General features: G+C 44.2%; 49 protein-coding genes, 1 tRNA gene and 1 pseudogene (1 of these 51 running past the window's edge). 25 read left to right on the forward strand and 26 right to left on the reverse strand.

Annotated elements, in window-relative coordinates; translation table 11 throughout:
* Nucleotides 1-253: 253 nt before the first annotated feature.
* Genes rplI through rpsF form a run of 3 tightly spaced genes read right to left on the reverse strand, consistent with a single transcriptional unit; the run spans nt 254 to nt 1341 of the window.
* The gene (gene rplI / locus AC59JT_RS19695; RefSeq protein ID WP_497402364.1) at nt 254-697 is read right to left on the reverse strand and encodes a 50S ribosomal protein L9; all 444 of its coding nucleotides are present in this window, start codon (nt 695-697) and stop codon (nt 254-256) included.
* 15 nt (nt 698-712) lie between these two features.
* On the reverse strand, nt 713-976 hold the full coding sequence (rpsR, locus tag AC59JT_RS19700) for a 30S ribosomal protein S18 (protein ID WP_067054791.1): 264 nt from the start codon (nt 974-976) through the stop codon (nt 713-715).
* Nucleotides 976-1341: a 30S ribosomal protein S6 gene (gene rpsF / locus AC59JT_RS19705; protein ID WP_497402366.1), complete on the reverse strand. Its 366-nt coding sequence runs from the start codon at nt 1339-1341 to the stop codon at nt 976-978. The genes rpsR and rpsF overlap by 1 nt, the downstream gene beginning before the upstream one ends.
* A 167-nt stretch (nt 1342-1508) precedes the next feature.
* Here rpsF and AC59JT_RS19710 point away from each other — a divergent pair, with 167 nt between their 5' ends.
* The 4 genes from AC59JT_RS19710 to AC59JT_RS19725 all read left to right on the forward strand — a co-directional run bounded on the left by AC59JT_RS19710 (nt 1509) and on the right by AC59JT_RS19725 (nt 5054).
* Entirely contained in the window at nt 1509-2021 is a 513-nt protein-coding gene (locus AC59JT_RS19710; protein ID WP_497402368.1) for a hypothetical protein, read from the forward strand.
* A 118-nt stretch (nt 2022-2139) separates the two neighbouring features.
* Nucleotides 2140-2445, forward strand: a complete 306-nt coding sequence (locus AC59JT_RS19715; RefSeq protein WP_497402370.1) for a hypothetical protein — start codon at nt 2140-2142, stop codon at nt 2443-2445.
* Between the two features lie 173 nt (nt 2446-2618).
* On the forward strand, nt 2619-4451 hold the full coding sequence (locus AC59JT_RS19720; protein WP_497402372.1) for a DNA polymerase III subunit gamma/tau: 1833 nt from the start codon (nt 2619-2621) through the stop codon (nt 4449-4451).
* A gap of 132 nt (nt 4452-4583) precedes the next feature.
* Nucleotides 4584-5054, forward strand: a complete 471-nt coding sequence (locus AC59JT_RS19725; protein ID WP_497402374.1) for a hypothetical protein — start codon at nt 4584-4586, stop codon at nt 5052-5054.
* A gap of 42 nt (nt 5055-5096) precedes the next feature.
* On the opposite strand, the gene AC59JT_RS19730 is transcribed toward AC59JT_RS19725, so the two are convergent.
* The 3 genes from AC59JT_RS19730 to AC59JT_RS19740 form a co-directional block, all read right to left on the reverse strand.
* Nucleotides 5097-5519 (reverse strand): hypothetical protein, encoded by a 423-nt coding sequence (locus tag AC59JT_RS19730; RefSeq protein ID WP_497402376.1) that lies wholly within the window; start codon nt 5517-5519, stop codon nt 5097-5099.
* Nucleotides 5520-5595: 76 nt separating this feature from the next.
* Nucleotides 5596-6303, reverse strand: coding sequence for a hypothetical protein (locus tag AC59JT_RS19735; protein ID WP_497402378.1), 708 nt, complete (start codon nt 6301-6303; stop codon nt 5596-5598).
* Between the two features lie 4 nt (nt 6304-6307).
* Nucleotides 6308-6724 carry a lipocalin family protein gene (locus AC59JT_RS19740; protein WP_497402380.1) on the reverse strand — a complete coding sequence of 139 codons (417 nt, stop codon included), beginning with the start codon at nt 6722-6724 and terminating at the stop codon, nt 6308-6310.
* 146 nt (nt 6725-6870) lie between these two features.
* Between AC59JT_RS19740 and AC59JT_RS19745 the strand changes: the two genes are divergently transcribed.
* From AC59JT_RS19745 to AC59JT_RS19765, 5 genes are all read left to right on the forward strand, one after another.
* Nucleotides 6871-8100 (forward strand): NADP-dependent isocitrate dehydrogenase, encoded by a 1230-nt coding sequence (locus AC59JT_RS19745; protein WP_497402382.1) that lies wholly within the window; start codon nt 6871-6873, stop codon nt 8098-8100.
* A 151-nt stretch (nt 8101-8251) separates the two neighbouring features.
* Nucleotides 8252-8713, forward strand: coding sequence for a hypothetical protein (locus AC59JT_RS19750; RefSeq protein WP_497402384.1), 462 nt, complete (start codon nt 8252-8254; stop codon nt 8711-8713).
* 18 nt (nt 8714-8731) lie between these two features.
* A complete protein-coding gene (locus AC59JT_RS19755; protein ID WP_497402386.1) occupies nt 8732-9193 on the forward strand; it encodes a hypothetical protein in 462 nt (153 codons plus the stop codon).
* Between the two features lie 87 nt (nt 9194-9280).
* Nucleotides 9281-9745, forward strand: a complete 465-nt coding sequence (locus tag AC59JT_RS19760) for a hypothetical protein (RefSeq protein WP_497402388.1) — start codon at nt 9281-9283, stop codon at nt 9743-9745.
* Between the two features lie 64 nt (nt 9746-9809).
* Nucleotides 9810-10793 carry a type I phosphomannose isomerase catalytic subunit gene (locus tag AC59JT_RS19765; protein WP_497402390.1) on the forward strand — a complete coding sequence of 328 codons (984 nt, stop codon included), beginning with the start codon at nt 9810-9812 and terminating at the stop codon, nt 10791-10793.
* Nucleotides 10794-10984: 191 nt separating this feature from the next.
* Here AC59JT_RS19765 and AC59JT_RS19770 read toward each other — a convergent pair whose 3' ends face one another.
* Complete coding sequence (locus AC59JT_RS19770; protein WP_497402393.1) at nt 10985-11599, reverse strand: YdeI/OmpD-associated family protein; 615 nt, start codon at nt 11597-11599, stop codon at nt 10985-10987.
* A 135-nt stretch (nt 11600-11734) separates the two neighbouring features.
* Entirely contained in the window at nt 11735-12220 is a 486-nt protein-coding gene (locus tag AC59JT_RS19775) for an ABC transporter ATPase (RefSeq protein WP_497402395.1), read from the reverse strand.
* A gap of 46 nt (nt 12221-12266) precedes the next feature.
* Here AC59JT_RS19775 and AC59JT_RS19780 point away from each other — a divergent pair, with 46 nt between their 5' ends.
* Nucleotides 12267-12737 (forward strand): hypothetical protein, encoded by a 471-nt coding sequence (locus AC59JT_RS19780; RefSeq protein ID WP_497402398.1) that lies wholly within the window; start codon nt 12267-12269, stop codon nt 12735-12737.
* Nucleotides 12738-12784: 47 nt separating this feature from the next.
* Entirely contained in the window at nt 12785-13318 is a 534-nt protein-coding gene (locus tag AC59JT_RS19785) for a hypothetical protein (RefSeq protein WP_497402401.1), read from the forward strand.
* Here AC59JT_RS19785 and AC59JT_RS19790 read toward each other — a convergent pair.
* Both AC59JT_RS19790 and AC59JT_RS19795 read right to left on the reverse strand, forming a co-directional pair.
* Nucleotides 13313-14101, reverse strand: a complete 789-nt coding sequence (locus tag AC59JT_RS19790; protein WP_497402403.1) for a (Fe-S)-binding protein — start codon at nt 14099-14101, stop codon at nt 13313-13315. The genes AC59JT_RS19785 and AC59JT_RS19790 overlap by 6 nt on opposite strands.
* Before the next feature lie 87 nt (nt 14102-14188).
* Nucleotides 14189-15490: a 4Fe-4S dicluster domain-containing protein gene (locus AC59JT_RS19795; protein ID WP_497402405.1), complete on the reverse strand. Its 1302-nt coding sequence runs from the start codon at nt 15488-15490 to the stop codon at nt 14189-14191.
* A 223-nt stretch (nt 15491-15713) separates the two neighbouring features.
* Between AC59JT_RS19795 and AC59JT_RS19800 the strand changes: the two genes are divergently transcribed.
* From AC59JT_RS19800 to AC59JT_RS19820, 5 genes are all read left to right on the forward strand, one after another.
* Nucleotides 15714-15786: transfer RNA gene (locus tag AC59JT_RS19800), tRNA-Phe, on the forward strand.
* A 455-nt stretch (nt 15787-16241) separates the two neighbouring features.
* Nucleotides 16242-17387, forward strand: a complete 1146-nt coding sequence (locus tag AC59JT_RS19805; protein WP_497402407.1) for a hypothetical protein — start codon at nt 16242-16244, stop codon at nt 17385-17387.
* A gap of 339 nt (nt 17388-17726) precedes the next feature.
* Nucleotides 17727-18650: a DUF6624 domain-containing protein gene (locus tag AC59JT_RS19810; RefSeq protein WP_497402410.1), complete on the forward strand. Its 924-nt coding sequence runs from the start codon at nt 17727-17729 to the stop codon at nt 18648-18650.
* Between the two features lie 2 nt (nt 18651-18652).
* Nucleotides 18653-20401 carry a hypothetical protein gene (locus tag AC59JT_RS19815; RefSeq protein WP_497402412.1) on the forward strand — a complete coding sequence of 583 codons (1749 nt, stop codon included), beginning with the start codon at nt 18653-18655 and terminating at the stop codon, nt 20399-20401.
* Nucleotides 20382-21845 carry a glycosyltransferase family protein gene (locus AC59JT_RS19820; protein WP_497402414.1) on the forward strand — a complete coding sequence of 488 codons (1464 nt, stop codon included), beginning with the start codon at nt 20382-20384 and terminating at the stop codon, nt 21843-21845. The genes AC59JT_RS19815 and AC59JT_RS19820 overlap by 20 nt, the downstream gene beginning before the upstream one ends.
* A 7-nt stretch (nt 21846-21852) precedes the next feature.
* Here AC59JT_RS19820 and AC59JT_RS19825 read toward each other — a convergent pair whose 3' ends face one another.
* Complete coding sequence (locus AC59JT_RS19825; protein WP_497402416.1) at nt 21853-23778, reverse strand: hypothetical protein; 1926 nt, start codon at nt 23776-23778, stop codon at nt 21853-21855.
* 65 nt (nt 23779-23843) lie between these two features.
* Between AC59JT_RS19825 and AC59JT_RS19830 the strand changes: the two genes are divergently transcribed.
* Both AC59JT_RS19830 and AC59JT_RS19835 read left to right on the forward strand, forming a co-directional pair.
* Nucleotides 23844-25190 carry a hypothetical protein gene (locus AC59JT_RS19830; RefSeq protein ID WP_497402418.1) on the forward strand — a complete coding sequence of 449 codons (1347 nt, stop codon included), beginning with the start codon at nt 23844-23846 and terminating at the stop codon, nt 25188-25190.
* Nucleotides 25187-26491, forward strand: a complete 1305-nt coding sequence (locus AC59JT_RS19835; RefSeq protein WP_497402420.1) for a hypothetical protein — start codon at nt 25187-25189, stop codon at nt 26489-26491. The genes AC59JT_RS19830 and AC59JT_RS19835 overlap by 4 nt, the downstream gene beginning before the upstream one ends.
* Nucleotides 26492-26555: 64 nt before the next feature.
* On the opposite strand, the gene AC59JT_RS19840 is transcribed toward AC59JT_RS19835, so the two are convergent.
* Both AC59JT_RS19840 and AC59JT_RS19845 read right to left on the reverse strand, forming a co-directional pair.
* Nucleotides 26556-27809, reverse strand: coding sequence for a sensor histidine kinase (locus tag AC59JT_RS19840; RefSeq protein WP_497402422.1), 1254 nt, complete (start codon nt 27807-27809; stop codon nt 26556-26558).
* Nucleotides 27810-28484, reverse strand: coding sequence for a response regulator transcription factor (locus AC59JT_RS19845; protein WP_497402424.1), 675 nt, complete (start codon nt 28482-28484; stop codon nt 27810-27812).
* A gap of 177 nt (nt 28485-28661) precedes the next feature.
* Between AC59JT_RS19845 and AC59JT_RS19850 the strand changes: the two genes are divergently transcribed.
* Nucleotides 28662-28976, forward strand: coding sequence for a transcriptional repressor (locus tag AC59JT_RS19850; RefSeq protein ID WP_497402426.1), 315 nt, complete (start codon nt 28662-28664; stop codon nt 28974-28976).
* 59 nt (nt 28977-29035) lie between these two features.
* Here AC59JT_RS19850 and AC59JT_RS19855 read toward each other — a convergent pair whose 3' ends face one another.
* The 7 genes from AC59JT_RS19855 to AC59JT_RS19885 all read right to left on the reverse strand — a co-directional run bounded on the left by AC59JT_RS19855 (nt 29036) and on the right by AC59JT_RS19885 (nt 40866).
* Nucleotides 29036-30520: a hypothetical protein gene (locus AC59JT_RS19855; protein WP_497402428.1), complete on the reverse strand. Its 1485-nt coding sequence runs from the start codon at nt 30518-30520 to the stop codon at nt 29036-29038.
* 64 nt (nt 30521-30584) lie between these two features.
* The gene (locus AC59JT_RS19860) at nt 30585-32339 is read right to left on the reverse strand and encodes a RagB/SusD family nutrient uptake outer membrane protein (RefSeq protein WP_497402430.1); all 1755 of its coding nucleotides are present in this window, start codon (nt 32337-32339) and stop codon (nt 30585-30587) included.
* Nucleotides 32340-32351: 12 nt separating this feature from the next.
* On the reverse strand, nt 32352-35828 hold the full coding sequence (locus AC59JT_RS19865; RefSeq protein WP_497402432.1) for a TonB-dependent receptor: 3477 nt from the start codon (nt 35826-35828) through the stop codon (nt 32352-32354).
* A gap of 284 nt (nt 35829-36112) precedes the next feature.
* Nucleotides 36113-37267, reverse strand: a complete 1155-nt coding sequence (locus AC59JT_RS19870) for a FecR family protein (protein WP_497402434.1) — start codon at nt 37265-37267, stop codon at nt 36113-36115.
* A gap of 65 nt (nt 37268-37332) precedes the next feature.
* Complete coding sequence (locus AC59JT_RS19875; protein WP_497402436.1) at nt 37333-37926, reverse strand: RNA polymerase sigma factor; 594 nt, start codon at nt 37924-37926, stop codon at nt 37333-37335.
* A gap of 307 nt (nt 37927-38233) precedes the next feature.
* Nucleotides 38234-39877, reverse strand: coding sequence for an arylsulfatase (locus AC59JT_RS19880; protein ID WP_497402438.1), 1644 nt, complete (start codon nt 39875-39877; stop codon nt 38234-38236).
* Nucleotides 39878-39987: 110 nt separating this feature from the next.
* Complete coding sequence (locus tag AC59JT_RS19885; RefSeq protein ID WP_497402440.1) at nt 39988-40866, reverse strand: DUF808 domain-containing protein; 879 nt, start codon at nt 40864-40866, stop codon at nt 39988-39990.
* A 181-nt stretch (nt 40867-41047) separates the two neighbouring features.
* Here AC59JT_RS19885 and AC59JT_RS19890 point away from each other — a divergent pair, with 181 nt between their 5' ends.
* The 3 genes from AC59JT_RS19890 to AC59JT_RS19900 are packed head-to-tail and all read left to right on the forward strand — an operon-like array spanning nt 41048 to nt 43645.
* A complete protein-coding gene (locus tag AC59JT_RS19890) occupies nt 41048-42058 on the forward strand; it encodes an SMP-30/gluconolactonase/LRE family protein (protein WP_497402442.1) in 1011 nt (336 codons plus the stop codon).
* Between the two features lie 16 nt (nt 42059-42074).
* Nucleotides 42075-42698 carry a bifunctional 4-hydroxy-2-oxoglutarate aldolase/2-dehydro-3-deoxy-phosphogluconate aldolase gene (locus tag AC59JT_RS19895; RefSeq protein WP_497402444.1) on the forward strand — a complete coding sequence of 208 codons (624 nt, stop codon included), beginning with the start codon at nt 42075-42077 and terminating at the stop codon, nt 42696-42698.
* A 2-nt stretch (nt 42699-42700) separates the two neighbouring features.
* Nucleotides 42701-43645, forward strand: coding sequence for a 2-dehydro-3-deoxygalactonokinase (locus AC59JT_RS19900; protein ID WP_497402447.1), 945 nt, complete (start codon nt 42701-42703; stop codon nt 43643-43645).
* A 63-nt stretch (nt 43646-43708) separates the two neighbouring features.
* Here AC59JT_RS19900 and AC59JT_RS19905 read toward each other — a convergent pair whose 3' ends face one another.
* The 6 genes from AC59JT_RS19905 to AC59JT_RS19930 all read right to left on the reverse strand — a co-directional run bounded on the left by AC59JT_RS19905 (nt 43709) and on the right by AC59JT_RS19930 (nt 55943).
* On the reverse strand, nt 43709-44425 hold the full coding sequence (locus AC59JT_RS19905; protein ID WP_497402449.1) for a DoxX family protein: 717 nt from the start codon (nt 44423-44425) through the stop codon (nt 43709-43711).
* Nucleotides 44426-44555: 130 nt separating this feature from the next.
* A complete protein-coding gene (locus AC59JT_RS19910) occupies nt 44556-46070 on the reverse strand; it encodes a RagB/SusD family nutrient uptake outer membrane protein (RefSeq protein WP_497402451.1) in 1515 nt (504 codons plus the stop codon).
* A 52-nt stretch (nt 46071-46122) separates the two neighbouring features.
* Nucleotides 46123-49200 carry a SusC/RagA family TonB-linked outer membrane protein gene (locus AC59JT_RS19915; protein WP_497402454.1) on the reverse strand — a complete coding sequence of 1026 codons (3078 nt, stop codon included), beginning with the start codon at nt 49198-49200 and terminating at the stop codon, nt 46123-46125.
* 725 nt (nt 49201-49925) lie between these two features.
* Nucleotides 49926-51062 carry an efflux RND transporter periplasmic adaptor subunit gene (locus tag AC59JT_RS19920; protein WP_497402456.1) on the reverse strand — a complete coding sequence of 379 codons (1137 nt, stop codon included), beginning with the start codon at nt 51060-51062 and terminating at the stop codon, nt 49926-49928.
* A gap of 13 nt (nt 51063-51075) precedes the next feature.
* Nucleotides 51076-55437: a CusA/CzcA family heavy metal efflux RND transporter gene (locus AC59JT_RS19925; protein WP_497402458.1), complete on the reverse strand. Its 4362-nt coding sequence runs from the start codon at nt 55435-55437 to the stop codon at nt 51076-51078.
* A 128-nt stretch (nt 55438-55565) separates the two neighbouring features.
* Nucleotides 55566-55943, reverse strand: coding sequence for a hypothetical protein (locus AC59JT_RS19930; RefSeq protein ID WP_497402460.1), 378 nt, complete (start codon nt 55941-55943; stop codon nt 55566-55568).
* 101 nt (nt 55944-56044) lie between these two features.
* On the opposite strand from AC59JT_RS19930, the gene AC59JT_RS19935 reads away from it, so the two are divergent.
* The 3 genes and pseudogenes from AC59JT_RS19935 to AC59JT_RS19945 all read left to right on the forward strand — a co-directional run.
* The gene (locus AC59JT_RS19935) at nt 56045-56398 is read left to right on the forward strand and encodes a DUF1801 domain-containing protein (RefSeq protein WP_497402462.1); all 354 of its coding nucleotides are present in this window, start codon (nt 56045-56047) and stop codon (nt 56396-56398) included.
* A 90-nt stretch (nt 56399-56488) separates the two neighbouring features.
* Nucleotides 56489-57079, forward strand: a complete 591-nt coding sequence (locus AC59JT_RS19940; RefSeq protein ID WP_497402464.1) for a magnetosome magnetite crystal formation protein family — start codon at nt 56489-56491, stop codon at nt 57077-57079.
* A gap of 219 nt (nt 57080-57298) precedes the next feature.
* A pseudogene (locus tag AC59JT_RS19945) lies at nt 57299-57671 on the forward strand (arylsulfatase B) (its annotated part continues 671 nt past the right edge of the window); the annotation flags it as partial.

Consider the following 57671-nt stretch of genomic DNA (forward strand, 5'->3'; position numbering starts at 1 on the left):
GCCAACTAGGCATTTTTGTTTCTTTTGTTGCTATGACAAAAGAAATGCGCCTCCGCGGCGAAGAGCGGGGCAAGGTATGTGCGTGAAGGGCCTAGTAAGGTGGCTTAGCTTACGTAGAGATTGCTTCGTACCTCGCAATGACGTGTTGGGAGAAGTGACTGGAGTTGATATAAAACAAAAAAGGTGTCGAGTAAAACTCAACACCTTTTTATAAATCCGAAATCGAAAATTCGATATCCGAAATTCAAATAAATTACTCAGCTACTACTGAAAAAGGAACTTGTACCTTAACCTCTTTGTGTAGGTTAACAATTGCGGTGTAATCACCAACAAATTTAGGCTCCTGGTCAAAAGTGATACGACGACGATCAACTTCAAAACCTTCTTTTTTCAATGCATCAGCAACTTGGATAGTGTTGATAGCACCGAAAATTTTACCGGTTTCGCCAGCTTTAGCGCCAATAGTAAGTTTTACACCTTCTAATTTAGCAGCAATAGCGTCAGCGTCTTTACGTATTTTCTCTTGTTTAAAAGCAGCTTGTTTAAGGTTTTCGGCCAAAACTTTGCGTGCGCTTTCGGTAGCTAAAATAGCGTAACCTTTAGGGAATAAAAAGTTACGACCGTAGCCCGGTTTTACCGTTACTACATCGTCTTTATCGCCCAGGTTTTTTATGTCTTGTTTTAAAATAACTTCCATTGTATTTACCTCCCCTTATTTTAATGAATCTGTAACGTAAGGTAATAAACCAATGTGGCGTGCGCGTTTAACAGCTTGAGCCACTTTGCGCTGAAACTTTAATGAAGTACCGGTTAAACGACGTGGTAATACTTTACCTTGATCGTTAATGAACTTTAATAAAAAGTTAGCGTCTTTGTAGTCGATATACTTAATACCGTTCTTTTTGAAACGGCAGTATTTTTTACGGTTGTCCTCTACTTTAGGGGCAGTTACGTATTTAATTTGGTCGTTTGCCATTAGTTTGCTTCCTCCACTTTAGCTGCAGGCTTTTTGTTGAAAGCACCGCTACGTTTTTTGTCGTTGTAAGCTACGGCATGTTTGTCTAACGCAATGGTTAGGAAACGCAATACACGCTCATCGCGTCTTAACTCGACTTCCAATTTGTTAATTAAATCACCTGGAGCCTTAAATTCAGTTAAGTGATAGTACCCTGTAGTTTTCTTTTGAATTGGGTACGCTAATTTTCTCAAACCCCAATTATCCTCCTGGACAATTTCGGCTCCGCCATCAGTAAGAGTTTTGCTGTATTTGGCTATTGCCTCTTTAGCAGTTTCTTCTGATAACAACGGGGTTAGAACGATCACGATTTCGTACTGTTGCATTGTTATTGCTTTGTTTTTAATTATTTAACCCGACAATTCGGGGCTGCAAATGTAGGTATAAGTTTGTATATATCAAACTGATTTTGAGAATAATTTGAGTTAAATTTTAGGTGGCAGGCCCGTTTTAAATATTACTTTTGAGAGAGGACTTTAACAAGCCCGTTTTTATGATGAAATATATAAAGATAACTTTACTGGTTTTACTGTTTGCGATGAACGCCGTGGCGCAGCATGCTGTTAAAATTAAACAGGATGCAGAGAAAATGATTAAAGCTACTATTGCCGGAGATTATGCAACACTAATTAAATACAGCCACCCCAAATTGGTTACGGCTATGGGCGGTGCCGAAAAAATGGCGGGTGTGATAAAAAATGGTCTTGAACAAATGAAAGCTTCGGGGGGCGGGATAGTTGGGGGCGAAATTGGCGAACCCGGCAAAATAATTACTGCCGGCAATAACCTGTATGCACTGGTTCCTCAAAAAGTGATAGTGACTGTTAACGGAACAAAGGTGCAAAACACATCCTCTTTATTGGCCGTAAGTTTTAACAAAGGTGCAAATTGGTATTTCCTGGATATGGGAAACATGGACGATGCCAAACTAAAGTATTTTGCACCCGATATTGTAGGGAAAATAACCATCCCCAAAAAAACTGCACCCCAGGTGCTGAACGATTGATATTGGCGTAACGGATAGCCCGTCTTCTTAACAAAAATAAAACGCGTTATTAACCTTTAGCATAAAACATATAGGTAGGTTTGATTGTCACTAATATTAACAAATAACCATTACCGCTATGCTTTTTATTGAGGACCGCCAAAACACCGAGCAAATTAGCTTTATGTATGACAACATCTACTTTCAGCACCCTGAGGATGATTTTGATGCCTTAGAGGAAGAGACCGAAGAGGATGAGGATGATTTTGAGTATGATGAAGAGGACGAAGATTTTGATGACGAAGCTGCCGATATGGACGACCTGAATGCCATACGCGTTGATGATGACGTGAACGAGCCGGGCGCCGATGATTTTAACGACGAGTACGATTTGACTAACCCTGACCCGGATGATGATCATCTGCCGGAAGAAGAGTTGCAATAGCATAAATCCCCGTTGCTTGTAGGCACGGACCGAGGGGAGGCCATAGGCTTACGAAGTTTTTAAAACTTCGTAAGTCTTCCTATCTTTCTGTAAGCCCGGGCCTAATCCCCCAATTTCTCCACAATCCCAAAACCCACTTTCCAGAAGTGTAAAATGTTGTTACCTTAGTAGCTGTGGATAATTTTATTGTTTCGGCACGTAAATATCGCCCGGTTACTTTTGAAAGCGTTGTTGGTCAGCAACATATAACCAACACCCTAAAAAACGCTATTAAAAATAATCAGCTGGCGCAGGCATTTTTATTCTGCGGACCGCGTGGAGTGGGCAAAACCACCTGCGCGCGTATTTTGGCCAAAACCATAAATTGTACCGATTTGCAGCCTAACGGCGAAGCTTGCGGTACTTGTCCATCATGCGTCGCTTTTCAAAACGGTAATTCGTTTAACGTGCATGAACTTGACGCGGCATCCAACAACTCGGTTGATGATATCCGCAGCCTGATAGAGCAGGTGCGTATACCGCCGCAAGGTGCCCAATATAAAGTGTATATTATTGATGAGGTGCACATGCTATCGCAGGCGGCGTTTAACGCCTTCCTGAAAACGCTGGAAGAACCGCCCCGTTACGCCATTTTTATACTGGCTACTACGGAGAAGCATAAAATACTACCAACCATACTTTCGCGCTGCCAGATATTTGATTTTAACCGCATTAAGGTTGAGGATATGGCTGCGCACCTGGCATCCATCGCCGGAAAGGAAAACATCACTTACGAGACCGACGGCCTGCACATCATCGCCCAAAAGGCGGATGGCGGTTTGCGCGATGCGCTGTCGATGTTTGACCAGATCGTAAGTTTTAGCGACGCTAACGTTACCTATCGCTCGGTAATAGATAACCTTAATATTTTAGATTACGATTACTACTTTAACATAACCGAGGCCCTGCTGCAGGAAGATACCGCCAAAACGCTGTTGCTTTTTGACGAGATACTGAGCAAGGGTTTTGACGGGGCCCATTTCACTTCGGGATTGTCTGAACACTTCCGCAACCTGTTGGTGGTGAAAGATCAGGCTACAGTGAAGTTGCTTGAAGTGAGCGAGGGGATAAGAAATAAGTATTTACAGCAGTCGGGCGCGGCCAGTGTGTCGTTCCTGTTATCGGCCATGAATATCAGCAACCAGTGCGATCTGAACTATAAGTTGAGCAAAAACCAGCGCTTACAGGTTGAGCTGGCGCTGCTAAAAATGTGTCATCTGCCCTCGGTGTTTAATATGGCGAGTTCGCCAATGGGAATGTCTGACGAGAGCGGGCAGCTAAAAAAAAAACCTGATACCTCAGCAATAGCGCCTCAAAAACCGGCTGCCATTAACAATGAGCCGTCTGTTTTAAGTGATACACCGGCTACTTATCAGGCCCCGCCAAAAACTGAAACACCTGCGCCTGCGCCACAAACTAAAGCTCCGGCTACGCCATCATTAAACGCTACTGCAGCTGCAGCGCCTGTAGCCGAAAAGCCTAAGGTTTTTATACCTAATGCCAGCACTACAAGTACGTTAATACCATCGCTAAAAAACCTGACCGATACAGACGCGGGCCCTCAAGAGGAAGTAGACCCCTACTTAAAAGGCGATGCTAACGAACCTTTTACCATGGACGATTTTTTGCGCGAATGGCATATTTATGCCGCACGTGTTAAGGCCGAAGGTAAAATGAACCTGCTCCCGGTTTTTAACGGCGATGCCCCCGTAATGCTGCGCCCGTATGATTTTGAGGTAGTTGTAGCTACCAAGGTGCAGGAAGACCTGTTTAGAGACGAAAAGCCACCGTTTTTAAACCATATGCGCACCGCGCTTAAAAACTTTAGTTTGCAGGTTGATACCCGTATTGATAAGCAGGTGGCTGCCAAACGCCCTTATACCAGTATTGAAAAGTTTCAGTACATGGCCAATAAAAACCCGCAACTGGCCGAGCTGCGTAAGCGTTTTAACCTTGATTTTGATTAATTAAGATTGGCGCTGGCAGGCAGGAACCTTCACCAAGTAAAAACTTTTTTGCGCTATATTTGTCATCCAAGTGCTTATTGTCCCTGCGTGAACAAATATAAATTGCCGATACTTTTTTGGGTTGTTATAGCTATGCTAAGCTCCTGCAAGCTGGACCCTGTTGTAGTACCGCCCGGCCTTGGGGTAGAGAATGGCCAAACCGTTCTAGGAACTATAATTAACGGCAGGCAAATAAACAACGCTTACTTAAATGGCCCATGGGTGGTTGCCTATACCGCCGAACAGTATTTTGATAAAAATGATATTGTAGTATCGGGTACGGCGGTGCCGGATAAGTTTTCGATAGTTACTTTAAATGAGAGGCAAAAAAATATATCAATAGCCGGCTTTCCCGCTGCTAACGGGACTTATGAGCTTAACCTTGATTATAACGTACTACTGATAAAACTACAAGCCGATCCATTTGGCCGCAGCGCTAATACCCCGGTTCGGATAACCGCGCTCAACGATAAATCAATGACCTGGGTGGCTATTGACCGCGACTCGGTGATGTACCAGGGCCAAAAAGCGGCTAAGGCCTACCAGGTAGTTTTCATTAAATAAAAAACGCCCCGTTTTCACAGGGCGCTCTTCTATATTAATGGTCTACACAATTGGGGGTGTATCGTTTTTAGGATAGCCTTCTTCGTCCAGGTCATCTCGGTCGTCTTCGGGTGTGTGTGCCAGGTCTTCGTCAATAGGGTCAACGCCCAGTATATCGTCTTCATCGCCTACATGCATGCCCAGGTTTCCGGCATCGGTTTCCAGGTTTTCGTTGGGGATATACTCGTCTGCCGCGTCGTAGGGGTTAGCCTCGTCGTAGGTTGAGTTCATATCGGCACCGTTGGGTTGCGCGGTATTATAGGGGTCGGGATGATCATAATCCGGGTCATCGCTTCGTACATCGTACTCAAAACTATTATCGTCCTTATTAAAGCGCAGCTGATCGTGGTTGGTAGTTTCGCCCAGGTCATCGCGCAAGGTGCGGTCCCTGTCGTTTTCTTCGTTTTTAAAAATATCGTTGTTCATGGTTTACTGTATTTGTGTTGGTATAATACAGTAAAAACCTTGCCAAAAAATTAAAAACGCATCCGGCAGATAAAAATTAGTATGAGATCTGTTTACGATACGAGGTAATACCGCCAATAGCGAATTTAAGGCCGAGGGTGATCTGGCTAAACGAGTCTTTTTGTTTGCCCACTTCATAGCCGTCAAGCGCGTCGCCCAGCATAAAGTTGTGTTGGTAAGCCAGGTCTATTTTAAAACTAGGCTGATCATACTTGTTAAAAAACTTAAGCTCGTAGCCAACGCGGGCGGGTATCAGTATTTCGGTAGAGTTATCACGCCCCGGGGTATAAAAACCGGCCACCTGTTGTGAATACCTTGAAGCATACTTCATTTTGTTTATAGAAAAACCCACGCCCGTTGAAAAGTACAGGTTTTTTAAAGCGTTTGATACGCCACCGTCGGCATAATCCAAAATTTCGCCCAGTTGTAACTGGCCTTTAAACATCACGGCAGTGTACTGGTTGTTAAACTGGCGGCCGGTGCTGGTTAGTACCGAGTCGCCACCTTGCAGGTTGCCGGTTTGCAGTTCAATAACATAGTTAACAAACGGCGTTGTATTGTAGGTGAAGGTTAAATGCGCGCTTTTAGTATTGGTAAAAGTTTGCGCATCGCTGTATACTTTATTAAAGCCAATACCTACGCCAAGATCATACTGGGCAAAGTCATAACCGCGTTGCGCTTTGGCAGAGAATGCCGCCAGGCACATAACTAATATTAAAGTACAGTTTTTTATAAAGCGGGTCATCATTTTATTTGCGGGAAAGTTTAAATGTAGGTGTGTTATTGCTCGTAACCGGTTGGCCAAACACTGTTGATAAGGTATTACGCATTACCAGGCTATCGATAGTTAGCTTGGTTACCAGGTAGGTATCAGCCCTGTCCGAATTGCTGATGACCACTTTATCGCCGCTGTAAGTGTAGCCCATATTGGCGGTTATGCCTTGTGCGGAGTTTGATATGTTCACCATATTATCAGTGCCAAAAACGTAAGTATCCTGGCTGGTAAAGTTGGTAAACGTACCCTGGTTGGGGCCGCCTGTATTTATTACAGTTTTAATATACCATTTACCCACTATGGTAACCTCGGCAGACTGCTGGGTAGCGCTTTTTTTGCAACCGGTTATCAGGGCGCAAAGCAACAGCATTAATAGTAAAGGTCTCCTCATCCGGTTAAATTAATAAGAAAATTGTTTACAAACTTTCAGGCATCTAAATTATTTAAAATTAACCACTATTTTACACTTCCGTTTAATTATTGATAAACACTATTTTATATCTTTGGAGCCATTGATAAAAAAATAACACATCTGGTATGTCAAAAATTAAAGTAAATAATCCGGTAGTTGAACTGGATGGCGATGAAATGACCCGCATTATCTGGAAATTCATTAAAGATAAACTGATCGTTCCGTATTTAGATCTTGATATTAAGTATTATGATCTGGGTTTGGAGTATCGTGACGAAACTAATGACCAGGTAACTATTGATGCCGCTAACGCGATAAAGCAATATGGTGTAGGCATTAAATGTGCCACCATTACGCCCGACGAAGCACGCGTTGAAGAGTTTGGCTTGAAACAAATGTGGAAATCGCCAAACGGAACTATCCGTAACATACTTGACGGTACCGTTTTCCGCGAACCTATTGTAATGAGCAATGTGCCGCGTTTGGTACCAAACTGGACAGCGCCTATCTGCATCGGCCGTCACGCTTTTGGCGACCAATACCGCGCTACCGACTTTTTAACCAAAGGCAAAGGTAAATTAACCGTAACCTTCACTCCGGAAGATGGCGGCGAAACCCAATCATACGAAGTATTTAACTTTAAAGGTGATGGTGTGGCTTTAACCATGTACAATACCGATGAGTCTATCCGTGGTTTTGCACATTCATGCTTTAACCAGGCTTTAATGAAAGGCTGGCCTTTATACTTATCAACCAAAAACACCATCTTGAAAAAATACGATGGCCGTTTTAAAGATATTTTTGAAGAGATCTTCCAAAGCGACTACAAAGCTAAGTTTGACGAAAAAGGAATTGTTTACGAACACCGTTTGATCGACGACATGGTTGCTTCGGCTCTTAAATGGAACGGTAACTTTGTTTGGGCTTGTAAAAACTATGATGGCGACGTACAATCAGACACCGTTGCGCAAGGTTTCGGTTCATTGGGTTTAATGACCTCAACGTTGGTTACACCTGATGGCACCGTAATGGAAGCTGAGGCTGCACACGGTACTGTAACCCGTCACTACCGCGAGCACCAGGCCGGTCGCCCAACTTCTACCAACCCTATCGCGTCTATCTTCGCATGGACACGTGGTTTAGAGTTTCGTGGTAAACTGGATGGTAACCAGGAGCTGATAGATTTTTGCCATACATTAGAGCAGGTTTGTATAGAAACTGTAGAAAGCGGTAAAATGACCAAGGATTTGGCTATTACCATAAAACCAAAAGTACAACACGGTGTGGATTTCCTATATACCGAAGAGTTTTTGGAAGCAATTGATGAGAACCTGAAAGCTAAATTGGGTAAGTAATTGCTTTTAACATAATTTAACAAAGCCCTTCGAAATTCGGGGGGCTTTTTGTTTTATTTTTATTGTTGATTGCTTGTAGCGCTTTTAATAGGCTGCCCGTATTATATAATAAAGGCGCAACGCCTAAAACTTAACCTTAAAACCTAACCTCATGAAAAAAACTATCATCTACACTTGTTTACTATGCCTCACACTTACTGTTGTACTGTTTTCGTGTAAAAAGAAAGAAAATGATGTAGACGATGAAGAGCGACGTTTATGTTATTTTCCGCCACAACCTATCATAGAAATTCGCGACAGCCAGGACCGCGATTTACTTGATCCCGCTACCCCAGGCCATTATGATACATTGAAAATAAAAACCCTAAATAATGGTCACGTTAGGGTTGTGCCTAAAAATGTGAATTGGAATTCGGTAGGGAATATTGACCGGATACGTTTGATACTTCAACCATCGGGTTCGTACCAGTTAAAGTTGGATAACAACCTTACTGCCGAAATACAGATGACAGGGAAGCCAAGTGGCTGTACTACTGAAATAACATCTTTTAGTTATAACTACGTCGTTTTTCCTCAATCGGCCCGTAACTACTTTATAGTTAAACTAAACTAATCAACATAAACCTATAGCATGGAAAAACTACAAAACGTCTTCCTTTTATTAGTCTTTGTGGCATTATCATTTAACGCCTGTAAAAACGAGAAAGCCGAATGTCCTAAAATGCCACTAACGGGCAAACCACCTTACACCTACTTCGAATTTGTTGACAGCCAGGGCCGCGATATGTTTAATAGCGCCACACCGGGCTTTTTTGATACAACCTATATTAAAACTGCTAATCAAAGAAGTATGAAAATTATTTCGGCTGGTACCAATACCCCGTATCCCGGTAACAATAATCACGTACGATTAGGTTTGTGGGACCAGGGCACCGGCACATTTAACTTTAAACTGTCGCCCACGGTAACGGATGAAATTATTACCAAGTTTACACAAGCCGACGCGTGTTCGCCGTTTACCTTAACTTCGCTAACCTACAATGGCGTTGCCAAACAGCAAACAAGTGCTGACTTTTATGTGATAGTGAAATAAGCCTGATACCACTTTGTGTTACCAAAGCCATTGAACTAACACCCCAGAAAAACTATCATCTTAAACTATCATAATTAAATCTTACCTATGAAAAAAAGTTACTTAGTATTGGCAGCGCTGATAAGTTTGCTATTTACGGCTTGTAAGGATAACGGCTGCGATATTAAAAGAATTGCTGGTATACCGCCCAACCCGGTAGTGTTGCAATTTAGAGATAACCAGGATCGCGATCTGTTAAACCCGGCTACCCCCGGCTACTATGATACCACGGTAATTAAAACTTTAAACCCGGCAAAAGTTACTGTTGTAAGGGCAGGTAAGTACTATGCCGGCAGCGATACAACGCGCATAAGGCTTGCCATGTATATTGATAACCATGCGCCTGATTATAAACTACGTCTTTCGGCAACAGAAACTGATGAGATCAGAACCACTTTTGATAATGTATCTGAATGTACATCTACGCAATGGTTTACAACGTTTACTTACAACGGGGTAAACTACCCGTTTGATAAGGTGCATTACTTCACCATCAAAAAAAATGTGAACTAAATACAGAATTCGGCTTTTAGATATTTTGGTTAACTTTGTTGTTACAAAACAAGTTAATTCTATCATGTCTACAGCACTCTATCCTTTAAAATTTAAAACCATCTATAAAGATAAAATCTGGGGCGGCCACAAAATAAAAACCTACCTGGGTAAAGATTTTGGTAACCTGCCTAATTGCGGCGAAACCTGGGAAATATCAGGCGTAAAAAGCGATGTTTCCATAGTTAACGGTGGCGCGCTGGATGGCGAATCGTTAGCCGATCTGCTGGAGCAATATGGTGCCGATCTGGTAGGCGAAAAGGTTTACAAACACTTTGGTAACATCTTCCCGTTGTTGGTTAAGTTTATTGATGCTAACGAGGATCTGTCGATACAGGTACACCCTGATGATGAGTTGGCAAAAAAACGCCATAATTCATTTGGTAAAACCGAAATGTGGTACATCATCGAGTCTGACCCGGGTTCAACCCTGATCAGCGGTTTTAATAAAGAATTGAATGAAGCCGAGTATTTGGAGAAATTCAATAGCGGCCACCTAACCGATATTTTGAATCGTGAAGAAGCTAAAGCGGGCGATGTGTTCTTTTTACCTGCCGGACGTGTGCATACCATTGGTGCCGGTTTATTACTGGCCGAAATTCAGCAAACCAGCGATATTACTTACCGTATTTACGATTTTGACCGCGTTGATGATAAAGGCCAAAAGCGTGAACTGCACGTTGAAGAAGCCCTGGCTGCTATCGACTACAAACACTACGACGAATATAAAACCAAATACACCCCACAACAAGACGAAACTGTAAAACTGGTTAGCTGCCCATACTTTACTACCAATGTACTGGATGCTACCCACGGCACCACGAAAGACTACAGCAACCTGGATTCGTTTGTAATACACGTTTGCCTGGCCGGTGCTTACACCATTAAATGCAACGGCGAAAGCTACCCGGTTAAAATGGGCGAATGTATGCTACTGCCAAAAACTATCAACAGTGTTGAACTGGAAACTGAAGGTGGTTTTAAAATATTGGAGAGTTTTATAGCATAGAACCGTTAGACTTACGAAGTTTTTAAAACTTCGTAAGTCTTCACAAGCATCAGGGGTGTCACCCTGAGCTCCGTCGAAGGGTGAGCGCAGAGGCCTTTGTCCGCATACTTCGACGGCGCTCAGTATGACACCCTTCGCTTTTTATCATGCTCATTAAAAGTCCGCCCCCTCGGAAGGAGGGTTGGGAGGGGTTATTTATACTTCCAATGCCTCGATTTTCCCTCGCTTAACCACTCAATCGCTGTAGCCATACGTTTCTCGCGGGTTGCATCGGTTTTAGCTTCGGTTATCCATTCCAGGTATCCGCGGCGGTGCGATGGGCTGAAAGCTTCGAAGGTGGCTTTAGCCTTCGGTTCGCTGTCAAGCACTTCAGCAAAATAATCAGGTACTTCAATCTCGGCTTTAGGCGTTTTGGCGGGGGCGGTTTTCATACCACCTTTGGTGCCGGTTTCGTTAAGCGCCATGGCCTGTTTTATCAGGTCAATCAGGATGTTGTCAGCAGGTAGGTCGGCCAGGCCGGTCAGGCGCCCAAAGCTGCCGGCCGAAGTTTCTTCGCCCCGGTTAATAACGCCATGTGGGTCGTTTAACGACGTGGCTTTCCAGAAACCGAAAGCACAATGCTGTTTAAATGAAGCTATCTGGCATAGCGGGCCTTTATATTCAAAAAAGGGCATGCCCCATTTAATGTTTTCGGTAATTTCGGGCGATACGCTATGTACAAGGTTTCGTACATAATTTAAAACAGGCTGTGCAAAGGGCGCGGCTTTAGCTATGTAAGCATCAACGCGAGGGTCGAATTGTTCCATAGTACTAATATAAAACTTTTTGTCATTGCGAGGAGGAACGACGAAGCAATCGCACGGAGAACAGTCTCAGAATTGCACAGTTCGCGTCCCGATAACTATCGGAGCCACGCTATGCTCGCAATAACAAATTTTGATTTACGCCGTTACCAAATCCCTAAACAACTGTATATGCCAGCTATCCTTAAAGGGCACTTCCCATTTGGTATTTAGTTCGGTAAGGTTTTGTACAAGGTTGTTGTAAACGATGGTTTCAACGCCAATGCTGCCTTCTTTTAGCTTCTCTTCAAAGCCCTGGCGGGGAAGGGATAATACTTCCGCACCTTCGCGATAGGCCAGGTTAAACCTGTCAAACAGGTTAATGCCAAACTCCTGCTCCAGGCGTTGCATAAAATGTACCGATTTATCGATAGAGCAACCACTGACACCGGCCTGGCTTTCGTCAACTATTAATATCAGGAAACGGTTATAGCGCACTTCGCCTTTAGCTTTAAGCTGGTTGTTGTGGGCGGTCCACTCGGCGGTAAAGGCGTTTAAACGCTCTTGTAGCTGCGCGGTAACGTCATCGCTTAACTTACGATCTGACTGGTAGATCCAAACTCTCGAATTTTCAGAAAATTGCATGCACAAAGTTATCAAATTATTACCTTCGGGATTAAGATTTGTTGTCATGCGAAGATCAGTTCTGACAGGGTATAAAAAAGCGTTTCTTTTTGCGGCGATAGTGACCTCGGCGTTAAGCTACAGTTTTGTGGCCGATACCGACTGGCTGCTGTGGAGCAATAAATGCCTCATGCAATCGTACAACCAATCGGCCGATGTAAAGCTCAAAAAACTCGACCTGCAGGTAACCGACGATGCTTTCCTGCGCCTGCGCAGAACCTATCAAAACGGCAAGCAGGAATATTTCTCGTTACAACTGCATTTATTGGATGATATGGCCTACCTGGGCAGCACCTACAATGGCACTCTGCAATTACGCACCAAAGAAGACGACGTGATTGTACAAACCTATAACGACCGTAAAGGCAATGTTGATTCTATGGCCAGCGTATTGAATATCCCCCTCAAAAACATAGAGCCCGAAAGATTGGACAGCCTGCAAAAAGCTTTTGATTATTTTAAGGCTAAGGGGTTATGAGGTATTTGTTATGCCTGACTATAACCGCCTTTTTATGCTTAAACGCGGTGGCACAAACACTGAATAAAAAGTATATAGATAATTGGCTTTATTCATGCGATACTGCGGTTCATGCTGATAAAGTAGGATTATATCTGATTAACGGCGTAACATATATGCCGGAAGATTCGGTTAAGTTGGATATTGCGTTACAGGCAATGCCTTTAAACCAGCTTGGTGGAATTGATTATTTTAAAACAGAAGAATTGTTGCCGACGACCGGTAGGCCCGGAAGGTATATAATACTCATAGCGCCGAGAGGAAAACAAAGTAATAAACAAAAAAATGCAGCTGTTAAGCTTGTATTAGCCAGGTATACCAAACCGCTTTTTAAAACTGCTCACATCGCCAGCGACCTAAAAGATCCAGTACTAATTGTTGATAATAAAGTGGTGTTTCACAACGAGTGCTACGAAATATTGTCAAAACTTAAAGCGAGTGACATCGATTTTATACACCATACCTACCATGCAGTCCCTACCATATATTATGGCGCGAATGCGAAAAATGGTTTGGTTCAAATTTGGACAAAAAAATTATAATCCATTCGCCCTCGCTGTTATCTCCGCAATATCCAACACTTTAATTTCCTGCTCTTTCTCACGGTTCTTCACCCCATCACTCAACATCGTCATGCAAAACGGGCATCCGGTGGCTACTATGTTGGCTTGGCTAGCTATCACCTCGTCAATTCGCTCCAGGTTAATGTCTTTGTTACCTTTCTCGGGCTCCTTAAACATTTGGGCGCCGCCTGCACCACAGCACAAGCCGTTACTTTTGCAGCGTTTAAGTTCAACCAGGTCGGCATCCAATATTTCTAAAGCACGGCGTGGGGCCATGTAAATATCGTTACCGCGGCCTAAATAGCAAGGGTCATGAAAAGTAATGCGTTTGCCGTGGAAACTTTCGCCGTCATCAGCCATCAGCTTACCGTCCTCAATCAACTGCTGTATGAGTTGGGTATGATGTATCACTTCATAATTACCACCCAGGCCCGGATACTCATTGCGTATGGTGTTAAAACAATGTGGGCAGGCGGTCACTATCTTCTTGATATTATATCCATCAAGCACCTGTATATTGGTCATGGCCTGCATCTGGAACAAAAACTCGTTACCGGCACGTTTGGCAGGGTCGCCGGTGCAGCTTTCTTCGGTACCCAATACAGCGTAGCTGATGCCTACGTAGTTCAGTATTTTGCAAATATCGCGGGTTATGCGCTGCGCGCGCTCATCATAGCTGCCTGCACAACCTACCCAAAACAATATGTCGGGCTGTTTGCCTTCGGCGGCCAGCTGGGCCATGGTGGGTATTTGAAGTTCCATTTGCTTTTATTTAGTCCTTAGTCTTAAGTTCAAAGTCTTTAGTCCTTAGTCCGGCATACTTAAGACTTCTGACTTCAGACTTTTGACTCAATTTTTATCCGCCCAATTAAACCTGTCCGCGCTGCTATATTTCCATGGCGCGCCGTTATTCTCCACGTTGCCAAACATATTGTTCAAGCTGGCCGGTGCCTGCGATTCTTCCATCACCACGTAGCGGCGCAGTTCGGTAATAATATTCAGCGGGTCGATGTTTACCGGGCAGGCTTCAACGCAGGCATTGCAGGTGGTGCAGGCCCATATCTCTTCTCGGGTTATGTAGTCGTCTAAAAGCGTTTTGCCGTCCTGGTGGTCCTTTCCGTGTTTGTCAAGGTTATTGCCAACTTCGGTAATCCGGTCACGGGTATCCATCATTATTTTGCGGGGCGATAGCAGCTTACCCGTAATATTAGCCGGGCAAACCGATGTGCAGCGCCCGCATTCGGTGCAGGTGTAAGCCTCCATCAGGTTTTTCCAGGTAAGGTCGGTAACATCCTTAGCGCCGAAACGTAAGGGAGCATCTGTGTTTTCGGGGATGTACGAAGGATCAAGCATAGCCTTCACCTCATTAGTAACCGACGCCATGTTGCTAAACTTACCCTTAGGCTCCAAATTACTGTAATAGGTATTTGGGAAAGCCAGCATAATATGAAAATGCTTGGAGTAGGGCAGGTAGTTTAAAAAAGCCAGTATGCCCACAATGTGCACCCACCAGCAAATACGCTCAATAGTGGCCAGGGCCGCAGCGCCGGATGGCAGTAGCGGGGCTATTAACTCGCCCACCGGGAAACTACCCGCCTTGATGTAATGATCGGCATGCAGCAGTTGTAACTTATGATCGGCCGCGTTCATGGTTAAAAAGGCGGTCATGAGAATGATCTCGGTGATGAGGATGTAGTTGGCGTCGCTTTTTGGCCAAGAGGTCATCTCGGCACCGCTAAAGCGCTTAAGGCGCACGATGTTTCTACGGGCCAGGAAAACCACGCAGGCCACTAAAACCAGTATGGCCAATAACTCAAAGCTGCCTATCAGCAAACCATACAAACTGCCCAGCGGTTCTGAAAATATGCGATGCGAGCCGAACAGCCCGTCGATCATGATCTCCAGCACCTCGATATTAATAATGATAAAACCTATGTAGATAAAAAAGTGCATAACGGCAGCCACCGGGCGCTTGGTCATTTTTGTTTGGCCCAGGGCTATTTTGACCATTACGCGCCAACGCTTTTCGGGTTGATCCGAGCGGTTGATCTCGCGGCCCAGCAGTATATTACGGCGCACTTTACCCACGTTTTTGGTAAACAGGTAAATAGCCGCAGCCAGTATGAGTAAAAAGATCAGTTGCGAAATCATTATGCGTGCATAGTATTTATATCAAATATAGAATTATTAACATAACAAAAAGCAAATTGTTATCAGGATGGAATTGGTATAAATAAGCCGTTTTTTAAGTGGTTTTGAGGAAGGGGTACTAATGCACAAAAATTAATAGCCTGTAAATAAATGCGATACCAAAAATTTGAAAAAAATATAGGTATAAATAAAAAAAAGCCTACATTTGCAGTCCTCAACAGGAGGTACCATAGCTCAGATGGTAGAGCAAAGGACTGAAAATCCTTGTGTCACTGGTTCGATCCCAGTTGGTACCACGGTAAAGAAAGCTTCTCAGCATATGCTGAGAAGCTTTCTTCGTTTAAAGCCCATGCTTAAGTAATAACCGCGATTTTCTGGCAGGTTTATCTTTACTTAACTCTTACTTCATAAATATCTGGTAGCGAAAAAAAATTAATTATAGTTTGGAAACAAAAAAATTATTTTTATCCTTGTAAAACCTAAGCCAAACCAATTTATCATGAAAAACCAATTCTTTCCAATTCCCCTAAAAACACGTCTAACTGAATTCTGTATTTAACTATGCATGGAAATTAATCAACTGTAAATTACAATAATTAATTCTAACCTAAACATTAACAAATTCGTAAACAGAATAGTAAGAAAAGCAGAAAAGAAAAATAAATAGTTTATTTCTCTTTTTGTGGGGTACGTAACCGCCTCAAAAACTAAGGTTATCCTAAACCAAATTTATCACTTTTACAAAAAAACTATGAATCAGAAACCAATCAGGTTTAAGATGCTTTTAGTTACGCTATTATTTGTAGGCGTTAGCAGCTTAACCTTATTAATTAACGCGTGTAAAAAAAGCCAATCAAGTACAGATGTTTTCACAAATGGTAATGTATTGACAGAAATGCCTGGCTACATGACCTTAAATTACTTACCAAAAGGCTATGAAGTTATCGGTCAGCTTCATAATGAAGCAATGGATACCGTTTTTAGCGCTATTAAAGTTGCAATGATAAAAAGCAATGATCAAAACGGCGGGTTAAGAACCAATGGTGTTGACAAAAAGGTGCCAATTGATTTTGATGGCATCATTTTAAATGCCGTTGACAAGTTTGGTAAAACCAACAAGGTAATACACGCCGGTTATGCCAAATTGCAAACAAATTTTCTGAGCAAAATGGGTTCTAAATTTAGCGTGAACTCCGGAAAAAATGGAAAAACATTACAAACATTAAATACAGAGCCACTTCCTATTAATCAAGCACAAAAAAGGCTGATGGACAAAATTGATAACGCGCTTAAAGGTAAATTTAAAACCAACTCGCTATTAGTTTTGAAAGCCGAATTGGAGGATATTAACAAAGAGGCGGCTGCTACTTTAAGCGAGGTAGATGCTAACCCAATTTACGCGGCAACTTCTACCGGATTTGCCTCTTACCAATATTGGTTTAAAAACTACAGAAAATGGTATTTTGCGATAAATGCACCATCGTTATTGAAAAAATTCAAAGACGACCAGTTAAATCACCTGTATGTTAAAGAACGTAATGGTTTAAAAACAAATGCATGGGGTTCTGATACCACCTACAATGGCGGTATGTTGGATGAAGTTGTAATACATGGTGAAATGAGCGGTGACAGTGGATTTATGGATGCGATAAGTGGCTGGTGGGATGAGCACGGTAAAGACATTGTGAAAGCTGATGTTGAAGGAGCTGTTGAAGGTGGCCTTACCGGCGCTGCTGCTGCCTGGAGCGCAAGCGAAGCATCTTTAGTTTTCGGGCCAGAAGGTGTAGTTGTGTCAGTTGGTGGGGCTGCAGTTGGCGGTGCCGCTATCGGCGGAACAATCGGCTCTGCAAAAAGCGCAGGTTGGGGAACTTTCTGGGATAATGTTTGGCCAGATTAATTAAATTATGACTAGTTGTATTTTATTATTATTAGGTTTTCAAATTGCGGTAATATTAACCATAGTTAATTTTAGCATAAAAGGTAAGTATCCATCTATCAATCCAAGAGTGAAGCTTATAGGGTGGTTTTTACCAACCGCGATCTTAGTTTTGACGATAGCATTGTTTCTAGATTATTGGAAACTAACTTTTATAAACAGGTTGGCTATTGGCACAGGTATAGTTGTTTTATATGCATGTACAATTTACCTGCTCTTGAAATTTAGAAAATAGTAACATACATCAACTTTTAAATAAGCAAAGCCGTTTACGGCTTTGCTTATTCGAATTTTATTAGGATGAGAATTTTTTTAATATCGTTATCAGTTGTTTTTTGCTTGCTTAGCCACGCGGCTAAAGCGCAAATAATATTTCCTTACGATAAGATTGGTAAAGAGATGCTTTTTGTAGATACGCTAAACCTTAGCGGCCAAACAGAAAATAAGATAAAACAGCTAAACGATATTGTTAATAATAAAGATATTGCCGAAGATAAAAAGACCCTGCCGTACTACAACCTGGCTATTTGTTACGCGGCAAAAAAAGATCCGGCATTAACACGCGTTAACATACAACGTTGTTTAAGATCCGGTTACCGGTTCATGAATTTTATTTTGACTGATACCGATTTTGAACTATTCAGACAAGAAAACTGGTGGAAAGATATAGTTCATACTGTCGATTCCACCTATTTAACCTTCTATCCCAATATCCCCGAAAAACAGCTTGCCGTTGAGTTATTCCATATCTTTTTGGATGACCAACAGGGGCGCGGAATGGGCCTGAAAAAAAAAGATAAACGTTTTTTTCACGACCCCGAAAACCTGATAAAGGTAGAAGCAATTATAAAAAAACACGGTTGGCCCACTTACACAATGGTTGGTCAGCAATCAGCTAATGCTGCTTTTTTAGTTATTCAGCATGCCGACCTTGCCGTACAAGAGAAGTATTTTGAAACCCTGTCACAAGCTGTAAATAATAACGAGGCCAGTAAAGAATCCTTTGTTTTGTTGGCCGATAGAATTAGTGTTGATAAATACGGCTACCAGATATACGGAACACAAGTATTTAAAGAACGCGACAAGGTTACCGGCGCATTTGGTAAGTATAGTTATTTCCCGATAAAGGATGAGGCTCATGTTGATGCTTTACGGGCTAAGATGGGGCTGGTGCCATTAAAGCAATACCTCGCAATTTTCAAGATCGACTATCATCAACCGTGACCATGGAAAAGGCACGAATCTATGTAATAGTTTTTGCTATCGCTTTGATATGCAATTCGTTTTTGGTTGATGTACCATCATTTTCTCAAAATATTGTTATAAAATCTTTTGGTTTAGAAATATTCATCTTAGCCATCGGGCTTATTTCGGTTACCTGTCTCCTCATTAATAAACCATATCCGGTTATCCGGTTCTCCATTTTAGATGTTCTCATAGTAGCGCTATTTTCATTATATCTTGTTTTTTTGGTTAGCGGTGGCCGATACGATGTAGAGAGAATTCGTCCGGTTTATTATTTCGCTTTTTATACAGCCTGCCGGATAGTATTAGCATACTTCGATATCCGCCAGCTTGAAAAACATCTGCCTGTTATTTCAACAATTGTTTCGATAGGTATTATTCTACACTGCGTTATAGTTATTGCACAGCTATTTTTGCTCATCCCGTCATTTAATGATACGTTTCACAATGGCAGCACATTTGGCAATCCGGATATGTTGGGCGCCTATGTAAGTGTTTTGCTGCCCTTTTGCTTTTATCGGCAGGACAAATGGAAGTTTATAGGCTATTTCACAGTCGTGATATGCGTGGCCCTTTTAATCTGTATCCAGGCACGCACATCATTAGTTGCTTTATCGGTTGTAGGCATATTATACCTGTTCAGAAAACAAAGGCTTACAACCTTTAAAACAGTAGCTATAGGCGTAGTTTTTATAATCCTATTAAGCTGCTTAGTGTTATGGTTGCCGGCTCCTGTTAAAGGGCGAGTGTTTATTTGGTATGTATCTATATTAATGATGGTACAAAAACCATTAGGGTGGGGCTTTGATGCTTTTAGTAAAAATTACCCCCTGGTGCAGGGCAAGTACTTTTTAAAAAATCCGGAAATTCTTGATCGTATCACCCCTGATATTACAGGCTCGGCATTTAATGAGTACTTAAATGTAGGGGTAACTTTGGGTGTAATTGGTTTGGTGCTATTTGCTGCCATTTGCATTTATGTTTATGTATTACATGTTCGGCAGTCAAGCGTATGGTTTTACCCGATATTGGTTTTCCTGGTAATTTCTGTTTCGTATTTCCCGTTCAGTGTAGCCCCCGTAGTGGCAATTTTAATTGTTTGTGTAAGTATCGTTTCCGGTTTATATGCCTACCGTATCAATCTTACGTTTACAGTTAATAGTTATTCTACAATAGCAATGACTGTTTTGTTGCTTGTATTAGGATTCACTTCAATTAAAAGTTTTTACTGCTACAAGCAATGGATGTATGCCAATGCCTTGGTTGAAAAAAGAAAGTTTACAGAAGCGCAAGATCTGTTCGCACGGTTATATCCGCAGATGGATAGCAATGCCCAGTTTTTAATGTGTTACGGGGTTTTACAATCAGCCAAAGGCAAAAACTCAGAAGCCGCAAAAACCTTTGAAAGCGCAAAGACAATTTTTGTAAACGAAGCCCTGCTGAATAAGTTAGGGCATGTTTACCAAAGCCTGGGTAATTATAATAAAGCAATATCAATGTATGATCTGTCGGCCCAGATACTTCCTCATCGTTTTTACGCGCCGTATTATAAATTTTTATTGTTAAAAAATATTGGAGACAGACAGGGCGCATATAACCTGGCCAGGATGATCGCTAAGAAAGAAGTCAAATCTGAACTGTATGCAGATCCCTACCTTATCCAGATAGAGGTAGAGGATTTTATCAGGAAATATAACGCCGGCAACACAGATGTTAAAAAAGTACAGTAACAGCATAATTGTAATTGCATTTGCGGTTTACATTATCAGCGCCATATTTAATGACGGGTATTATTATTACGATGAACATTATCAGCTTATAGAATTTGCCGAACTTAAATCCGGCCGAAACACGCCTTCGGACCTGGCCTGGGAGTATGACGCGAAGATCCGTTCAGGCATTCAACCTGCAATGGTATACGCAATTTTTGCTTTATCAAGGCCGCTTGGAGTGTCAAGTCCTTACACCTTAGCGCTCATATTGAGGCTTTTTACTGCCGTATTTGCGGTTATTATTATAGCTTATTTTATTAAAAAGACAGAGCCTCTGTTGCAACCGGGTATGCGGCCAATGTTCAGGCTACTGTCCTGGTTTTTATGGTTTTTACCATTTGTAAATGTTAGATTTTCTTCAGAATCCTATTCGGGATTAACGTTTTTACTGGCTATAGCTTTATTATATACCGAAAAAAAACAAAGACATTTCCTTATCGGGTGTTTATTGGGCCTAAGCTTTTTGTTCAGATTTCAAACCGTGTTTATGTCCGTCGGATTGATGGCCTGGTTGGTAGTTATGGAGAAGGCAAAATTTAAAACCTTGTTATCTATATTTTCAGGCGGGCTATCAGCATTAGCGCTGGGTGTACTTATAGATTATTGGTTTTATGGCAGCCTTACGATCTCTTTTTATAATTATTATGTAGCCAATGTTGTCCATGACGTGGCATCCGGGTATGGTGTATCCCCATGGTATTATTACTTTATTGAAAGCATTAATGCAGCAATATTGCCAATTGGTGTTTTTATTTGGATAGCCATAGTGGTGCTTGCTTTTTTTTGGAGAAAAAATATCCTTCCCTGGATCTTACTACCCTTTCTTTTAGCCCATATAATAACCCCGCATAAAGAGTTAAGGTTTTTATTCCCGATAGTCAACCTTATACCCCTGGCTATAGCTTTTGCCATGCAGCAGCTAAAAGACAGATCGGTATCGGGCCTGCATTTAAAGTTTGCGTTTGTCCCTTTAGCTATGCTTTTTGCGGTAAATGTTTTTGTAATGCTTATTACCATTTTTTCGCCGGCTGATAGTATAGGGAGGAATGCTATTACCAAACATATCTACAAAAACTACCGGGACAAAAAAGTGAAGTTATTGATCGCGCCCGAAAGTGACCCATACCGCCCTATTCCGGTCACCACAAATTTTTACCATAACCATAATGTGTTATCGCAACCTTTAAATTTATTTCAGCCAATTAAATTTGATAACAAGTTTACTACGCTGTTAGTTATCAGTGCTGATAAAATGCCGGTATACCAATTATTACTTCAGCCCTATAAATTAAACAGCGTTAATTCTGGCATACCTGCATGGATAACTGCCGTTAAAACGTTTTTTGGGTATGATGATCGATCGTTATTATTGTTTGAAATTAGTTCTGGTTCTGCCAAATAAAGAAATATTACCACCATACTTGTTTGCCGTTTTCAAAAGTGAAGATCCTGGTATCTCTTATTTCCGAATCAGAGGTAAGCAGGAATAAAGCGTTTGACGGAACGTTCTTAAATTGTAAAGAGGTGGTTTTTGCCGTTTGGGTACCGATAGACTTCCACTCGTAATCCGACCAATATTTAAGCTCATAGGTTTTTCCCGGCACGATAAGATGATTTTTTGGAATATCAATTTTCGACATAAACTGAATGCTGTCAATGCTTACCGCATGCCCAAGGTCTAACCCAACCCAGGATGAAGCCTTGCCGGCGCTGTATGCTGTAAGGGTATTTCCGTCATTGATGGTTTTATAAAGAGCGTATTCATCCTTCTGGGGGCCTAAAGTATTTGCTGTAACTTTTTGTCCGTTAGCATATACCTGTAGTTCGGCGATATTACACTTGTTTTGCGTACCGGATATAAATCTGATATATCTAAATTTTTTATCGATTTTGAACGTGTTCCACTTTGGCAACGAACGTACTGTGAAAGTATGAAGATCCTCCGCGTCAGAAAAATCTGCTTTGCTGGCGCCTTGAATTTTGCCGCCCTTTGCCATATCGGTTTGATAGCTTTCGGCAACAATGGGATAAACGCGGTCACAAATAACGTCGTTTATTTTCTTTTCAAAATTTGCCGCAAGGTATTTTAAACTTCCGTTTTTGTCCATAATAAACGGAGCCCCCGAAGCTAATACGCCATATTTGGTGAAATAAACAGGAAGGAATACCGCGCCGCCCTCTACTTTTTCAAATTTAACATTTTGGGTAGTTGTTTTACACCACGCTATGGGCACCCAGTTAACGTTATCAAATACAGCTAAATAAACAAAGTTGTCCTGTTTGTCTTTTAGCCGGATGTTAACATCATGAACCGTTGCATATTCGTCGGTTACGTCGGTTAAATAGGGGTCTCTAAGAAAATAAGGTATGGTTTGATTTTTTGGAGCAATGGCGGCCAGGCTTTTGGGGTTTTTAACAAAATTATTCCTGTAAACTTTTCCCCTAACCGTTTCTGGGCGATGTGGTGTGCCGGGACTATCTTCGGCCCCTAGAAAAGGTATCGCTTTCCCATTTTTATCTATTACCACGTTCCAGGTATGTCCCTGTCTTCTGTAAGGCCATTGCGGCAAAAAATCAAAAGAAACGGGTATGCCTACTGATCGCATGGCATATATTCCCAGATCGACCATTTCCCTGCATGATCCAACCCTGTATTTGATCAAGGTTGACGAGTTATAATTGGGCAGAAAAGCCGCGCGACTTGATAAAACCCAGCCATCTTTAATTAACTCATCATTGATGATCTTACAGGCATCAACAGCAGTTAAGCTTCCGGACTTCTTTCCGACAAGTAGCTGGTCAAATTTTTGAGATATAGCTGTTCTATCGCTGGCAGGTATCTCGTCAGCAATTCTATAAGGTAATATGTAGTGGCAAAATTGATCAAAAGAATAATCTTTACCCCATGGCTGCGATCGCCAAACGCGAAACGCCTCATCTATATTATTAATCAGTTGATCTGATTGCACATTTTCAAGATCAAATTTTTTGGCAGGTACGTGTTGCGCGTAAGGACCATAGATTTCGTTGAAAGATTTTAATATATATTCGCCATGATTCACATCCCGCAGTACCAATTTGGGGTAATCCAAATAGTTTTTTAAAAACTCATCCTCCAGGTAATATTTTGTATCGAGGTTTTTAATTAAAAATTTAGCTGCTTTAAGTTTAAGGCTATCTTCCGGATGTTCGGCGTAGTGAGATAAAACTTTAAGTATCTCTGACTGATTAGTTCCGGCATGCTGTAGCGCGGGTTGTAAATCATCCGGTACGGTGAAGGACTTGCAGGCAGTCAAAAGCCAAATGCCTGGCAGAATAAATTTACTAATCTTCATAAGGAAATAGGTCTAGATTTTTTAATTTAGAACAAATTAGCTAATAATTAAATCCTAAACCAATAATGAAGTCTTTTTTTGCATTGATTTGTATTTTTGCGTGTATAGCAAGCTGCCGATCGACAAACAATAATGTTTTGTTGTTTGACGAAAAATGGAAATATAAATTAGACGACTCCTCAAAATTTTCCAACCCCGGATATGATGTAAATCACTGGACATCATTGGATAGCACGTCGGTTTTTAGCCCGGAAGATATGGGTAAGCAAGGCGATGTGGTTTGGTATAGAAACAAAATATTAATACCGGTCGCCGTAAAAGATCTTCCCGGCGTAAAGAAACTGGAGTTTTTTTTAGGGCTACTTGACGATTATGACCAATTGTATTTAAACGGGCATTTAATAGGTAGTAATGGATTTACGGGTGATACAAGCTTTAAAAACCCTAATTGCCTGCCAGCAGGCGCAAAAAAATATGAAGTATCCATAAATGATAAGGCCATTAAATGGGGCGAAGAAAACGTTATTGCCTTAAGGCTTGGTAATACACATGGCCAGGTTGGGCTAAGTGCTGACCTAAGCGTCCGGACATCGAAGCTAGGGCTCTCAGCGCGCAAGAAGATTAACGCCGGTTGGCAGTTTTTAAACCAGGATGTTGATATGGCCACGATAAAAACAAGGAACGATTTAAAATGGAAGCCGATCAATCCCGGTATACTATGGGAAAACCAGGGTTATGATAGTTATGACGGTATTGCCTGGTATAAAACCACTTTAACGCTTCCGAACCAGATAAAAACCTCGGAAAACAAAGCGGTAAGGTTTTATTTAGGAAAGATAGATGATGTAGATCAGGTGTTTCTTAACGGTGTGATTATCGGGCAAAACAGTAAAACACTCAAACCAAATGAAGCCGGTACAGAGCGTTTTAAAGATCATCCCACTTTAGCAGGAAAAGACAGAACGTACGATCTGGATGTAAACGATCACCGCATTTTATGGGGTAAGGAAAATGTGTTATATGTAAGGGTTTTTGATAGTGGCGGCGGCGGCGGCATAGTAGGCGAACCTTATTTTAACACGCTTAAATCGGGGGATAATATCAGGGTGGATATTACCAAACTGTACCAGGTAAATAGTACTAACGGTATGGATACAATAGCAGTGATCCATAACAATAACATCAATGCCAAATTTAACGGAGTTGTTCGATACAGTATTAAAAAACAAGGAAGTAAGTTGTTAACTGAAAAGCAAATACCCATTGTGATTAATCCTAAAGATTCTATCACAGTTCCCGTATCCATATCCGTTTCAAAAGAAATTATCGAATTAAGTTTCCTGGTTGATAACAAGGACGGATCAAATATCTTTTATGATAAAATTAAACTACCATTTGTACTATCTAAATGACCAATCTATTTTCTAAGCTATTATCTGAAATAAAAAAGACAGATAAAACAATACTGGCATTTGCCATCCATCTCGTTATAGCGTTGCTTGCTTACTCGGCATTAAATATTATAGGCTACAAAAAATACATCATTCCTACTGATGCTAATTTAATAAGGTTTGATGCCTATTGGTATTACTCTATTAAGGAATATGGCTATATATACATACCAAAAACCGGGTGCAATCTGGCCTTCTTCCCGTTATTTCCATTTCTTTGGCGGCTAACTGATCTAACCCCCATGGGTATCAGCATTTTTAATGTGGTGCTATTTGGTGCGGCCTTTACGTTTCTTTTAAAAGGCCAAAAGCTTCATCACAACTTCATACTTTTTATTTGCGCTATACCTTCATTCATTTTTTTTGCGGTGCCTTATTCAGAGTCGTGTTTCTTTGTTTTTTGTACGCTTATTTTAACAGGATACAAAAGAAAATCCGACACGTTATTATATATCGGGTTGTTTGGAGCATCGTTGGTCAGGTCTGTAAGTATCCTGTTTATACCGGCTATAATAATCTGCGACCTGGTAGTATTCAGTTCGCAAAAACAGAAAAAAGCAGCAGCTTTAAAAACAGTTTATAAACTAATAGCCACCTTGTCCGGATTGTTGATAGCAGCCTATTGCATGAGTATAGGCAACGACAAATGGTTTTATTTTTTCGAAATACAAAAGTATTGGAACAGGCATTGGCTTGTACCACAATTCCCGTTAACCACTTATTCGCCTGAGCGGGTTTTAGGTGTAGATGGTATTGCATTTACATTTGGATTGCTGGCGCTATATTTTTGTTGCAAATGGTGCTGGAGTTTCCTTCACAAAACCCGGACTGAGGAAATTAAGTTGTATATCAGTTCTGATGTGTTATTTTCTATGCTATATGTGTTAGGAATTATGATCATCGATACCTGTTTTACGTTTAATACAAGCACTGGTGCATCAAGCATATGGAGCTCAAACCGTCACGTTTTATCTACTCCTTTTTTCATCATAATTTTGATCTATTTTTATAAAGAGTATTTCCCCCGGGTAAAGGAACTGGTGTTGATTGCTTTCTTAATAGTTTGTTGTCTGTTTTTGACAGGCGTTTACGCGTATCCCGTTTTACCAACTTTTGGCTTATTCTTTACTTTTTTTGTGTGCCTGTTTTTACTGAAATATGTACCGGCGTTTAACCGGTATTTCATTTTTTATTACGCGTTGGCGGTGTTTTTGCAAATAGCATTCTATACCGATTTTTTACATGATAAGTGGATTGGGTAAAAATTTATATTGAGGGCTAAGCTAGCACTCAATTCTGTAAGAAACCGGTGTTGCGGCAGGCGTATTAAAAATTTATGCTGAAGGTATGATAGGGTGCCTGGTAATTATAATTTAAGTTAAACCCATTGTTATCGCATATCTGTTTTGCCAGTGTAAGCCCCAGGCCGCTACCCTCGGATTGTGCCGATTTATGGAAACGCTGAAATATAACCTGCGGATCAAGTTCTTCGGCCAGGCTTGTATTTTGAACCTCCAGTTTATCGGCCTTAAGTATCACAATAATATAGCCGCCGGGTATGTTGTGCCTTACCGCGTTGCTCAACAGGTTGTTTAATAAAATATCCGCCAGTACCTTGCTCATGCTTTGGTTGGTGTCGCCAAGGCGGATGTGTAAGTTAAGCTTGCGCGAAGTAAATATTTCCTGGAACTCGCTCAATGCTTCTTCTAAAGCCGTTTTAAGGTTTACCTGTTCGTGCTCGTTTAGCAGTTTGTTCTCAATTTTGGTGAGCAGCAGCATGGCCTTGTTAAGGCGCGTAAGCTTGCCTATGGTGGTATAAACGTCGGTTATCAGGCCGGCCTGTTTCTCGCTCAGGTCGCCGGTTTGTATCAGGGTATCCAGTTTGGAGTTGATCACAGCTACCGGGGTCATCAGCTCGTGCGCGGCATTTTCAATAAAGCGTTTCAACTCTAAATAATCATGCTGCACCCGGGCGGCCATGGCCGATATTTCTACGTTCATGTCCTTAAACTCGTCAACCGGGGTTTGCAGGGCGGTAATGCTGGTTTGGTCTGTCAGGTTAAAGCGTTTTATCTGCCTCAGCATATCATAAAAAGGCAGCCAAAGGTTACCAATTACCCAGCGGTTAATGATGATGATCACCAGGATCAAAATAACGATGATACCCAGGGTGATTAAAAATATAACCTGTATCAGGTCCTCCGTTTCAACGGTTGATTTGATGATGGTGATACGGTGATTAACACTTTTTACCTTTACCGAACTAATGAGGCTACGACCAATCTCGAGGTCGGCATCCTGCGGGTTTTTACGATAATTAACATCAATAAATTGACGATTTACAGCAGCATTGCCCACCGGTTTGAAAGTGATATTAAGGTGCTCCGACCGAAAAACCTGCGGCAGTTTGTTGTTGACTTTTACATAGTCAAATATCTCATGCTCCTCCACCACCAGTTCCTTGTCAACCTGTGCGGTTAAAATATAGCTAATGGTGAAATAATAAACCACGCCGGTTATTAGCATCACTACAATGGTTGCCAAAAAACTCAGTTGGTTGTATCGCGCAAGCAGTTTCATTTAGCCGGTAAATTTATAACCCATGCCGTAGGCAGATTGTATGTAATCTTTAGCTCCCGCGTCCATCAGTTTTTTACGCAGGTTTTTTATGTGCGAATAGATGAAATCAAAATTATCGGCCATATCAATACCATCGCCCCAAAGATGTTCGGCGAGCGCGTTTTTTGATATCACCTTGCCCTTATTGGCTATAAAATATACCAGCAAACCATATTCGCGTTTGGTTAGTTTAATGGCCTTGTTGTTTACGGTTACGCTTTTAGCCAACACATCAACCTTTATCTCGTTAAAAACAATAACCTGCTCGCCATTGAACGATTTGCGGCGTACAATAGCCATTACCCGCGCGCGCAGTTCGGACAGGTGAAAAGGCTTGATGAGGTAATCGTCGGCCCCCAGGTCAAGCCCTTCCAGGCGATCATCTAAGGAGTTTTTGGCGGATATGATGAGTACGCCATCCGCGTAGCGCTCTTTCTTTAGGGCTTTAAGTAATTCCAGGCCGTTGCCATGGGGCAGGGTTATATCCAGTACAAGGCAATCATACCGGTACATATTAATTTTTTGCCGGGCGCTTAGGTAGTCGGCCGCGGTTTCGCAAACGCTGCCCGCGTCGGTAAAGTAATCGTGAATACTTTCCCGCAAACCGGCTTCATCTTCAACAACTAATAATTTCACAATTTTTTAATTCAGTATTAACAGGCAAATCTGTAGGAAATCTGTGATGAAGATACATTATCGGCACATTTCTCCATAATTTCTACAGAATCTACTTGCATTTTGCCGGGATGAACGTGCCATTTTTTATATGCGGGGCAACCATTGGCTCCTTGCGCCAGTATTCAAGGGTACGCTATGATAAAAAACGTCAACACCGAAACCATGTCATCCTATAAGCAAATTGAAGAGCTATTGGCGCTTTGCAAGCGAAGGGGTATTTTGGTGCCGCCCACCTGCAAAACCATACTTAACTATTTTTATAAGGTTGATGATTTTATAGATGCCGAAGAATTGTGGTTTAAAATAAAAAGCGAAGGAGAGGTTATCAGCCTCGCTTCGGTTTACAACGGTTTGCGCTGGCTGTGCGATAAAGGCTATGCCCGGCAACAAACCGATGAAGCCAAACGTTGCAAAGTTTATAAGCTTACCCTGCCTGCTTATGAATTATAGGGGCTACGAAAAAGCCTTCAGTATTAAGCTGAAGGCTTTTTTATGATGGCAGGTTCGCCCTAAAACACCCCAAACGAATACAGATCAGCATCGCGAAGCACAAATTTTAGCTTCACGGTTTTGCCGGCCAGGTCGCTTAGTTTTTTGCCACTTTTCCAGGTGATGTTGTAATCAATTTTATCGCCGGTTGTGCGTGGGGCGTCGGCATCGCCAAAGCTGGGGATTTCTTTACCGGCGGCATCAAGCACAACAACTTTTATGTAGCCAATTGATGAGGTGGAATAGTTGATCTGTAGGTTATCGCCTTGTAATATCAACGGCTTGGTTATCGCCGTGCCTTCCTGAAACTTGGCGTGCAGTGATGCGAAACCGTCTTTGCGTAATATCATGCGCTCCATGTAGCAATCCTTGGTGCCATAAGCGCGGGTAAGGAAGAACGACATTTCGCTATCACCTGTCGGGATAACGCCTAGTGCGGGTATAGAACTACGCGCTGCCCAGTTACGCTGATCAAGCCCCGGTCGGGCGAATGATTCTAGGAACTTACGATCATACTTATTGCCGCCTCTTGAAGTTAGCAGTACCGCGTCTGAAACGCCTTGCCACATACTGCTTGATATGCCATAGGTTTTCATTTCCTCGTCGCTTAATATCCGGCTATCGGGCGAGAATCTAAACGGCATGCTTATCATTATCTGCGGCGCGCGGAAGTAGGCTTGCGTGGCATTAGTGTACAGGTTTTCCATCGGCGTATCGCCAAAGGTCATCTGCACGGGTTCGGTCCAATGCACAAAATCTTTAGATGTTGAGCGGGCAATGGTGCGGATGCCTTTCAACAGCTTGGCGTCGCCGGGTTTATCGTCGGTCCATTTGCGCAGGTATACGGCGTAGCATTGTTCGGCAGGCACCCAAGCCGGTACGTTTTGCGAATCCATGCCGTAGCCATCGCCAAACAGGGCCGTTGTATCTTTAAACCGCGTCCAATGCAAACCATCGGGCGATACAAAGCGGTACAAGCCGCGCTTTACTTTAGGGCTTGAATACACGCCGCCCACAGCCTTATATTTTTCCGCCGCCGGCACACCGGGATTAGCATCATAAAACACCGCGAAATTATGACTGGTTTGCTTGGTAGCATCGCTGGTGTGTACCATGTTATTATTGGTATTACCGTTTAAGGTGATGATACCCAGATTGGGTTTGGTCCAGGTTTTACCGTCGGTGCTTTCGGCGTAACAGGTGGCCTGGTCGGTAGGTTTCGTGCCTGCCCCAATGCCTCGGTAATACATCCTGAACTTTTTGCCATCGTTCACTATCGATACATAGGCGCAAAAACTGCCTTCCCATGGTTTATCAAACTTCACGGCTACGCCTCCCGAAACCGGGGTAGCCAGGCGGTTTTCTACTTTGTTTAGTGATTCGATCACCACATCATCCACAAACAGTTCGCGGCGATTTTGCATCAGCAAGGGTGTTTGCGCGAAGCTGGATATCGCGTTTAACGAAATTAAGGCGGCGGTATATAAAACTGATCTGATCTTCATAAAATATTAAGGTTATAGTAAATACACAAGGCAGGTTGCCCCGCCCTGTGTGTTGTGTTTTAGTTTATGGTTTATCCCAACCCGGGTTTTGCTCCAGGTTTTCGTTCACCACCAAATCGTTAAACGGAATTGGTTTGAGGTATTTATAATCCGGGAAAGCTTTTACGGTATTGGCGCGCCAAATTAACCTGCCACTGGTGCCGTTGCTTAACTTGGTAATGGTGTTGTTAATTACCACGTAAACCACGCCGGCCACTTTACTGGCAGGCACGGCAGATACAAAGCTTACATCGGGCGCGCCGTCTTCGTTCAAATCGTATAGAACGTTCATGGCCGGTACGTAAATGCCGTCGTACTCCTTTTCTATCAGCTTGGCTTGTTTCCACCGCATCAGGTCATCATACCTAAAGTTTTCTACACTAAGTTCAATGGCGCGTTCGCGGCGTATCTCCATCAAAGCAGGCGAGGTTATATCAGCATAAAAATTGGCTGTCATGTAAGGGTCGACAGTTAAAGGCATGGCCAGGTTGGTTATGCCGGCGCGTTTGCGTAAAACGGCAATAGTGTTGGTCCAATCGGCAGCGGTAAAGGTGCCCAGTTCGGCTTTGGCTTCGGCAAGGTTTAATAATACTTCCGCGTAGCGGATAACGGGCATGGAGTTGATATTGGCGGCTTTGGTATCAATCGACTTATCGTCCGTAGTAAACTTCATGATCTGGTAACCGGTAAAGGCCTGCCCAAAATCGGGCGGAGCAAATGAGCCATCGCTGCGTTTTAATGCCCCGCTACGAATGGTTTGGTTCAAACGTTTATCACGATTTTTTACCTCGTCTTTAAATTCGGTTGTTGCATAGGCCGGGTTGTCGGTAAAGCGCGTGCCATCGATATTTAAATAAGTGTTTACAAAGCGTTTGGTTAACGATACGTTACCACCGTAAGTAGGCGACGTGAAAGTCCAGTTAGCATCGTGGTAACGTTTTAAGGTTTCGCTAAAGGTATTGGCCAATATGATCTCGGCAGCTACCGGTGCCTGCGATACAAACAGGTTGCGGTAATCCTTATCAGGTGCATTGGTGTTGTATATCGAATATTGTCCGCTTGTAACCACTGCCTGGGCAGCATCGGCAGCTTGTTGCAGCCATGCATCGGCGCTTGCTGTAAGGCCTATTTCGGTATGATACTTACGGTAAGTGCCTTCAAACAAACATATTCTTGATTTTAAGGCCAGCGCCACAGATCGTGTAACAGTTGATGACGTTGGATCTTTTACATTGTTAATGTACGTGCTTGCAAACGTTATATCCGCCAAAACCGAATCCATTACCAGTGTACGCGGATCCTGCTTTTTGTACAGATCAGCATCAGTAGGTGACAGGGTTTTGTTGTAGAAAGGTACATTACCAAAGTTTTTCACCTTCTCAAAATAAAACCATGCACGGAAGAATTTCGCCAGACCTGCAAAATGGTTCTTTTTATCCAGGGCAATCGGCGCTTCTTTATAGTGCTCTAAAAAGTAGTTGATGTTGCGCAAGGTGCCCCAATCGCTCCAGCCGGTACCGTTTTGGCTGGTGAACACGCCGCTTACATAGGCCGGCACAATATTTTGCGATTCCAGGTCGCCATTGGCATCGCCCGCGTAAATAACTGCCGCGCCCGGTATGGCCGAATTATAAAATGAATTAGCATAAAGCTGCAGGTTCTGCTCGCTCGAGAATGCCTGCTCTGGTGTAAGGCTATCCAGCGGGTGTATGTCCAGCGCTTTTTTGCATGATGTGGTTACCGCTATGGCGGCTATCATTAATATTAATATCTTTTTCATGACCTTCATCAATTAAAATATGACGTTTAAACCAAGTGTATAAGTCTTCAGCATGGGGTAGGCTGCACCCTGTCCCATATCCGGGCGTATCTCCGGATCCGAGTTTTCTATCACCTCCGGATCTATGTCCTTAGTGAGCTTATACATTGGCGAATAGGTGAATAAATTTTGACCGGTAAAGTATAACCTGGCGTTGCTTAAACCAATTTTACTTACCAGCTTTTTAGGCAGCGTATAGCTTAGGGTTATCTCTTTTAAGCGGATGTAGCTTACGTTTTGTACGTAACGGTCAACCGGTGTACCCAACTCCCTGCCGCCGGCTATAACCGGGCCGCGGTAACGCGGAAAATAGGAATCGGGATTAGGATTATCTATCGTCCAGGTGCCTTTTAAAGTATGCTCGGGTATTTGGCCGTACCAGCGGGTGTATTGCCCCCAGAAAGCGCCACTTTCGTTACCAAAATACCAATCGCGTTTAGCAACACCCTGGAAGAACATGGTCAGGCCAAAGTTTTTCCACTCGGTATTGGTGGTTATGCCGTAAGTATAGCGTGGGGTAGTGTTACCGACAATGGTCAGATCGCCGTGATCAGCAAGAGTGTTTTTGCCTGAGTTGATCTTACCGTCGGGCACACCATTCGGGCCGCTAATATCCTGGAACTTGATATCGCCCGGGTATATTTTATTGCCCGATGATACCACGATAGCTGTTTGATCAATGCTGGCAATATCGGCAGCATCTTTAAACAGGCCCGCGAATTTGTAGCCCCATATTTCGCCAATGGTTTGGCCAACATAATAGGTTGACAGCAGCCCGTTAGGGTTATAAAACTTGTCGATTTTTGATACATAATCAGACAAAGTAGCGCGGATGCCATACCGGATAGGATCGCTGCCGGTATTGATGCGGCTGTTCCAGTTTACGATCAGCTCGAAACCACGGGTGGTTAAGTCGGCAAAATTGCCTCTGGGTACCGATGCACCGAAAACACCCGGTAATGGCTGTCCCGCGGTTATCATGTCAGTAGTTTTACGTTTGTACATATCTAAACTGACGTTAAGCTGGCCCTTAAAGAAAGCCATATCTAAACCTAAGTTGGTGGTAGTAGCTTTTTCCCAGGTAAAGTTTTCGGCTAAAACAGGAGGTTGGATCAGGTAGGTAGGGAAGTTGCCATTGATGATCAGGCCCGATTGTGCTGCCCTGATCACACGCTCATACTGATAAGGCGCTATCTGGCTGTTGCCCAGGGTACCGTATGATACGCGGAGTTTTAACAGGTCAAGCCATTTTTCGGTGCCCTTCATAAAGTTTTCGTTAGTGATATTCCAACCAACAATTGCCGAAGGGAAGAAACCGTATTGCGTATTTGACGGGAATTTAGAGGTGCCATCATAACGACCGTTCAATTCCAATAAATACTTGCCTGCGTAATCATAATTTACACGATAGTAGCTACCCAGCGTGGCCCACTGACTGGTAGTTGAAGCTAATTTATAGGTTTGGCCTACGGCGAGGTTAAAGTTTGGCAGGTCGTCAATGATCAAACCATCACGCTGTACTTCCAATCCGTTAAGGTTATAACGCTCGTAGTTACCACCCACTAACACTTTAAAGTTGTGTTTGCCAAACGACTTGGCGTAGGTTGAATACAAGTTGGCCGCGTAGTATTCGGTTTTGGTGGTGTTATTATTTAACCAGTTATTACCCGCGGTAGTTATAACACCCGGTTTGGTACTGTAGGATATGGGTGCAAGGCGCCTTTGATCGCTGATGTTGGTTAGCTGGTAAGTGAAATCGCCTTTTATTACCCACTCCGTTGCTGCTTTAGCTTCAAAACCTACAGTATTTTGCGTTTGGGTTTGATTTAAGATAGAACGGCTTTTGCCGGTGTACAGATCGCCCAAACCATTGTTAGCTGCCGATTGGGTTAGCGTACCATCCGGGTTTAACAGTATGGCCATAGGGATGCCATACAATTTAAGGTTGGTCCAAACGTCATACTGGTTGATAGACTGTAACGGGTAATTGTATTTAAAGGTGGAGAAAGCTGAATTGCCGGTGATTTTTAACCATTTGTTGGCCTGCACACTACCTTTAAAACGTAGGTTGTATTTGTTGAATTTATCGGGGTTATAACGGAAGATACCATCCTGCTGATAAAAGCGACCCGATACCAGATAGTCGGCTTTTTCATTACCGCCCGATACGCTTAGCGATTGATCAAGGGCAGGCATATTATCGGCATATAATTCTTTCAGCCAATCAGTATTGCCATAGTACACATAGTTGCCGTTTGATGGGTTGATAGCCACTTCCGGCTGTCCCGGGTTTTCAGAACGTTTTTTTAACTCATCCAAATAAGCAGGCGAGAACGGGAAAAAGGTATTCACCGTAGTTGGCAGCTGCGCGTAATCATACCAGGCCGACCATGATTCGTTAAACATTTTGGCCCACAGGTAACCATCGTTTACCCATTTGGGCTTGGTGGTACGATCGTTTATCGAGTAGCTTGACGATAGCAAAATATTAGTTTTTTTAGCGCTTGGATTTTTAGTAGTGATCAATATCACCCCAAACACACCACGCGAACCATAAATAGCCGCCGAACCGGCATCTTTCAATACCGTTACACTTTCAATATCATTAGGATTAAGGTAAAGCGGGTCGCCCTGCACGCCGTCTATCAGCACCAAAGCCTCGCCGCCGGCACCTATGGATGTAGCACCACGCACGTTGTATGATGGGTTACGGGTTGGTTTACCATCCGTCATCCGCAGGTTTACGTTGGGTAGCGCACCTTGTAAAGCGCGGGTTACGTTGGGTACGGGCCTGTCTTCAAAGTATTCTTTGCCTACCTGGTCAACCGCGCCAATGGCGTTAATTTTCTTTTGCGTGCCGTAGCCTACAATCAGTACTTCGTTCAGTTTTGAGGTGTCTTCAATCAGCACAATATTAAGCGGGGCATTGCCCGATGTAGCAACTTCCTGGGTGGCAAAACCTATAAAACTTACTACCAGCACGGCGTTATCGTCGGCCACGTTAAGCGTAAACTTGCCGTTAATATCGGTAGATACCCCATTGGTGGTATTTTTTACGCGGATGTTCACACCTGGTAGCGGGGCACCTTTTTCGTCTTTAACAGTACCCGTAATAGTTTTGGCCGGTACTTCGGCCATTACAATTTTGGGTGAAATGCTTACTTGTTTTTGCTGTAGCAACACTGTTTTATCCACTATTTTGTAGGATAAGGGCAGGTTGGTTAATACAGCGGTCAGCGCATCATCAATAGATGCATCGGTAACATGTACAGATACCTTTTTGGTAGCGTCCTCGGTATCGTAAAAAAATACATAGCCTGATTGTGCCTTAATGCTTTGCAGCAGTTTTTCCAGTGGCACGTTTTTTTCGTTCAGCGTAATTTTCTGGCCGAACCCTTTGGCACTTACTTGTACCAAGGTTATCATCAACAGCAATATTGATAGTTTCATAACCAGTAAATATTTATACAGCAGCCGTTTGCCGTTGGGGCATGGGTCCGCATTCACGTTAAAATTCATTACTTTTGTAGCGTTTGGGTTTTTATAAAATAGTTCACCAATTGTTTTATCCCGATACTTGTCGGGAAGGGTAACCCAGATATTTTCCGCAGATGTGTTTCGACCCACGTCTGCGGTTTTTTATTTGGTACCCGCTAAGCACTCAGCTTGGTCGTCGTAGTTGTTTTTGCATGATTCAATTTGAGGGTTAAGGGTTAATAAATAGCTTTTATCTTTTAAGGTAATACGATGATTTTTTTGCCTTCTATGCGGAAGTGTATGTTTTTGTAAGCTAGTATCTCGGCAATTTTTGAAGCATTAACATTGCGGTAGATCTCGCCCGAGAAACGGCGACTGGTAATTTTGCCTTCATAACTAATATCCACATCATACCAGCGCGATAGCTGCTTCATCACGGTTTGTATGTTAGCATCCTTAAACTTGAACAGGCCCTTATGCCAGGCTACGGCTTCGTCAACATCAACTGTATTTACATCCATATTGATATCGTCAATTACCGATTGCTGTCCAGGCTTCAACATCGCTATGCGGCCGTTGCGGCTTACACGCACGCTGCCTTCAAGTAAAGTGGTTTTTATAGCTGCTTCATCCGTGTAAGCGTTAATATTAAAATGGGTACCCAGTACTTCAACAGTTTGCCCGTCAGCCGTAACACGGAAAGGTTTGGCCGCGTTATGGGCTACCTCAAAATAAGCCTGCCCGGTAATGCTCACCGCGCGCTCATTACCAATAAACTCAACCGGGAAAGTTATAGATGAAGCGGCATCCAGCCAAACCTTAGTACCGTCTGACAGAGTAAGTGGGTACTGTCCGCCCCGCGGGGTAGTCAAAGTATTATATACCAATTTGCTGTCGTTTGCTTCAAGCTCTCCATTGTAGATCAGCTGGCCGTCGTCAGTTTTGTTAATGACAATGCTGCCCTGGGTAGCAACCCGGCCTCTATCGGCACCGGTTATATCAATTTGCTTACCGCCCGCAATGGTTAGTATAGCTTTGTCGCGGCCCGGTAACAGGTCTGGTTTTGCTAGCGCGATGTTTTGTTGAGGTTCAGGTTTATTGCTTAGGTAGTAGCCACCCGCTAATACACATAAAACAACGGATGCCGCAGCGATCCATTTAGGCCATGAGGCTCTGCGTGTTGTTGGTTCAGCTTCGCTATAAATATGGCTTTGGATATTTTGATAAACCTCGTCCAGGTCATCCTGTAGGGAAGCATCATGCTGCGCTTGCTGCGCGAGCGCTTCGTCAATATGCGCCTTTAGCTCATCGGCGTTGCGGGTATCTTTAAAATAGGCCAGCAGTTCCTCAATTTCTTCAGGACTGCATTGGTTGTTTTTATACTTTTCAAAAAGGCGGTTGATGTTATCCATGCCATGTGTATTTATAGTAAATACGCTTGGCAAAAAATTAACAACTACTTAATTTGAAATAAATATTAAAAAATCAGGAGGGAGAAACTGATGAGTATAGTAACCGCCTTATAATTTACCAGCATGCTCCTTATTTTGCGGTTGGCTTTTACAATGTGATTGTTTACTGTAGATAGCGAAACATCCAACTGGGCACTTATTTCCTGGTGGCTTTTACCTTCCAGTTTGTTCAGGGTATAAACTTCGCGGCATTGGTGGGGCAGGGTGTTAACCGCGGCCTGCAGTAGCTGGCTGCTTTCTTTGTAGCTCAGCATTTCTTCAATGTGGGTGTAAAATTCGAAGGCGCTGGTCAAAAGTTTGTGCTTTGCTTTTCTATCTAACGAAACCTTGCGGAAATAATCATAAACCATATTACGGGCCATGATGAACAGGAAGGATTTGAACGAGCGGTTAACATCTATCTCTTCGCGGCGTTCCCAAACTTTTAAATAAAGGTCTTGTAATAGTTCTTTGGCTACCTCGTTATCTTTTACCAGTTGCCTGATATTGCTCAACAGCATTTTACTGTGCAGCTTATACAGGGTGTTGAAGGCTTCTTCATTCCCTTTTTTAAGCTGCTGCAGAAATAAAACGATATTAGCGTCGGCGCCGGTTTCCATTTAAATTAATTAGTAAAAAAGTATTGTATTTAAAGCAGCCTGCGAAGCTGTGTTGGTTGTATGATAAGTGCAATTGCCTGGTAAACAATTGCTGCCTTACACGTATTGCCTGGTTGGTCGAAGCGTATCAGCAAAACGCATAATCCAAATATAAACCATTGAAAAAGTGAAGCGCTGCTACATTATTTTACATTGCTGATACTATTTTACCGAACTGCTGGCAGCCTGCCCCGAACGAAAAATATAACCAACAAAAAAGCCTTCAGTGATATCACTGAAGGCTTTCTGTATTTAGGAAGATGACTAATTAATCATCCGCATATTTATTAGGGTGGTTGGCCACATTGTCTTTAAACTTTGGTCCTTTAGGGAACACCTGGTGGCTATCGGCCCATTCCAGCCATTTTTTACCCAAACTGGCAACAATATCCGCATGCTGCGCGGCAACGTTATGTTTCTCGCTGCGGTCGTGTTCCAGCTCATACAACTCCCAATCGCGACCTATGGCCGGTTTGGTCAACTTCCAGTTTTTGTAAGTGATAGCGCAGTGGCCTTCGTGTTCCCAATACAGATACTCGTGGGTTTTGCCTTTACCGGTGGTAAGGGCAGGTATCATGCTTATGCCCTCGGTTGGCGTAATTTGTCTGCCTTTATAAGTTGTGGGATATTTGGCACCACCTGCATCGGCAACAGTCGCCATCAAATCAATAATATGATAAGGCGTGGTGTTAAATTTGCCCACATCTTTTTTAATCATAGCCGGCCAGTAAGCCACCAGCGGTGCAGATATACCGCCCTCGTAAGTTTGGTTCTTGTACTTTTTAAACGGCGTGTTTGATACGTTGGCCCAGCCTAAACCGTAGGATATGGCGCCATATTTCTCACCATCATTAATAGCAGCCATTTGTCCGCCGCCCAGTTCCTGGTAAGGTTCGGCACAAGCGCCATTGTCAGACATGAACATGATCAGCGTATTGTCCAGCTTTTTTTGTTGTTTAAGCTTGGTTATCACTTTGCCTATGTTTAAATCCATGCGGTAAACCATGGCGGCGTACACGGCCATACGGTAGGCTACGTTTTTTTGCTGCTCTTCGGTAAGCTGTGCCCATGGGCGCATTTCGCGTTCAGCAGGAGCCCAGTCAGGTTTCGTTAGGCCCATGGCTACCTGGCGCTTAACACGCTCATAGCGTATAGAGTCCCAACCTTTTTTTAAGTATTTATCGCCCATTAATTTAATGTCCGCTTCGCGGGCCTGTAGCGGCCAGTGCGGCGCGTTAAAGGCCAGGTACATAAAAAATGGCTTGCTGTCTTTTTGCTCGGCAATATATTTAACGGCATTGTCGCCAAAGGCATCAGTAGTATAATATCCTGCCGGGAAATCAAATTGCATCGGCTGGTTATCGGTAGTTATGCCACGTGGCGCAAATGGGTGAAAGTAACTTGAAGCGCCGCAAAGTATACCATAATAACGCTCAAAGCCACGTTGCAGCGGCCATTTCTCTTGCCCGTGCATGCCCACGTGCCATTTGCCCGACATGTAAGTGTGGTAGCCGGCGGTTTGCATTACTTCGGCAATGGTTACAGTGTTTGGCGTTAAAAAGCCACGATAGCCGGGTACACCTTCGTCGTGCGCGTCAACGCGTTCCGGGTCTTCGGCCATGTCGCCAATACCGGCCTGGTGCGGGAAAAGGCCCGTTAGTAACGAAGCACGCGTAGGGCAACAGCGACTGTTATTATAAAACTGCGTAAGCCTAACGCCGCCTTTGGCCAGCATATCAATATTTGGTGTCGGTATTTCGCCGCCGTAGCAGCCAATGTCCGAAAAGCCCATATCATCCGCCAGTATTATAATAACGTTTGGCTTTTTAGCTGCCGTTTTTTGGGCAAATGTGGTTAAAGTTGGTATGGTTAACGTGCAAAGGGTAAGCGCGCCTAAAATGGTTTTTCTCATAACAATACTAAGGTAGTAAACAGTATGCTAATTGTAACCCGCTTTATAATGCCGCGCAGCGGATTGAGACATTTCGTCTACGCCCTCATCAAAAATTTGAGACAATTTGACTAATGCCCTGCCGTGCTTTTTTTAGGCGCAAACAGTTTTTTAACTACAGCCATAACCGCAACAGCCACAAGCCCCACAATAAAGCCCGCCGCTATCTCGCGCAGCATAGATGGTACATCAGGCAATACGTGGTGCAGGTATTCAATATTATGCACAAATATCCCACCCGAAACCAATACCAGCGCGGCCGTGCCTACAACGCTTAATACCCGGATCACTATCGGCAGCATTTTTACCAACAAGCCACCTAATGCTGCTATTATACCTTTGTTTTTAGCCAACGTCATTAGTTTAAAGCCCGCATCATCCATGCGTACTATCAACGCTACTATGCCATAAACACCTATGGTGGCTAACAGCGCCACGGCGGCAACGGTTGCTATTTGTACGGTAAGGGTTTCATCGGCTACGCTGCCTAAGGCTATAATTACAATTTCTATAGATAGGATAAAGTCGGTAGCTATGGCGCCTTTAACTTTGGTTTTTTCGGCGTCCTGGTCGTTCTTGGTGTTTTCCTTAATTACCTCATGGGCCTTTTTATCGCGGTGAAAAAGGAACTCGATGATCTTTTCAACTCCTTCATAGGCCAGGTAACATCCGCCTAAAACCAAAATAATTTTAATGGCCGCGGGTAAAAAGGCGCTTAGCAGCAGCGCAACAGGCACAATAATCAACTTGTTAATAAGCGAACCCTTGGTAATGGCCCACAGCACCGGCAACTCGCGCGAGGATAGGAAGCCCGTAGCTTTTTCGGCGTTAACGGCCAGGTCGTCGCCCAGTATGCCGGCTGTTTTTTGCGATGCTATTTTGGTGGTTACGGCCACATCGTCCATTAACGAGGCGATGTCATCTAAAACTGCGAAAATACCTGATGCCATTTTAATGTAGATCGTATGGTGGAAAGATACCAACTAAACAGCAATATTGCCCGGCTGTTTTGGTTTTTTACGCTTCCGCGCGATAGGGCACTAGTTTGCGAAACCATAAAAATCTCGTCACAAAAGCACATTTCGGCTTTTTAGTTTTATATTCAGGCCGTTGTAAACCAAATACTAAGCCATGATGAATATCCACAAGCTAAAGGTGGCACTGTTGCCGGTGCTTGGCGCACTTTTTCTTACCAGCGCCCTGCACGCTCAAAACCCGGTATCAAGCATTGAACGTTATAGTCCTGCGCTGGATGCTGTAATTAAAAAGGATGCCAAAGTTGAAGTGATCATGGATGGCTTTAGCTGGGTAGAAGGCCCGGTTTGGGTGGAGAGCCAGAAAATGCTTTTGGTATCAGACGTATTTGGCAATACCATTTACAAATGGACCCCGGCCGGAGGCAAACAAAAGTACCTAACACCATCAGGCTATACGCAAGCCGTGAAACGCGGCGGCGAAATAGGCTCTAACGGTTTAACGCTGAACGAAAAAGGCCAGCTGCTACTTTGCCAGCATGGCGACAGGCGCGTGGCTTTAATGGATGCCCCGGTTGGCAAGCCTGAGCCTAAGTTTATCACCCTGACCAATAATTACAATGGCAAAAAGTTTAACAGCCCTAATGATATTGTAATAAGCCCCAAAGGCGACATTTACTTTACCGACCCACCTTACGGCCTCGAAAAAAACATGGACGACCCGGCCAAACAGCTGCCTTACCAGGGCGTGTACCGCATAGCCAAAAACGGCAAGGTTACTTTATTGGTTGATACCATTCCGCGCCCTAATGGCCTTGCTTTTTTCCCCGGTGGGAAGCAATTACTGGTAGCTAATTCTGACGGGAATAAACCTTACTGGTATATTTATGATGTGAAACCGGATGGCACCTTAAGCAATGGCCGTAAGTTTTTAGATATTATGGAGGCTTATAAAAAAGAGCCCCGTGGTCCGGATGGTTTTAAGATCGATAATAAAGGCAATATATTTGCGGCAGGCCCGGGTGGTTTGTGGATATTTAATAGCAAAGGCAAAGCCATTGGCAGGATAAAGGTGAACACCAACACCTCCAACTGCGCTTTCACACCCGATTATAAAACACTGTTCATTACAGCCAATCACCATGTATTAAAGGTGAATTTGCGCTAAACTGATATATAAAAGCATGTCTACACTACAACAAATATTACAACACCAGATCGTAGCAATCGTGCGCGGTGCCGACCCGGCCGCTGTAGTGCACATAGCCAAAGCATTGAACGAAGGCGGCATAAAAATACTGGAAATTACCATGAATTCCGACGAGCCGCTGCGCGTGATCCGCGAGGTAGCCGATGCCCTTGGCGACCGCATGATCATAGGCGCGGGCACCGTGCTTGATGCCAAAGGCGCACGTGATGCCGTAGAAGCCGGTGCCAAATTTGTGCTATCGCCCATAGTAAGCGAGGAAGTTATTAAAGCGGCTAAGGAACTGGGTGTGATAAGCATTCCCGGCGCTTACACGGCTACCGAAGTATACAACGCGCACCGCATGGGCGGCGATATTATAAAAGTATTTCCTGCCAGCGGGCCGGGATATATTAAAGATCTGCGGGCACCTTTGCAACATATCCCATTGCTGCCTACCGGCGGCATTACCCCGCAAAACATTGGCGAATTTAAAAAGGCCGGCGCCGTAGGTTTTGGCATTGGCAGCGCGCTGGTAAATACCCGCGAGGCCATTACACCTGAATACCTGGCCCAATTGACAGAAAAAGGCCGGGCATTTGTTGCAGCCCTTCAGCAATAAGCATGGACAAGTTTTTAAGCTGCGACTGGGGCACCACATCATTTCGCCTGCGGCTGATTAAAGCCGGTACGCTGCAAGTTATTGCCGAAGATAAACACGACCAGGGCATAGCCGCCACTTACCGCCAATGGCAGGAGCAAGGCAGCGTAGCTGATGAACGGACAGGTTTATATACGGCCGTGATCAAACAAAGCATTGCAAGGTTAAGTGCTAAAACCAGTGAGTCTTTAAAAGGTATCCCGGTAATGTTATCCGGCATGGCATCGTCAACCATTGGTTTGATGGAACTTCCTTATAAGCAACTGCCTTTTAATATAGACGGCAGCGATCTGGAGGTGAACACAATTAAGGATGGAGATAACCCGCTTATCATTATATCAGGCGCATGTACTGAAGATGATGTTATGCGCGGCGAAGAAACCAAGATAGTAGGATGCGCGGCTTCATTGCCGGCAACTACTCAGGAACGTTTGCTATTGTTACCCGGCACGCATCCCAAGCATATTTATATTAAAGGCGACCAGGTTACCGGTTTTCAAACTTACATGACCGGCGAGTTTTTCGACCTGCTGAGTACACGTAGTATACTGGCTGCATCGGTAACGGCAGGAGGCGACCTATCGGCCCCGCCAAACCGTGAAAGCTTTATAAACGGCCTTAAAGCAGGGCAAACTACCAACCTGTTGCACGCCGGTTTTATGGTGCGCACTAACCAGGTGCTTCAGCAAATGCCTCCACAACAAAACTATTTTTATTTAAGCGGTTTGCTAATAGGTGCGGAATTGAAAGACATTAACTCGCAAACAGAAATTGTTTTAGTTGGCGGAGCAATACATACACCGCTGTATGCTTTGGCTTGTGAGGCTTTGGGTTTAAGTGTTTCGCAGGAGATTGATGCGGATGAGGCTTTGGTGAAAGGGCAGGGGGTGATGTTGGGGAGGGTGTGATATTTAACCCTAATCTACCACCACGTCATTGCTTCGTTCCCGCAATGACGCGGGAGGGGCGTTTTACTTCCGCTTCGCTTTCTCCACCGCCCGCTCATATTCCTCCAAACTTTTATCCAAATCTTGCCCGTTGTTATGCACCTTCTCGCAGAAAACTTTGCAGGCTTCGGGGTTTTCGGCGTCGAGGCATTGGGGTTCGCAGTCTTTTAGGGTGTTGCGGGGGATAAGGTTGTACAAGTGTGTTACGGTGAAACCTACGCCAACAAATGTGGTAAACACCAGGGCGAAAAACCAGATTGGGAATTTGTTGCTTTTGGCAACTGCGGGCATTGCAGGTGGATGGTTAAACGGAAATAGGTATTTGATCTTTTCATAATTCCAACACAGCAGATACACGCAGGCAATAACCATCAGCGGAGAGGTAAGCGCCGAACCTTCGAACCGTACCGCCCACGATAGCATAAAAATGTTAAAGATGATGGGCAGGTAAATAAATACGCCCAACACTACCGTGCGCGGTATCAACAATAAAACAGCCGCCAGCACCTGTGCATAGCCAATAAACGGATAATAAAAGCCGGTGTGATGCAGCGCCTCCAGGTAATGCCCCATGGGTTGGTTATTATGCAGATCGGTAAAACGTTCGCCTATAATTTTTACGTAGCCTGCACCAAAGAAACCTGCTGCCAGCGCCAGGCGTGTAAAGGTGGTAAAGTAACGCATCCATTTGTTGCTTCTTACTTCGGCGTGCAGCTGATCTAGTTTTGTAGAGATATTCATTTGTAAAAAGTACTTTGAAGTGCAAAGTTAAATAAGTTTAAGTTTCATCCAAATATTTCTTGCATCAAATTTAAAAGCATAAAAAAAGCGGACTGATCAGGTCCGCTTTTTCATTCATTTAACTAAGCATTTAGAAGCCCGGATTGTTAGGTAACAGTTTCGGGTTTACGTCAATTTCCTGTTTAGGTACAGGGAATAGCAGGTTCTTTTCAGCAAAGGTGGCGTTGAATACGGTTTTATGGCCAACAAAGTCCTCAAACAAACCTGTTGCATCATTACGCACTTTGCGGGTACGGATCATGTCAAACCACATTTTATTTTCAAAGCATAGTTCCAGGTAACGCTGGGTCCATACTTCCTGCTCAAAGGCGGTTTGGCTTAAAGCCGGTAGTGGTACAGCAAGGCTGGCGCGGGCGCGTATTTGCTCTACATAACCCCTGGCAGTAGCATTCGGCGCGCCGTCTGCCCGGTTTTGTGCTTCGGCATACATCAGCATTACGTCAGCCAAACGATACAGGGTAAAGTTCAGATCAGAACGTGTAGTTACCTTTATCGCGTTAGCATCATAAAACTTATAAATGTAAGGATGGGTAAACGTCACTGTACTGTTATCAGTTGGGTTGGTATCGCTGCTGTAAAAAAACTGTTTTTCAGCGCGACGTTTATCACCCGCAGGGAACGATGCCAGGAACTGTGCTGTTGGCCATACTGATCCATACTCATCGGCATACTTTGATGTTTTGGAGAAGTTAGGAACCATTAGCGGGGTAAGCGGGTTGGTAGATGGGATAGCTGCCGCGTACTGTACCTGGAAGATAAATTCGCCGCGATTTTTGTTGGCGACGTTTATCATGTCGGTGTACTGAGGAAATAAGGTGTAACCACCGTTGGTAACCACATCTAACGAACGTTTTGCCGATTCGGCATAGGCAGGCGCTCCGCCGTTTATGGCTGCACCGGCATAAGTTAAATAAACGTCTGCCAGTATTGATTTTACCGCCGCCATGTTAACCAGGCCGGTAGCATCTTTCCATGGCAGGGTTGATTTTTCAGCCTCTAACAGATCCGGAATAATTACTTCATCATAGATCTGTTTAGCCGGGCTACGCGCCACCTGTAACGACGGAATATCGGTAGCTACCTTAGTTACTTTCGGCACCGCGCCATACATACGCACCAGGTAAAAATAGTACAGGGCACGCAGGGTACGCGCTTCGGCTATCATGTTTGCTTTTTGCGCGTCGGTAAAACCAGGCGCCACAATGGTCGGCAATTTTTCGATAGCCAGGTTAGCGCCACCAATACCCTGGTAAAGCTGTTGCCACCAGGTATCAAAGTAAAACGATGTTGCGTTGTAACTTAAATTCTGGAAGTTTACAAAGCCGGTTTGGCCCAGATCGGTATTGGCTTTACCGGTCATAAACTCCATTAAGTTATAGGTGTTACCGCCGTATGATGCCGGCTGACCGGTAATTAAACCCTGTAAATTTTGATAGGCGCCGTTGGTAAGCGCGCGTGCCACCTTGGCGCTGTTAAGGTCAGATCCCGGGCCTAAAAAGGTTGTTGGCTTTTCTTCCAAAAACTTCTTGCACGAGCTTGAAACCAGTACGCAGGCTATAATTAATATACTTTTTAATGTTTTCATGTTAATACAATTAATGTTTTAAAACTTCTTTTTGGGTTGATGTTTAAATGAATTAAAAACCAACCTGTACACCCAGGTTCCATACGCGTGGGCGAGGTACCGAGTAGAAGTCTAAGCCTTGTGATAAATTGTCGTTACTACCAAAACCGCTGTTGTAGGTATCAACCTCCGGATCGTAACCGGTGTATTTGGTTATGATGAAAAGGTTTTGTACACCGGCGTAAACACGCAGGCGGGTCATGTTTAGTTTTTTAACAAATTTGTCTTCAAAGGTGTAACCCAAAATAAAGTTCTGGCCACGTACAAACGATCCATCCTCAACCCACCAGGTATCAAATTTCGAGTCCTGCGCGTATTTGTAGTTACGCACCTGTGATATCATGGTGTTTTGATTGCTTGGAGTCCATGCTTGTAAAACGGTTGCCAAACTGTTGGCGATGGTTTGCCTGTCTTCGGCCGCGTGTTTAAAGTTAGCCGCGGTGTTTACACCTTGTACAAAACGGATATCGAAGGCAAAATCCCAGTTTTTAAACTTCATGGTACTGTTAAAGTTACCGGTCCATTTTGGGTAAGCCTGGCCAATAATGCTCAGGTCAGGAGCTCCGTTAGTGTACAAATATTTACGGTCACCTGGTTTAAAGCCACGTGATGCTGCCAGGGCCGTTTCTGAAGGGCTATCGCCATAGGTACCCAAACGGGTTTGGCCGTAGAACGAGCCGATAGGGTAGCCAACACGCAATATGTAGTTTTGACCTAAGAAGTTAGGGCCCGGGAAAATATCGGCATTGCCATTATTCAATTTTAAAACTTTGTTTTGATTGGCCGTAACAAGGAAGGTGGTATTCCACTGGAAGTTATCCGACTTGATATTGGTGGTATTCAACGTTAACTCCACACCCTGGTTGCGCACCGAACCCACGTTTTGGTAAACGTTGGCGGTTACTAAACCGGCCGACCATGGGATTGGTGTTTGTAACAACAGGTCGTTGGTGGTACGGTTGTAATAATCCAGGTCCATGTTGATCCTGTCGCCAAATAAACCTAACTCAATACCCGCGTCATACTGGGTGGTTTTCTCCCATTTCAGATCGGGGTTACCCAGATAGCCCGGGCGAAGGCTTATTACTGCCGCGCCGTTTTGCGGGGTTTGCCCGGTTACGTATTGTGCCAGCGAACGGTAGTTGGCAAACTCCTGGTTACCGGTAACACCCGCGCTCACTCTTAATTTTAAGTTGGAGATGGTGGCGTTATCTTTCAGGAATTCCTCTTGTGATATTCTCCAACCGAAGCCTGCAGACGGGAAGAACGCGAATTTATTTTTGACACCGAAGCGCGATGAACCATCATAACGACCGGTAGCGGTGAACAAATATTTCTCCGCCAGGGTATACGAGAAACGACCGAAAACAGAATTTAGCTGGTTTGACTGATTGTCAGATTCTGAAGCGCTACGCAGCGAGCCCGCGTTGAGGTTGGTATAGTTAAAAAAGTCTGAAATAAAGTTTTGCGTTTCGGCCCGTACACGCTCGTTAAGCTGTTTGCTCAATGAGAAACCTAATAAAGCCGTAAACCTGTTGTTTTTGTCGATGGTTTTATTCCAGGTCAGGTAGTTTTCAGATTGCCAGTAAGTATCCGCGTAAGCGTTAATATTGGCAATACCACCCTGGTCGGCAGATAAGTGCTGCAGTGTTTGGCCCGCGTAAAAGTTATTTTTACGGTTGTTTAATGATGCACTGAAATCTGTTTTAAACTCTAACTCATCGGTAATTTTAAAGTTTAGGTAGATGTTACCCAAAGCCTGCGCCGTGTTGTTGATGGTATAACGATCATTAGCGATGTGGATAGGGTTAGGGATACCTTCCTGGCCGGCAATATCAAAGCTACCTGCATAGGTGCCATTAGCGTAGCGGATAGGAATGATAGGCACCGATTCAATAACCGAACGCGGAACGTTCAAACCTCCGTTACCATCAGTAACCATACGCTGACGGCTTGATACCACGTTGATGTTACCACCTACACGTAGCCATTTTTTAAGGTTGTTATCCATGGTCATTTTAACCGAATAGCGTTTAAAGGCCGATGTTGGCGCCAAACCTTTTTGGTTAAGATAACCCAGCGATAAGCTGTATTGCGATTTTTCGTTACCGCCCTGTATGTTTAACTGGTGGTTTTGCGAGAAGGCCGGTTTCCAGGTTTCTTTCTCCCAGTTGGTATCATACAGCGGCTGGTTATTGGTATCAAACAATTGCGGGTAGTTGGCATAGTTTAAAGCCTTAGGTGGTACTTGTACCTGGTTGGTAGGGTCAAACTTAGCGCCGTTGGCAAATGCCTGGTTGTACACGTCAATAAACTGGCGGGCGTTTAAGGTAGGCATGTGGCGATAGTTTTCGCTAACGTTAAAGTTGGCTTCGTAGCCGATGGCGGTTGTACCGTCGCTGCGACCGCGTTTGGTGGTAACAATGATAACACCGTTGGCGCCACGCACACCGTAAATAGCGGTAGAGGTCGCGTCTTTCTGTACTTCTATAGAGGCAATATCATTAGGATTAATGGTATTGATATCCACACCAATTACACCGTCAACTACATAAGTAGGATCGGTACGCGAGGAGATGGAACCAATACCCCTGATACGTACCTTGGCAGGTGCACCCGGCGCGTTACTGTTAACGCTAACGTCAACACCGGCGGCTTTACCTTGCAGGGCCTGCGATACGTTTGGCACGGGGCGGTCGTTCAAGCGGTCAGACTTTACGCTGCTTATAGCTCCCGTTAAGTCTGACTTTCGGGCCGTACCGTAACCGATAACTACGACCTCGTCAAGGGCTTTAATATCGGCGCCCAGTTTAACATCCAGCGTAGTTTTACCGGCGGCGCTAACTTCTTGTGTGGCGTAGCCGACAAATGTAAATACCAGTATAGCATTGGCATCAGGCGCCTGTATGCTGAAACCGCCGTTAACATCGGTTTGTGTTGCGGTTTGGGTGCCTTTGATCATTACACTTACACCGGGCAGGCCCGAGCCGTCCTTGGCATCAGTAACCTTACCGGTAATTGTACTCTGCGCCATCGATTGCAGGGACAGCAGCAGGAGTAACATCATCGAATAAATAAAATGTTTCTTCATAATTCTTTAGTTTCATGTTTTGTGTTGTAGAATTTCTTCTTCAGAATTGTTTGTGATTGTGATTGGAGCGAGTGGCTGCTAAGGCGGTTCGGCCCCGAAAAGTATGGGCAATACAAGGCCCGGTACCTTTACGATATTATTTTTTTTCATGGTGATGGATGGGTTACTTAGTCCTTTTTAAATAATTGGTTCTCGTGTTTTTCGTGAATAATAAAATCGGTTAATGGTTTTTATATAATTAATAGTGCAAAAAATTGGCGTGTTGGTTAATCAAAAAATTTGATCAATAGCTGTTGCCTTCCATGGAAAACAGAAGTGCAGTATAGGCTTATTAGGATACCTATTTTTAAATTGATGTTAATGAAGATTGGTAGAGCGTGTCAGCGAAAGGCGACCGTCGGCTTCATTATACTGGTTCGGCTTAATAACAAATAAGTTACGAAATGTTTTGCGTAACGGAATTTTTTTTGCGCAAAACTTATGAACAATATTGCGCAATAGTTTAATTTTTTCGTGATAAATTATTGATTATCAGGATTTAGGTCGTTGTGGAGATGGGTGTTGGAACAAGAAAAAAATTACAATACTTTCTTAAACATGTCATTTCGACCAACGGGAGAACTTACATATTTAATGTCATTGCGAGGAACGAAGCAATCGCACGCTGCTAAGTGAGCGACCTTTCTCCGTGCGATTGCTTCGCTACGCTCGCAATGACATATTTTTTATTCCTCCTCTGCGCTATTCTTCAACTTCATCAACAAAGCATAAGCATTTTTAAGCACCAGCTTTGTATCTGCGCTAACACCTGCGCCATCAATTTGCTGCATACCGCCGTTAGCAATGCCTGTTGTAACCGGCAGCATTTTAAAAGTATTATTCCCCGCGCTTGCAAAAACGTAATACTTGTCCTGCCAGCGCACTACGGCATCTTCGGCAACGGTTAGGCCTGTAGCGTTGTCAACTTCCACTTCGGCATTCATAAACATCCCCGGCAGTAAGTTGGGTTCCAATTTTTCAAAGTGGCAATGCACATCGGCAATGCGGTCCTCATTCAGGTTTTTGCTGATGAGGATGATTTCGGCTTCGTATTTTTTATCAGGCTGATCGTTCGTAAAAGCGATCACTTTCTGGCCGATCTTCAGCTTCGCTACATCTTTCTCAAACACATTCAAGCCCAGGTGAATATCCTTCGGGTTCACCAGCTCAAACAATACATCTGTTGGAGAGGTATACTTGCCAATATTCACATTCACCTTAGACACAAAGCCATCAAGAGGCGAATAAATGTTTACGCTTTTAGAAATACTGTTAGCATCTAAGCGTAGCGGATTGATGCCTATCAGTTCCAGCTTTTGGGCCAGAGCACGCATGGCTATGCGCTGAGTCTCCATTTCGGTGCGGGCCTGTTGCAACACTTTATCGCTGCTGGCTTTGCTGGCGTTTAATTCCTGCTGGCGTTTGTATTCAGTCTCTAAAAAGCTGAACCGTTCTTTGGCCGATAGGTAATCCTGCTGGATCTGGATAAACTGGATATCTTCTAAAACCCCTAATACCTGTCCGCGGTTAATGTGCATGCCGGGCAGCAGGTCGGTGCGTTTTAGGTAACCACCTAATGGGAAGCTTACACTGATGGTGCTTTGCGGCGGTACATCAATAGTGCCTTGCAGTTTTAGTACGCCGTTTAATTTCCCAGTAGTTGGGTTGCCAATTTCAATACCCGCGTTTTTAAGTTGTGTAGGGGTTAAACTGACGGTGGTGGTATCGGCAGGGGCTTCTTCTTTTACCTCTTCTGCCTGTTTTTTGCCGGTACAGGCAGCCAGCAATGCCGCTGCCAAGAGTACGATGCTATATTTTTTCATATGCTGTGATATGTTATTGGTTGTTTAATTTTTGTAATTGGATGATGGCGTGGTTGTAATTGCCTAGCGCTTCCAGGTATTCGTTACGGATGCTGATGGCCTGGTCGACCACGATCACCCATTGCAGGTAATTGATCTCGCCACCAACGAATTGTTTATCTGCGGTGGTGACGATCTGGCTGGCATTGGGCAGGCCCTGCGTTCTGTAATAATTCAGGCCGGTTTGATATTTAACCACCTGCTGCTGCTGATTTTGCAGCTCGGTACGTGTTTGGCTAAGCAGATACTGCGTACGCTGCTGCGCCTGCTGCCACTGCACCTTAGCCGCCGATGCCCTGGCCGATTGCGCCCCAAAAAACAAGGGAATCCCCACGCCCACATTCACATAATTAAACCTGCGACTGGTATTAAAGTAAGTATCCTGGCCGTTAATATTCTGATTACCGGCTATACTCTGGTTATTGTAACCCACTAGTAGGTCGGGCAGTAAACGGGCCTTTTCGGTTTGCCAGTTGTAGCGGGCGGCTTCGGCCTGGTGTTGCAGGGCTTTAACCTGGGGCAGGCCCTCGGTGCTGGCTGGCCCGCTTATCAGGTTACCCGCAGGCAATTGCACAGTATCAGTAACAGGCAGATGCTGCACGCTATCCTGCAATAAAAAATTAAACTGTTTAAGGCTCATAGCAATATCGCTGTTCAACATGTTTAGCTGGTTGGCTATTTGCTGGCGATGGAGTTGCGCGGTTGTCTTTTCGAGGATATTGCTCTCGCCAACCTTAAAGCGTAGCTCTGCCCGCTGGCCGAACAAGCTGTAAATACTATCGGCGTATTGCAATAACTTTTTCTTCTCGTTAAGTAATACTACCTCATAAAACAGGCGGCGCACTTCGGTTTTTATATCCAGACTGGTGGCCGCGCTTTGGGCTTGCGCGCCCAGGTAATTCTCGCGCAGGCTCTTTTTCTGATTACTGTAAACCGTAGGGAAGTTTATGGACTGGCTAATGCCTATCCGCGTATCATTCAAAACACTGTTCACCTGCCCGTATTCGGCAGTTAGCTGTGTTTTTGCAACATCAAAACCGGTTTTTTGTAAAAGTTTTCCGGCTTCCTCAGTCAGTTGGGCCTCGCGGACCTGCAGGTTTTTGCTTAACGCGATGCTGATGGCGTGGTTTAAACTCACGGGCTGCGGCTCCTGTGCTTTAGCCGCGCGGATTCCGGGCAGGCAAAGTACCAAAAGTGTCACCGCCACTTTGGGTGTTTTAATGCGCTTACCTTCAAATAGTAAATACAGGGCCGGTAGTACAAACAGGGTTAATAAAGTAGCCGTTATTAACCCGCCTATCACTACGGTGGCCAGGGGGCGCTGTACTTCGGCGCCCGCGCCATTGCTCAGGGCCATGGGTAAAAAGCCTAATGATGCTACCGCAGCCGTCATCAGTACCGGGCGCAGGCGGTTGCGTGTGCCTTGCATTACCAGTTGCAGGGTATCGGTTATGATGCCTTCTTTTTTAATACGGTTAAATTCGGATATCAATACAATGCCATTGAGCACCGCTACACCAAACAGGGCTATGAAACCCACCCCGGCCGAAATACTAAAAGGCATCCCCCTTAACATTAACGCAAACACCCCCCCAATGGCCGAGAGCGGAATAGCTGTATAGATCAACGCCCCTTCTTTAACCGAATTGAACGCAAAATACAGCATCACAAAAATCAGCAACAAAGCTACAGGCACCGCAATGGTTAAACGTTTTTTTGCCTGCTGTAAGTTCTCAAAAGCGCCGCCATAAGTAATAGAATAACCCGCAGCCATTTTTACCTTAGCATCCACCTTTCGCTGCAGCTCTTCCACTATGGACTGTACATCCCTACCGCGCACGTTAAAGCCAACGGTAATACGGCGCTTGGCGTCCTCACGCTGGATCTGGTTAGGGCCTTCCACCTCGTCAACCGAGGCAATTTGCGAAAGGGGGATCTGGTTGCCGGTTAGGGTTGATATCATCAGGTTTTGTACGTCCGACAGATTTTTGCGACCCTCATTACCCACACGTACCACCAGGTCAAAGCGTTTTTCGCCTTCGTAGATCTGGCCCGCGGCGGCACCGGCAAAAGCGGCATTTACGGTGCGGTTTATCTCGTCAATGTTCAGTCCGAATTTGGCTACCTCGGCGCGGTTATATTTGATCACTATTTGCGGCATACCGGTAACTTTTTCTACGTACCAGTCGGCCGTACCATCCACCGTTTTGCTGATGCTGCCAATTTGTTCCGCGTAACGCGACAGGGTATTCAGGTCCTCGCCATAAATTTTGCAAACCACATCCTGCTTGGCGCCGGTCATCAGCTCATTAAAGCGCATCTGCACCGGAAACTGGAAGCTCATACTCACTCCCGGCAGGGCATCATTAACCGTTGCCGACATTTTGGAGGCCAGCTCCTGGAAACTTTCGGCGCTGGTCCATTGTTTTTTGTCTTTCAATACAATGATCATATCGCCGCCCTCAATGGGCATCGGGTCGGTAGGGATCTCGGCACTGCCTATACGCGATACTATTTTTTCTACTTCGGGATACTTGTCCTTCAAAACTTTGGATAACTGTTGTATAGTATGGATGGTAGTGCTAAGATTGGTGCCTACCAGCAAACGGGTTTCTACAGCAAAGTCGCCTTCTTCCAATTGGGGGATAAACTCGCCGCCCATGGTGCCAAACAAAACTATCGCGACAGCGAATAAACCTATTGCGGCGCCAACTACCATTTTACGGAAGTGCAGCGCCCGGGTTAACCAGCGGTGGTACCAGTTTTCTAACTTCATCATTACCCTGTCGGCCAGGTTTGGCGTATGGCTAATTTTTTTGCTGATAAACATGGAGCTCACCATAGGCACATAGGTAAGCGACAGGATAAACGCGCCCAAAATGGCGAAGGCCACCGTTTGTGCCATAGGTTTAAACATTTTACCCTCGATACCCTGCAGCGACAGAATAGGCAGGTAAACGATCAGAATAATAATCTGCCCGAAAACAGCCGCGTTCATCATTCGCGAGGCGGAACCCGATACCTCGGCATTCATCTCATCCTGCGAAATGCTGTTAACATTAGCGTATTTTTTAGAGAAGTGAATGTGATGCAAAATAGCTTCCACAATTATAACGGCCCCATCCACTATCAAACCAAAATCCAAAGCGCCCAAACTCATCAGGTTGCCGCTTACGCCAAAGGTGTTCATCATAATAATGGCAAACAGCATAGATAGCGGGATAACCGAAGCCACTATCAGCCCCGCGCGCAAATTGCCCAGGAAAAGCACCAGCACCAGTACCACAATGAGGGCACCCTCCAGCAAATTGCTTTCCACCGTGCTGATGGCGTTATTCACCATTTTGGTACGATCCAGGAAAGGTTCGATGATGAGACCCTTGGGGAGGATCTTTTGTATTTCCGCCACGCGGCTTTTAACATTTTTAATCACCTCTGATGAGTTCTCACCCTTTAGCATCATTACAATGCCGCCGGTAACCTCGCCGGTATGGTTATAAGTTAAAGCGCCGTAACGGGTAGCCGAACCAATGCCTACGTTGGCAATATGGCGCACCAGCACCGGTGTGCCGGCAGCCGTGGTTTTCACCACTATGTTCTCAATATCATCAACGGTGCCGGCCAAACCCTCGCTGCGGATGTACAGCACCGTTGGGCCTTTTTCAATATAAGCCCCGCCGGTGTTTTGGTTGTTACTGTGCAGGGCGTTAAAAACATCGGTAATGGTAATATTCATGGCCTTAAGCTGGGTGGGGTTAACGGCCACCTCATATTGCTTTAGTTCGCCACCGAAGGTCGATACATCGGCCACACCTTTTGTACCTAAAAGCTCGCGGCGCACTATCCAGTCCTGCGTGGTACGCAGATCGGCCAGCGAGTATTTGTTTTCGTAGCCGGGTTGAGTGCGTAAGACGTATTGATATATATCGCCAAGGCCGGTGGTAACGGGTGCCAGTTCGGGCCGGTTGGCATTGTCTGGGATATCTACCTGTTGCAGGCGCTCGGTAACCTGCTGACGGGCCCAGTAAACATCGGCATCATCATCAAATACCACACTAATGGTTGACAGGCCGAAGCGCGATAAGCTGCGGCTGGTTATCAGGCCGGGTATGTTACTCATAGCCTGTTCAATGGGGAAAGTTATCAGCCGCTCAACATCCTGCGCGCCAAGGGCAGGGGCGGTGGTTATAATTTGTACCTGGTTATTGGTTATATCAGGCACGGCATCAATGGGCAGGCGGCTTACTTCAAAAATGCCGTACACAACCCATATTGCCATCAATAGGCCAATTACCAGTTTGTTTTTAACTGAAAATTGAATGATCTTATTCAACATGATTATTGCTGTAAAAAATTGCGGAATTATACCGGGCAGCTTTAAAGCGAAAACTCCAAAAAAGCAAACAAACACCGCGACTTATCAGCGTGGGGCTTACCGGTAATTAATAGAAATAAAATGCAATTTTAAGCGCATGGCGGCCTGAAGGGCGCAGCCAAAGCCGGATTGATATGGGCTTTGTAAGAATAGTTTGACGAAGGTTTAACAAATAACCGTGCAGTGGGTTTACAGGCAACAATTTTTACCAAAGGGTAAAATAACAGGTGCGATGGATGCGCGTCAAACTTTTTAAAGGGCAGTTCGGCGTCGCGATCGTTGTCCTTGTCATTATCGTCATCGCCCCAGTAGTGCATGGCTATGAATTTCATCAGGCTTACGCTGCTGTTTTGCTCCTTGTGTTCCGTATAATGCTGAAACAGTACAGGCAGCTTAAGCAACTGGTCCAACACGGTGTTGTCAGTCACTATCAGCATAAACATAATATAGATGAATGCCTTTTTCACTAACGCAAAAATAGTTTATCTGCCGGGCTTTGCAAGTAATACATACACAATGTGGTTATTATGTTTGAATTGTTACCGCATTAGTATTTAACTTAGCTTGTATGATACCCAAACTGGAAGGCTATTACGCCTCAAAGCCCGAACCTTACCAAAGCTGCCTGCTGGCCCTGCGCGATATTATTTTGGCGGCCGATGCGGACATCGTGCATGAGCGTAAATTCCAGATCCCATTCTTCAGCTACAAAAACAAAAAACTGGGCTACCTGTGGCTCAACGGCAAAAAACTAATGCTAGGCTTTTGCATTGATAAAAGTTTGCTGCCGCAGATAGAAGGCGTAAAGCCGAAAGACCAATATGAATCCTTCCGTATAGACCCCAATGCCGACCTGCCCATCGATCTGATCATGGAAAAACTAGACTGTTACCTGGGGCGTATTAACGGCATTTATAGGTAAATGACACGCGTGCCGTAAATATGCCGTAAACATGTCGTAAGCATAAAATTGTAGCCTGCTATACATTTGCCGGCAACAAAATCAACAAAAATGAAGAATACAGACCTAGCCAAAAAAATTAAAGAATTACGTACCCGTAAAGGCTTTAGCCAGGAGCAACTGGCGGATGCAGCGCAAATAAACCTGCGCACCGTACAACGAATTGAAAGCGGAGAAACCGAACCCCGCGGCGATACCTTACAACGCCTGGCCAACGCCCTAAATGTTACGCCCGATGAATTGATAGACTGGACCGAACAGGAAGATACTAACTTTTTAGCGCTGTTTAACTTATCGGCGCTGGCGTTTTTTGTTTTCCCGATATTGGGCATTATTGTGCCACTTGCGCTGTGGTTTTTAAAGAAGGATAAGATCAAATATTTGAACCAGATGGGTAAACGATTGATCAGTTTCCAAATAACCTGGTGCATCCTATTTTACCTGCCGCAGGCGATCTTCTCGGCGGCATTGTTGTATGACCTGCGTTTAGGTTTATCATTAGGCTTTCGCGAAATTATGATGATCAGCTACGCGTCTATCGGCTTTCATGTGATCATGTTTTTATTTATCGTTATAAACAGCTACCGGGCTTATAAAGGTAAAAAGGTAATTTATCAACCGGCCATCCCGTTTTTGAGATAACCTGCGATAGGGTGTCATGCTGATCTCCGTCGAAGCATGAGGGTAAAGGCCTTCGCCCGCATGCTTCGGCGGAGTTCAGCATAACAGGCTTGGCATTTTTGAGATAAAAAAGCTAACGATCGATCTGTTATGAGCCATTTAAGATCACTATCTTAGGTTAAAATATGCCCGCGTGGCATCCATCAATTATACAACCTTATGAAAGTATCTTTCCTTAAAATGCTAACTACTCTGGTGGTAGTTTGCTTAGCCGGCGAACAGGTTTTCGCGCAAGCAAAAAAGCCTAATATCATCATTATTTTGGCTGATGACCTGGGCTGGGGCGACGTGGGTTTCCATGGCAGCGAGATCAAAACACCCCACCTTGATGGCTTTGCCCGCGATGGTGTAGTTTTAAACCGCTTTTACACCGCGCCTATTTGCTCGCCAACGCGCTCGGGCCTGATAACCGGCAGATACCCTAACCGTTTTGGCTTGAGGGCGACGGTAGTACCACCCTGGAGCAGTTTTGGTGTTGACCTGGGCGAAAAGTTTTTACCCGAATATTTAAAAGAAGCCGGCTATCAAAATCGTGCTATGCTGGGTAAATGGC

It is taken from the genome of Mucilaginibacter sp. A3364 (genome assembly GCF_059690715.1).

Bases quoted from the DNA above. Each gene is read 5' to 3' on its own strand.
- AC59JT_RS19775 (WP_497402395.1), bottom strand. From the start codon at position 12,220: ATGCAATTTTCTGAAAATTCGAGAGTTTGGATCTACCAGTCAGATCGT.
- AC59JT_RS19935 (WP_497402462.1), top strand. From the start codon at position 56,045: ATGATACCCAAACTGGAAGGCTATTACGCCTCAAAGCCCGAACCTTAC.
- AC59JT_RS19815 (WP_497402412.1), top strand. From the start codon at position 18,653: ATGGAAAAGGCACGAATCTATGTAATAGTTTTTGCTATCGCTTTGATA.
- AC59JT_RS19810 (WP_497402410.1), top strand. From the start codon at position 17,727: ATGAGAATTTTTTTAATATCGTTATCAGTTGTTTTTTGCTTGCTTAGC.
- AC59JT_RS19740 (WP_497402380.1), bottom strand. From the start codon at position 6,724: ATGAGGAGACCTTTACTATTAATGCTGTTGCTTTGCGCCCTGATAACC.
- AC59JT_RS19860 (WP_497402430.1), bottom strand. From the start codon at position 32,339: ATGAAAAAGATATTAATATTAATGATAGCCGCCATAGCGGTAACCACA.
- AC59JT_RS19805 (WP_497402407.1), top strand. From the start codon at position 16,242: ATGAATCAGAAACCAATCAGGTTTAAGATGCTTTTAGTTACGCTATTA.
- AC59JT_RS19885 (WP_497402440.1), bottom strand. From the start codon at position 40,866: ATGGCATCAGGTATTTTCGCAGTTTTAGATGACATCGCCTCGTTAATG.
- AC59JT_RS19925 (WP_497402458.1), bottom strand. From the start codon at position 55,437: ATGTTGAATAAGATCATTCAATTTTCAGTTAAAAACAAACTGGTAATT.
- rpsF (WP_497402366.1), bottom strand. From the start codon at position 1,341: ATGCAACAGTACGAAATCGTGATCGTTCTAACCCCGTTGTTATCAGAA.
- AC59JT_RS19750 (WP_497402384.1), top strand. From the start codon at position 8,252: ATGAAAAAAACTATCATCTACACTTGTTTACTATGCCTCACACTTACT.
- AC59JT_RS19915 (WP_497402454.1), bottom strand. From the start codon at position 49,200: ATGAAGAAACATTTTATTTATTCGATGATGTTACTCCTGCTGCTGTCC.
- AC59JT_RS19770 (WP_497402393.1), bottom strand. From the start codon at position 11,599: ATGGAACAATTCGACCCTCGCGTTGATGCTTACATAGCTAAAGCCGCG.
- AC59JT_RS19940 (WP_497402464.1), top strand. From the start codon at position 56,489: ATGAAGAATACAGACCTAGCCAAAAAAATTAAAGAATTACGTACCCGT.
- AC59JT_RS19835 (WP_497402420.1), top strand. From the start codon at position 25,187: ATGACCAATCTATTTTCTAAGCTATTATCTGAAATAAAAAAGACAGAT.
- AC59JT_RS19910 (WP_497402451.1), bottom strand. From the start codon at position 46,070: ATGAAAACATTAAAAAGTATATTAATTATAGCCTGCGTACTGGTTTCA.
- rplI (WP_497402364.1), bottom strand. From the start codon at position 697: ATGGAAGTTATTTTAAAACAAGACATAAAAAACCTGGGCGATAAAGAC.
- AC59JT_RS19710 (WP_497402368.1), top strand. From the start codon at position 1,509: ATGATGAAATATATAAAGATAACTTTACTGGTTTTACTGTTTGCGATG.
- AC59JT_RS19725 (WP_497402374.1), top strand. From the start codon at position 4,584: ATGCTAAGCTCCTGCAAGCTGGACCCTGTTGTAGTACCGCCCGGCCTT.
- AC59JT_RS19830 (WP_497402418.1), top strand. From the start codon at position 23,844: ATGAAGTCTTTTTTTGCATTGATTTGTATTTTTGCGTGTATAGCAAGC.
- AC59JT_RS19895 (WP_497402444.1), top strand. From the start codon at position 42,075: ATGTCTACACTACAACAAATATTACAACACCAGATCGTAGCAATCGTG.
- AC59JT_RS19820 (WP_497402414.1), top strand. From the start codon at position 20,382: ATGTTAAAAAAGTACAGTAACAGCATAATTGTAATTGCATTTGCGGTT.
- AC59JT_RS19715 (WP_497402370.1), top strand. From the start codon at position 2,140: ATGCTTTTTATTGAGGACCGCCAAAACACCGAGCAAATTAGCTTTATG.
- AC59JT_RS19870 (WP_497402434.1), bottom strand. From the start codon at position 37,267: ATGGATAACATCAACCGCCTTTTTGAAAAGTATAAAAACAACCAATGC.
- AC59JT_RS19765 (WP_497402390.1), top strand. From the start codon at position 9,810: ATGTCTACAGCACTCTATCCTTTAAAATTTAAAACCATCTATAAAGAT.
- AC59JT_RS19905 (WP_497402449.1), bottom strand. From the start codon at position 44,425: ATGAATATCTCTACAAAACTAGATCAGCTGCACGCCGAAGTAAGAAGC.
- AC59JT_RS19850 (WP_497402426.1), top strand. From the start codon at position 28,662: ATGATAAAAAACGTCAACACCGAAACCATGTCATCCTATAAGCAAATT.
- rpsR (WP_067054791.1), bottom strand. From the start codon at position 976: ATGGCAAACGACCAAATTAAATACGTAACTGCCCCTAAAGTAGAGGAC.
- AC59JT_RS19875 (WP_497402436.1), bottom strand. From the start codon at position 37,926: ATGGAAACCGGCGCCGACGCTAATATCGTTTTATTTCTGCAGCAGCTT.
- AC59JT_RS19920 (WP_497402456.1), bottom strand. From the start codon at position 51,062: ATGAAAAAATATAGCATCGTACTCTTGGCAGCGGCATTGCTGGCTGCC.
- AC59JT_RS19755 (WP_497402386.1), top strand. From the start codon at position 8,732: ATGGAAAAACTACAAAACGTCTTCCTTTTATTAGTCTTTGTGGCATTA.
- AC59JT_RS19745 (WP_497402382.1), top strand. From the start codon at position 6,871: ATGTCAAAAATTAAAGTAAATAATCCGGTAGTTGAACTGGATGGCGAT.
- AC59JT_RS19880 (WP_497402438.1), bottom strand. From the start codon at position 39,877: ATGAGAAAAACCATTTTAGGCGCGCTTACCCTTTGCACGTTAACCATA.
- AC59JT_RS19760 (WP_497402388.1), top strand. From the start codon at position 9,281: ATGAAAAAAAGTTACTTAGTATTGGCAGCGCTGATAAGTTTGCTATTT.
- AC59JT_RS19780 (WP_497402398.1), top strand. From the start codon at position 12,267: ATGCGAAGATCAGTTCTGACAGGGTATAAAAAAGCGTTTCTTTTTGCG.
- AC59JT_RS19890 (WP_497402442.1), top strand. From the start codon at position 41,048: ATGATGAATATCCACAAGCTAAAGGTGGCACTGTTGCCGGTGCTTGGC.
- AC59JT_RS19840 (WP_497402422.1), bottom strand. From the start codon at position 27,809: ATGAAACTGCTTGCGCGATACAACCAACTGAGTTTTTTGGCAACCATT.
- AC59JT_RS19795 (WP_497402405.1), bottom strand. From the start codon at position 15,490: ATGATTTCGCAACTGATCTTTTTACTCATACTGGCTGCGGCTATTTAC.
- AC59JT_RS19730 (WP_497402376.1), bottom strand. From the start codon at position 5,519: ATGAACAACGATATTTTTAAAAACGAAGAAAACGACAGGGACCGCACC.
- AC59JT_RS19825 (WP_497402416.1), bottom strand. From the start codon at position 23,778: ATGAAGATTAGTAAATTTATTCTGCCAGGCATTTGGCTTTTGACTGCC.
- AC59JT_RS19790 (WP_497402403.1), bottom strand. From the start codon at position 14,101: ATGGAACTTCAAATACCCACCATGGCCCAGCTGGCCGCCGAAGGCAAA.
- AC59JT_RS19900 (WP_497402447.1), top strand. From the start codon at position 42,701: ATGGACAAGTTTTTAAGCTGCGACTGGGGCACCACATCATTTCGCCTG.
- AC59JT_RS19865 (WP_497402432.1), bottom strand. From the start codon at position 35,828: ATGAAACTATCAATATTGCTGTTGATGATAACCTTGGTACAAGTAAGT.
- AC59JT_RS19735 (WP_497402378.1), bottom strand. From the start codon at position 6,303: ATGACCCGCTTTATAAAAAACTGTACTTTAATATTAGTTATGTGCCTG.
- AC59JT_RS19855 (WP_497402428.1), bottom strand. From the start codon at position 30,520: ATGAAGATCAGATCAGTTTTATATACCGCCGCCTTAATTTCGTTAAAC.